Below are 57,671 nucleotides of genomic sequence, written 5' to 3'. Positions count from 1 at the left end.
GCCGCACAAGACGGCGATGACCGGCTTGTGCGACGCGCTCACCCGCGAGGCCGAGCAGATCGGGGCCGTGAACTGCGTCCGGCGCGAGGCGGACGGGCGCATGGTCGGCACGATGCTGGACGGCATCGGCTTCGTCGAGGCCCTGCGTGCTTCGGGCGTGGAGCCCCGTGGCCGGAGCGCGGCGCTCGCAGGGGCCGGCGGCGCGGCGAGCGCCATCGCCTTCGCGCTCGCGGAGGCGGGCGTCGCGCGCCTGACGATCCTGAACCGTACCGCCGACCGCGCGCAGGCGCTGGCGGAACGCCTGCGCGCCGCTTACCCCACTCTCGCCGTCGCGGCCGAGGGAGGCCAGGCGGACCATGACCTTCTCGTCAACGGCACATCGCTCGGGATGCGTCCGCAGGACGCCACCCCCTTCGATCTGACCGCCCTCCATGCCGGCCAGTTCGTCGCCGAGGCGATCATGGCGCCCGAGACGACGCCGCTGCTCGCCGCGGCGCAGGCTGCGGGCTGCCGCATCCAGAAGGGCCTGCCGATGCTGGAGCGCCAGATCGCCCTGATGGCCCGCCACATGGGCGCATTGTGAGGCTGGATCGTTGGGACGGATCGATATCGACGCCGCTGCGGCGGGTGACTTCGACTACGTGATCGTGGGCGGCGGCACGGCGGGCTGCGTGCTGGCCAACCGGCTGAGCGAATCCGGGACACACCGGGTGCTGCTCCTGGAGGCGGGGGGACGCGCGCGCAGCCCCTGGGTCTCGATCCCCGCCGGATTCAGCCGCATGCTCCAGCACCCGTCCTACAACTGGCGGTTCCAAACCGAACCGGAGGAGGCGACCGGAGGCCGAGTGATCGCGGTTCCGCGGGGCCGGGGCCTCGGCGGCTCGACGCTGATCAACGGCATGATCTACGTGCGCGGGCAGCCGCAGGATTTCGATGCCTGGGCGCAGGCCGGGTGCCGCGGCTGGAGCTTCGCGGACGTGCTGCCCTACTTCCGCAGACTCGAGGATTATGACGGGCCGCCGGATCCGTTGCGCGCCCGCGGCGGACCGCTGCCCCTCACCGAAGTCGCCGAGCGGCCGGCGATCGCGGAAGCCCTCATCGCCGCCGCGCAGGCGGCCGGATATCCGCGCAATCCCGACTACAACGCGGAGAGACAGGACGGCTTCGGCTATTACCAGGTCAATCAGCGGCGCGGGCGGCGGATCAGCGCCGCCGACGCTTACCTGAGGCCTGCGCTGGGACGCGCGAACCTCGCCGTCGTGACGGACGCGCACGTCCTGCGGCTGACATTCGATCAGGATCGGGCGAGCGGCGTCGCCGCGCTGGTCGGCGGGCGCGAGCGGCTCTTCCGTTGCCGCGGGGAGGTGATCCTCGCCGCCGGGGCGGCCCAGACCCCGCAGATCCTGGAGCTGTCCGGCCTCGGTGATCCGGCGATCCTCGCCGGGCTCGGCGTGACGGTGCGGCGCGCGCTCCCGGGCGTCGGCGCCAACTACATGGACCATTACTGCACGCGCATGAACTGGCGTGTGCGCCTGCCGGTGACGCTGAACGAGCAGACCCGCGGCCTCCGCCTCGGCCTCGCGGCGGCGCGCTACCTCGCCACCCGGCGAGGGATCCTCTCGCTCGGGACCGGCCTCGCCCACGGCTTCGTGCGTACGCGACCGGGGCTCGACGGGCCCGACGTACAGTACTTCTTCATGCACGCGAGCTACGCCAATGCTGCCGAGCGCAAGCTCGATCGCCTGCCCGGCATGACGATCGGCGTCACACAGCTGCGGCCGGAATCGCGCGGCACGATCCACGCCGCCTCGCCTGACCCGCTGACGCCCCCGGCGATCCGCCCGAACTTCCTCGCCACGGAGGAGGACCGCCGTGCGATGGTCGATGGGATGAAGATCGCCCGGTCCATCGTCGCGCAGGCGCCGATGGACCGTTTCCGCGGCGCCGAACTCAACCCGGGCTCGGACTGCCGGACGGATGCGGACTGGCTCGACTTCGCCCGCCGCGACGGTCAGACGATCTACCACATCTGCGGCACCTGCCGCATGGGCGGCGATCCCGAGTCGGTCACGGATCCGCAGCTGCGCGTACGCGGGGTGACGGGGCTTCGCGTGGCCGACGCCTCGGTCATGCCGCGCATCGTCTCCGGGAATACGCAGGCGGCGGTGTTCATGATCGCCGAGAAGGCTTCCGACCTGATCCGCGCCGATGCCTGAAGCATGCCGTTCACCGATAACCCTCCGGGAGCAGCGGCGCGGTGCGGGTCGTACCGGCCCTGCTCAGGCACAAGGCGGCCCACAGCATCGGCCGTGTGGGGCACGAAGGTCCACGTCGGACTCGACGGCACCGCGGCGTTTTGAGTTTAATTTCGTCTGTAGTCTATAGCGTTCACTGCAATGCGTCCGAGGTCGGAAGCGTTCGGAAGCCACGACGATGAAGGATCGGCGTCATGCTCTACATGGTCCACATGCAGGTCAACATCCCGGACGCTTTGCCCAAAGTGGAGGTGGATCGCCTGAAGGCCCAGGAAAAGGCCTATGCGCAAAAGCTGCAGCATGAGGGCACGTGGCGGCACCTTTGGCGCATCGCTGGGCAATATGCCAACTACAGCGTGTTCGACGCTGCCGGCAACGACGAGCTTCACGACATCCTGAGTTTGCTGCCACTCTATCCGTACATGTCGATCAGCGTCACGCCGCTGGCGCAGCATCCTTCGGCCATCGCAGCCAACTGACGGGGCAACGCCCATGCCGTATATGATCGAAACGTTCGACAAGCCCGGAAGCCTCGACCTTCGCAAGGCCAATCGTGCGGAGCATCTCGTCTACCTCGACCGGATTAAGGGCCGGCTCCTGGCCTGTGGCGCGAAACTGAACGACGATGGGAGCGATGCCGGTGGCGGCCTGTACGTCGTCGATGTCGACACCCGCGCGGAAGCCGAGGCACTCATCCAGGCGGACCCGTTTCACAAGGTGGGCTTGTTCGACCGTGTCGAGATCAAGCGCTGGCGCAAGGCCTACCTCGACGGCCGAAGCTATCTTTGAACGGCAGAACGAATGTCTTCTGCCGTAAGCGGTCGCTGACCAGCTTCGCCTGGTTGCGCTGCCCGATCTCTTCAAAGTCGGGAGGTCGCATCGAGAGCAATATAATACGGGAGGATATAATGATCAGTCGTTCCTTGACGGCGGCCGCTGCGTTCGGCGCCGCCGCCCTCACCGTCGTACCGGCATCCGCCCAATATGCCGATGGCGGCATCAAGATCGGCATTCTGACCGACATGTCCGGCGGTTATTCGGATCTCGCCGGCCGGGGATCCGTGACAGCTGCGCAACTCGCGGTGGAGGATTTTGGCCGGCCGATCGATGGCCGAAAGGTCGAGCTGATCTTCGCAGACCATCAAAACAAGGCGGACATCGCCTCGTCGATCGCGCGCCGTTGGTTCGATACAGAGGGTGTCGACGCGATCTTCGATACGAATTCCTCCGTTGCCGGTCTGGCCGTGCGCGAGGTCGCGCGCAGCAAGGGGAAGATCGACATCAATTCCGGTGCCGGCTCCATGGCACTGACCAACGCCGCCTGTTCGCCGACGGGTGCCCACTGGACCTGGGACACGTACTCCCTCGCCGCTGGAACGGCTTCGGCTCTTGCGGACGATCCGAAGAATACATGGTTCTTCATCACGGCCGACTACACCTTCGGGCACGACCTGGAGGCGCAGGTCACCCGCGTCGTCAAGGCCAAGGGCGGCACGGTGCTCGGATCGGTCAAGCACCCGTTCCCCAACCCCGACTTCTCGTCCTACCTGCTGCAGGCGCAGGCCTCGGGGGCAAAGATCATCGGCATGGCCAATGCCGGCGCCGATACGATCAACACGATCAAGCAGGCGAGCGAGTTCGGGATCCTGCAGGGCGGGCAGAGGCTGGGCGGTCTCAATATCTTCCTAACCGACATCTATTCCGTCGGGCTGCCGGCCGCTCAAGGCATGATCCTGACGACGGGTTTCTACTGGGACATGGATGAGCAGACGCGCGCCTTCGCCCGGCGCTTCGGCGAGCGGATGGGCGGCCGGATGCCGACCATGGTGCAAGCCGGCGATTATTCGGCCGTGCTCCACTTCCTCAAGGCGGCCGAGGCCGCCGGGACCGATGACGGCCTGCGGGTCATGGCCAAGATGCGCGAACTGCCGATCCAGGACTTCTTCGCGCGGAACGCCAAGCTGCGCCCGGACGGACGCATGGTGCACGACATGTACCTCGCCCAAGTGAAAGCACCGTCAGAGTCGGCGGGGCCTTGGGATTTCTACAAGATCCTGAAGACCATTCCCGGCGAGCAGGCATTCCGGCCGCTCTCCGAAAGCACGTGCAAGTTGGTGAAGGAGTGATACGCACCTTCGTGCGGATATGAGCTGAACTGCAACAAGGATGGTCGGTTTCTTCGGTTTTGACGCCCGAAGCCGTCCGTCTGCTTTCGGCCAAACCCAGTCGTCTGCTTCGCGCTAAGCTCTTTAGCCTCGACGGCGCCAGGGATTTGTTGGCGGCGGAAGCTTCAAACAGGTGGAATGTCTGAGTTGCGGCACATCGCAGGCCACTCAAGCTGAGGCGCGGTTGATCCGACTGAAAATACGCCGCGTGCTACGATGTCGGCCTAATTGCCCCCGCAGCCCATTTCTCGAATTTTCCGAGCACCCCCCACGCTGTAAGCCCTATAAAAATCGGCATTGTGTAAGGGCTGAGTCCGAAAGCCGGTGTGAGCTGTGCCAGAACTTGACCCAAACCTGTGCTAAGTGGAACCTGTGAGAGTATTTGCGTCACAACAGCCCCTGTGATGCCGATTGCCGACTTCTTGCCAGATAGCAGCTGTCCGATCGTCTCTCCGAGCGCGCCATTGACCTGTCCGAGTGCCGCGCCGTCAGGGCCCGCTGAAGCCAAGCCCGGGGTGGCCCACGCGGTCGCAAATCGCGCCCCGTCGATCTGCCGACGCAAGGCTTGAAGGAGGTCGTCGAGCCGTGCTGCGACATCAATGGGCGGCGTGGCGGGCGTGACATTCGCTGTCGAGATCACCATCGGATGCATCGAGACGGGTTGCGTCGTAGCAGCCGCTTTCATAGCGACGTGGCGCTCCAAGTCATGGATACGTGTCAGCACTGCATTGCCCGGCCCCGCCGGATGCAGCGCTTCTTGGATAGCGGCTATCGTGTGCGCATCTGAGAGGCCAGTATCGTCCAAGCCGCACCGCGCTTGAAATTTCGAAACGGCTGTCATGGTCCGCGGTCCGTTCCGGCCGTCCTCGACGAGGCTCGGCACCGCGCCGAGGCGATTGAGAGATTGCTGAACCCATAGCGTGCTGTCAGCGAGCTCGTCGTCGGGCTCACGTAACACATCGACCTTTATGGATCGCGGCGCCATGAGTTCAATAGATGCGTCGATGTCGATTGAGCTTTTCAAGATCACGGCGGTACCGATTTGTGTGTCGATCGCGTTTGGGTCGAACACGTGGTCACGCACAAACTTTCCACCGCGCGCGCTTGGTGGCCCATAGGCTGTCGATCCGCCCCAAAGATAAGGCGAATTTACCTCCTTGCCGTGGTAGCCGTAGCCGTTGAAGCCTTCGAGCCGATAGAGTGCTCGCGGAGTGCTCCAGTCGCTAACCCCAACCAAGCCCTCAAGACGCAGCGCGTCGATCGCCCCTTCACCAAATGCCTGTGGTCCGGTGAAGGGCCGCGCCCCTTTGGGACAATAGTAGTCCGTCGTTCAAGCGGCTGTCCATTACCGAGATAAGTATCGAAGTTAAAAGACGATTCTCGATAGTGACAGAGCCCAATGAACCACCAGGGCACGCCCGTGCGCGACTCGATTTCCTGGTACCGTGATTTGCCACTGGCGAGTTGCTGCGCCAGCTTGCGCACTAATGCAAGTTTCTCCGGCCGGATCTGAAGCGACGCCCAAATTTGCTCGTAATCGTCCTGAAAATCCTTGAAGGATGGCATGTTGATGCTCCGAGATTTAAGTTGACGAAGCTTTAACAGGGGTGTTTAATTCGGCACCTGGGGAATAGTCAAAATTTAGATGCATCAGGTCGCGGGATGTAATAGTATTTATCTACTAGTTTTGCTGCATACGTGAGAGTTCACATGCATGTTGAGTTCTAGGCAGAGGAATGTTCAGCCAGGGTTTGACCCGGTGAACCAAGCAACGTGACCGTCGGAACTCCGTTCGAAGGCTGCCTCGCCTCGTTCCGTCGTCGTGCTCGTGATCTAGGCGGTGTTTTATTCGTGCGACCGGCTAAGCGAGCTTGGAGGTTTCTATCGACCTTCCATCATAGGAAATCCTGAACGCGGTCGGGAATGGCGTCCCCTCGTCCTCGACGGCGCCGTCGGCCCGCACGTCGTCTCGAAGGAGGATGCGACGAACGATTTCAGGAATCATTGCGCCAGCTACATAGCGGCCAAGGCATTCGTGATGACCCCTGCCGAAATGCAGGTAGGTTTGATCCGGGCGTGTGGGATCAAAGCGTTCCGGTTCGGGCACTCCATTCGGGTCGAACATTGCCGATAGGCTGAGGGGCAAGACGATCTTACCCTTCGCGATACCGGTCTCGTTAGCGCTGCCCCGACCGAGCACATGGTCGGTTTCCGCCTGGCGGAACATGAAGGCGACGATCGGCGCGAAGCGCAGCGCCTCCCATACGTAGCCATCGAAGGCGGCAGGACCGGACCGGGCGGCCGTGCGCGCAGCCTCGTGGATCGCCGGCCGGCTCAGGAGTTCGGCGAGAGCGTTCACCACGGCCTCCGACGTCGTCTCGATGGCCCCGATGAGCAACCCACCGACATTGATGACGACGCGGTCCATACCGAAGCCGGTTGCCACCGGCAGATGCAACCGGAGCAGCCGAGTGAGAACATCGTCGGGCAGATCGGTGCCGGATTCGATGGCCGCGAGGCGCGCCGGGATGATCGATGCGAACGCCGCCCGCATTTCCCCACGTGCCAGATCCGCCGATGCGTGAATCGCGTCTGCATCGGCTCGCTCGTCGAAGGGCAGGTTATTGAACTGGTCGAACTGGTTGGCGTATGACCAGCGCAGAAGGTCGGCATCGGATGCCGCGAACCCGAAAAAGCGCTGTACGATTCGCAAGGGCACCAAACGCGAGATCGACGCGACGACGTCGATGGTTCCGCCGCCTTCTTCAAGGGCTGTGTCGGTGATGTTGCCCGCCAAATCCCGGATAGCCGGGAGGTCGCGCCAGGCCAGCACGGCGCGCATGACCGCCTTATCCCGGTAATTCACCTCCGTGCCGTCGAGCGCCAGCATGAACTCGCCCATCTTGGGCTTGTAGAGCGCGACGGAGAAGACCTGCGGCAAGGACAGGATTTCTTCGACCTCGGCGCGGCCGGCGACCAAGACAACCGCACCGCAATCCAGGGCGGTCCGTCGCGCACGCAACTGCGCGAAGAAGGGTTTCGGCGCGCGGGCGATCCATTCCCGGGCGAACTGCCAGCGCTTCGACACCGGCAGGGCCTCTAAGAATTCGAGGCAGGGTGTCTTGGGAGCGACGGTGCGCATGCGTGCCCTCCAGTGTACTTCGCGGTGAAACTCGAAGGTTCCGTCCTGATGCTCGGTGCGTCAGTTGAGGGAGACGTCCAATCCCTCACGCAGAAGCGCGACGAGTTCGCCCTGCCTATGCGTTTCAGTTTTGGCGAACAGAGCGCGCAATTGTGTGCGGGCGGTCGAGATCGCGATGCCACGGTCCTGGGCATGTGCGTTGAGGGACCGTCCCGAAGCCACTGCGTTGGCGAGAATCGACTCGGCGACAGTCAGCCCGAACAGTTTCTGCAACCGTGCAGCGTTACTTTCCTGGACCTTCTGTGTTCCGGTCCGGATCACGATCGCCAGTTCAGCCTTCACCCTTGACCCGGTACTCGCTGGCCGCTTCGACAGCGGGTGCAACGACACGCGATATAGGACGCCGCTTTCACCGCAGGTCACGGCGATGTGGTCTGCATGTGTGATTGCGACGTCACCGCTTGCAGCCGAGAGCGCCTCGCTGGCGGCGCGCGCTATTCGCCGTCCGGTTTGGCTATCCTTGAAGACGAGGCTGCCCTTAGCGAAAGACACGCCGGTGCGGGACTGTGCAAGCGCTTCGGCGGCGCGGTTGACGTGCGCCACGTGCAGGCGAGAGTCTGTGAGGATCACAGCGGCATCCAGCAGATCCAGGGCGGAAGCGAGATCGGACGTTCGCTCTGACGCCTGCCGCATCAGCGCGTACAACTCGAAGGCCCGGCGCAGATGCGGGACAAGCATTGCCAGGCGCCGCGCCTCGTCAGACCGGAAGGGTCCAGCCGCCTCGCCGCGCATGGCCGCGAGCGTGGCCATGACATCAGCTTCCTTGGCAAAGTAGGTGACGAGGCTGTGCTCGATCTCGAAGGGCTGCACGACTTCCTTGAACAGGGCGGTCTCCCGGAACCGCGCGGCATCGATCCCTTCCTCGGCTCGGATGACCTTGCCCTGGTTCGACAGGATGTAGGGGAGGCGCGGATCCTCGGTGGCATGCCGGTAGAGGAACTCGCGGTACCGCGACCGTTCGAAGCCGGACACCGCCCACATCGGCTTGCGGTTCCCCTCGAGGCTGAACACAGCAAGCTGACCGACACGCCCGCCGACGAACCCCGTCAGATCCTCTAGGAGAGCCGACCATTCTTCCGGTTGGCCGACACGGTCGTAGATTGACCCTACCAGATGCGAATACGCCTCGAGATCCTGCATGGCCACGCTCCACGGTGAGTGCGGAATTTTGAGTGTCGTTAGATCTCCAACCTTCCGGTCAGATCCGATGACCGCCGAAACCATATATTCCATTGCGAAGGCAATCGGACGACAATTCGATACTTCCACGATAGAAATCTACACCGCATACCGCGCGCAATCAGAGGGTTCGCAAATACTCCAGGAGCTGCCGGCGCTGCACGTCGTCAAGTTGCCCCGTCCCGTAAGCAGGCCCTTCGTGGCCGGTATTGGCATTGCCCGGCAGCGCGGTGTCGAACAAGAATGGGCCAGTGTCGGACCGGAAGCCGATGCGGGCCTCATCCAGTTCGCGGCTGCCAACACGGAACGTCTTAGATCGTCGGGTTGAAGGGAGCAGAATTTCGTGCAAATTCGGCACTGACCCATTATGCAAATACGGACCCGTCGCCCAAATCCCATTGAGAGGACGTGCTTTATAAACTAGAAGATCGCGGTCTCTCCGCGCGTTGATGTATTCGGCAGCGAGACTCTTGCCGCCGGACGTCGAGAGATCGTTGAGCATTTCGTTGCGGGACGCGAGCGCGGCGGCACCTCGCTTGAGCAACCGGTCGAGGATAATGGTCTGGTCCGCCCCTATTCCCGACAGGTCCAGTCCGCGGTCAATCGGCGCCAGGATCGCGCCGGCGACGATCGCGGCCACGAGTTCGAGGCTGCTCGTCTCGGCGGCTAACGGGGGCGTCGTTGCCAGGAACGGCATTCGGACACCTTCCATGATTCCGGTTCGCGCGCGCCGGGACACAGCATTCGTTGCCATCTTCGGGTCAGTCCCGATCTCCGCCAGCGGCGTCAGGGTCACCTTCAGATTGCGGATCGCGTCAGTCGGGGCGATTGCGTGGCAGGACACGCAATACCTGTCGTAGTGAACCTTTCCTGCTGCAGCGTCCTGGTTCTGCGCCTCCGTGCGCGGCGCGATCCGGTCCGGCCAAGCCGGAGCTGTGAGGGCGCCCAATTGGTTCTCGATCCGCAGAAGGTTGACCCGGTCCACGGAGGTCTCGAACCAGAGCGGCGGCAAGGTCGGCTCACGGATGTCGACATGTGCGAACACCCCCAGCACCTCGCCGACATTCCTGCCCAGTCGCTCGACGGCGAGCCCGTTCGGGGCCGAGCCGTTCCACTGCACCCGGTCATGCCAAGACGTATCCCACAGGAAGGGGTAACTGACGGGTGCATCGGGTTGGGCGATGTTGTGCGGGTCGTGCAAATCGATGCCCGTCGCCCGATTGAAGATCATCCCGAAGGCATCCAGGCGTGCTGGTCCCCAAGGCACCGCGGTTCGGCTCGACTCGACGTAACGGGAGAAGTCCTCGGCAAACCGGGCCAGGCTCATACGTAGTCGGCGACGGTCGGCCTCGGATGGACCTGCTTCCGGCGCCGACAGTTCCGGCGGGATTACGCGACGGGCGAAGCGTTCAAAACGCCCCGTATCGTCGGTTGTCAGGGCGACGGCTCGGCTGAGTTCCTCAATGAATGCGAACATGTCTGCATTTGCTGGGCCGCCATCGACCAAGATCGATTGCCCGCGCAATTCGACCCCGTTCACGTGGCAGGCGGCGCAGGTCATGCCGATCCATTCGCCGCGATCGTCCACATCCTTCACGAAGCCGATGGGAAGCCCGCTGCGGATCGATCCGCGCTCCCCGTCATACGGGTTCGGCAGGTATCCGAAGCGGGTGAGCCCATCCTCGACGAAGAGCCTGTCGCCGTCCGGACGCTCCAGCGACATGAACCATGCATAGGGCATGATCTGCGAACCCTGGCTCGCACCGTAGAACCACGCTCGCTCCTGCGGATTCCAGGATTGCTGAAGAAACCGCGGACTCCCCTCCGGCTCTTGGGCCGCAGCCCGCAACCCGGCCTGCGTCGGGACCAGGATCATCGCCGTGAGCGCGACCACATGTGCGGCCTTGGAGCGGGTCACGATCGCACCTGGGACATGGTGGGCACCCTGTCTTCGCGAAACGTCTCACCAAATCTAATAAGCACCGATCCAGGCAGGCGCGTCCCTCAAATGGATGATGTTCGAATACAGATTTTCGGTGAAATTCCGGTGACCGGCAATGCTCGCCATCACCGGTGTGGCAATCACTCGAAAACGCAATTCTACCGCGACCAGCCCCACTTCAAGCATATGCTAAGCGGGGTCATATATCCTATCTATGCTATAATTGTGAATTTTATCCTTTAATATTTGCTATTATATCTTCGATATATTGCCATTTTACTTGATTATTTACTATGTCGATTGGAGCGAGGACACCTTTGTCCTGTGTCGGCTGAACTGCGAAGTCGGGCACCGCGCAGGCGGTGGGAGGAGCGATGAGCACAAGTATCGCAGAAACTCAGGCGGACGCCCCTCCACATCATCTGCCCGCGGTGACGACGGGCGGCGACGCCTGGTACCTGGAAACGAAGCAGGTGCTCCAAGAGGAAATGGACCATTTCTGCGGGCCGCCGCAGCCCGGCGATCAAACGCCCTGGCAGGCGCGGGCCGACCAAGCCCGGCTCGCCGGCCTGTGTCTGTCCGGCGGCGGTATCCGCAGCGCCACGTTCTGCCTCGGCGCCTTGCAGGCCTTGGCCAACCGGCGGATGCTCGGCGAATTCCACTACCTATCGACGGTATCGGGGGGCGGCTTCGCAGGCGGCTGGTTGCAGACGTTCATTCGTCAGTGCGGTGGCATAGCCGAGGCTGAACGCCAACTCGGCGACTCGGGCAACGAGATCTTCGCCAAGCTGCGGCGATACACGAACTACCTGACCCCGGAAGTCGGGATTCTGTCGAGGGACACCTGGGCAGGCATCGTTCTCTACATAAGAAACACCATTCTCAATTGGCTGATTATCTTCCCACTATTGTTGTTCGTTCCCCTCGGATTGCTTGCCTACAGGACGGCACTCGAGGCTGCGAGCCGAAGCACGCTGTGGCTTCCCTTGGTGCTCGGCAGCGCGGCGCTGTTCGTTGCGACGTTCAGCGCCTGCACCCTTTTGCCGAGTCATCGGCCGCGCAAGGGCGAGCTAACGGCGTACGCCTCCCCGACGTTGATCGCGGCCAGCATCATCGCGCCGACCTGCCTCTGGGCCCTTGCTCTGCCATTCACGCTCCGCGCGCTGTTCGAGCAAGCGCTACCGGTATCGCCCTTGTCATTGTACCAGCTGGGCGTCGGATATTTCACCGTGCAGGTCGCAGCCTATCTCAGCGGTTTGATATGGCAAACGTCGAAGGGCCATCCGGGCCTTTGGCTGTACGAGCGGAATGTCGGCCCCTGGCTCGCCAGCAGTCTTGTCTCGGCCACGCTGATCAGTATCTGCGCCGGCTTGAGCATCGATTGGCTGGTGGGCGACGCCGCCGCCAGCTTCGATGCCGGGCGGGCTCAGGTTTCACAAATCTTGACGGTCGCGGCCCCACCCGCGCTGATCGTCATCCACCTTCTCCAGAGTGTCATCTTCATCGGGTTCCGGAAGAGCGCGGAATGCGCCGACCTCGACCGCGAATGGGTCGCGCGGATCGACGGGCAACTCCTGCTGGCCGCGGTGGGTTGGGCGGGCCTGTGCCTGTGCTGCCTGATCTTATCTGCCGTCGCCCTCGGTCGCGACGACGCACAACTTCCTGGTCTGTTCAGTGCGTTGGGCGCCCTCGCTACCGGCCCGGCCGCCGCCGTCCTGGGCAAGCAGGTCTTCGCCCGCGCGCAGTCTCTGGCCGCCAAGGGGCGGATGGACGACCTCCTGATGATGGGCCTGAGCGCGATGGCGGCGGTCTTCGGGATCAGCCTATTCGCGCTGATGGGATGGTGCCTCGGCCGCTTTCTCGGCTACGTGCACGATGGATGGGGCGACTGCTTGCTGCCGCGCTGGACGCAACTTGGCATTAACACAAGTGTCGATTGTGGCATCAATCCCTACGGGATGACCCTGATAATGGATCTGGTGGTGGCCGCGCTCCTAGCTGGCGCCGTCTGGCTGTTCGGCCGCGTCAACGTCAACCGCTTCTCGATGCACGGCGTCTACCGCAACCGCCTGACCCGGGGCTTTCTCGGCTCGGCGCGGACACGGCGTGACGCCGATCCCTTCACCGATTTCGACGAAGCAGACAGTCCGCGCATCGCCGAACTCGGGACGGAAAAGCGGCTGCTGCCCGTCGTCAATATGACGCTCAATCTCACGGACCTCCTACACACCGAGTGGGCGGAGCGAAAAGCCGCCTCGTTCACCGCGACACCCTTCGCCTGCGGCTCAGCGATCCTAGACCGCGCGGACATGGCGCGCGACATGCCTCGTACGGGTGGTCCGCGCGGGGCGTATATCCGGACATCGGAATATGCCGGTATGGAGACCCGGGGCGACAGAGTCAGCGCCGGCAAAGGGCCTCTGCTCGGTGGGCTCCTGACGATCTCCGGCGCGGCAGTCAGCCCGAACTGGGGCTATCATTCGTCGCGCATGATCGCTTTCCTGATGACGCTCTTCAACGTTCGGCTCGGGGCCTGGCTACCCAACCCCGCGGTCGCACGCCGGGATGACCTGAAGCTCGCCAAGCCGGCCAACTCCGTGCTCGCGCTCCTGAGCGAACTCGGCGGCCGCAGCACCGATGTGCGACAGGCAATTTATCTGTCAGATGGCGGCCATTTCGATAATCTCGGCGTCTACGAGATGCTGCGGCGGCGATGTGCGCGGATCGTGGTGATCGATGCGGGTCAGGACGAGAAATGCACTTTCTTCGATCTCGGCAATGTAATCCGCAAGGCGGAGGTCGACGGATTGGCGAAAGTCCAGATGGGCGAGATGCGGATTCGTTCCCGCTCGACGATCGAGCGTGAGGGCAAACGTGCCGGTGCCATGGGCTATGCGCGAGGTACGATCACCTATCCAGGCGCCCGTGACGCGGCATCCCTGATATACATCAAGCCAAGCTTTCTCGAGGACATCCCCGCCGAGGTCCGCGCCTATGGCACCACCAGCACAGCTTTCCCGCATGAAAGTACGGCCAATCAGTGGTTTTCGGAAAGCCAGTTCGAAAGTTACCGGGCTCTGGGCTTCCATCAGATCAGTAAAATGTTCGGCTCGCAGCTCACGAATTTGTCTGAGTGGGCGACTTATCTTGACAACGAAATTACTCGCCGACCCCCCGAATAGAAGGCGGTACGGCCCGTACAAGCGCATTTGGAATCCGAGCTGGAATCTCGCGTGTGATCTCAATGCTGTGCTACGCGCATAGTTCTCGATTCGCGCTCGAATTCGATGTCGATGCAGTTTGAAAGTTGCTGTTGGCGCTTACGATGGGTGTTCGAAACCCCAAGCCAATCCAAAACAGATCATAGCTGGACTGCCATATCGTTCAAATGAGCGATGCGCGTACATCAGGATACAGCAATCATACTTGTCGCCGATATGTGCCTGGAGGCTCGTATTTGGGCTGGTGGAGGGCGGACCATGATGTTTTCGATCGTAAGGTCTTTTCAGAAAAAGCGTGCAGCGGCGAGAAACTATAGAATTCTTTCGGCCATGGATGACGATATGCTGCGCGATGTCGGCCTGGATCGACGTACGCTGCAAACGTTCTGCGAGAACGGCTGCTCGCATGAGGCTCCGCAGGTGAGTTGGTCAGACTCGTCTCTGACAAGCCTCAGACCTCGACCGTTAAAGACAGCGCTCGGCTGATCTATATGCCAAGACTCGCGATCGCGTGTCTGAAGCTTTTTAGCTCGGTAGGAGCACCCGACCGACCTCGACTTTGGCCGTTGGGAGAGTCTTGAGCGGGTGACGTTACGGAGCATGCGTGAAGCTAGTTTGGTGGCGTCCCTACCAAGAGGTGCTACCAAGAGACGCCGCCATGCCGCTTCCACCCACCCGCTCCGCCGCGATCATCCCGGCGTTCGCGCCGCTATTCGTCCATCACTCCTGGCACCATGCGTAGGCGCCGTCGATCGGTGCGATCCTCACCTCTGCTCGTCGTACGATGGCCAGCCTCCTGCGGGTGATGAGCCGTGCGCAGGAGCGGTGGTTCTTCAACGCCCACCGTATCCTCAACTGGGCCGCCGGGTACCCGCGCACCGGTAGCCCCATCCCGCTCGGACTGCCGTTACACCCTCGGCGCGTTGCTCGCTCGGGATCTCGCCTGCTCGAAGGGCGTCGCGCCGATGAGGATCCTCCGGCCGATCAGGGACTGATTGAACCCCGGAACGCCTGCTTGATGCTGCCCCGGCATTTGTACGGATCGCCCAATGGGTGCTCGCCTCGGGTCTCCATCCTGACGTCAAGAACGTCCGCTCTCGAGCAGGCTCGAGCGAGTGAGGAGCGACCGGGTCACGTCGGTAGGGGCCTGTCCGCTTTTCCGGCCGACCTTCTCCAAAGCCGACATGCCGCTTCCGGCCAGACCACGCCATGCTTGATCGCAAATGGGCGCCTGACCGGCCATTCGGCGTTGTGCCCATCGAGGATATTTGGCGGTTTGACGTCAGGTCCCGTAAGCGGACCTTCGTACGCTGCCGTAAGCCATTCGAACTGAGAAGGCGGCAGGCCTTCTTCGCCTGCAGCGTGCGCAAACGTGGCACTTGGGTTATCCGAGGAACTTCAATCTTTCATTCCCGGGGGTGATCTCTTCAATGGCGCGGCCCGAGATCACGGAAAGTGGCTGCTCAACTAGAAAGTCGGACGCCCCGCGTGGGCGAGCGCCAACATTCAGGCCCTTGATTAGCAGCCACGACGTTCGTCGTGCGTTCGGCTTGGTCTTCATCCGCACCAGCCACCACGCATCCATCAGCTTCTTGCCATGTAGTTGGAATCCAAATGAGCCTGCGGCGAGAACGGCCATCGCGTCGCCGCCCCGCTCGCAAGTTCTACGGTCCCAATCCAGCTCAGCGCCCGCCCTGTAAATGCCTCTCGTGATGACGCCTTCGAACCCGGCGTAGTCAAGGCGATGATCGTCCACCGGCACGGCCAGCCGCCGGTCGCTACGAGGCTTGGGCCGCGCACGGACGCCCAGCTTTTCAACACGCCGTCGACCTCAGACGCTTCCGCGCCCCGCCGCGCGATCACCGGATGACGATCTGCGCTGCATGCTACCACGGCGCGAGTTTTTGCGGGATCGCGCGCCACTCGACGCCGTTCCAAGGTCGCCTCAGAATAGCTGAGAGCGTACGCTGCAGGTCCTGCCGCGGTGTCTTCCCCATGGGCCGACACGCCTCGATCAGTGGCTCCCGAGCAGCCCATTGCTCGTCGCTCAGGAACGTCCCGCCTCCGATTGGAGGCATGAAACCCAAGCGGTTCCTGGTGGTCAAGAGACATCAGATCTTAATCAGCGATGATAAAGCGCCCACCGGCGCACATTAAGAGAAAATTAACCATATACACCGTGGTATTGAAGGAAAGTTAACAGACAAATCGATCTTGCCTGCAACGAGCACTGATGATGCAATTCGAAAGGTGGCTATCGCTCAGGAGCTTCCTCGCCGCGCTTTTGGCGCTGGCGGTCTGCTGCGGCAGCGCCGGCGTGATCATGACCAATCCCTCCAAAGACCCGGCAGCCCTGCGCGCCCTCGATGAGGAGATGCAGCGTGTGGCAGGCGCGGTCTCGGAGAGGTTGAGCGACAGTCTCGCGGCGATCGGGCGCGATGCCAGCCTCGCTGCCGAGAGTGCGGTGTTCGATCGTGAACTCCGCTTACCGGCGGTTCAGCAGTTCCTCGGGCGTTGGCGCAGCCTGCATCCGGAATACGCCGATATCCTTTTCGCCGATCGATCGGGGCGGGTGTTGGCCGCGGCGAGCGGATCCCTCCTCAGCGCCGACATGTCGGGGACGACTTGGTTTGCGCGGGCCTTGTCCGGCGTCGTGATCGGCGATGCCAGCGAGCGCGCCCGGCCCGGCGCCGAAATCCCCCGGAACGTCATCGTTGCTACGCCTGTCCGAAGCGGTAGCACGGCAGCGACCGGCGTGCTGGCGATTCAGATGACGCCGACATGGATCGAGGACGCCGTAGCCGGCGCGCGCCGCATCCTCGGGGGGGCATCCCGCACGGCCTCGGTGCAGATCATGAACGCAGGTGGGCGCTCGATCTACCAATCCGGCGTGCCGGTGGCGCGGGGCGAACTCCGCGAGGCGAATGCCGCGGTCGGGGACGAGGCCGCCCTCGGATGGTTCGTGATCGCGAAGGGGGCCCGGCAGCCTGAGGTCGACGCCACGACGCTAGGATCCGCATTGCCCCTGATCCTCGGACTGGCGGCCCTCGCCGCCTTGTCGGGGTGGCTGCTTGGGCAGCGCCTAACGCGCTCGCTCGCCAGCATCCGCAACGCAGCTACCGCCGATCAGGTCACCTTGCTGCCGGCCGCGACAGCGATCGCGGAGATCGCCGATCTTGCCGATGCCGTCGGCGCATGCATCGGTCGAAGCGTGGGTCGGGAGCGCATCCAGCAGGAGGCTCGGGCGGCCCTGGCCCGCAGTCGCGATCGCGTCCGCGCGGTGAAACTCCTCGGCGGCTTCACCTGCTGGGAGGTCGATCTCCGAAACGGCCATGTGACCTGGGCGGGCGGCTCGGCCGATATGGCGGACAGCACGTCCGAGCGGGCGGATCAACTGGATCGCGTGCTGTCGCGGGTGGAAGTGGAAGACCAGGGACCGTTGCGGCAAGCCATGCGCGCGGCCTGCGAGACGCCTGGCTCCATCCGTGAGATTGTCGTGCGTACCGTGGCCGGACGCGAGGATGTCACCGGCCAGCGGCTTCTGCTCCGCTTGATCGCGGTTGTATCGAACGGGCAGCCGGTCCGTCTCCATGTTCTGAGCCGGGAGGTCGGGCTCGTTGCGCTTCCGGCTCCGAAGCCGGCGAGTTCCGTCGCGATCGCGCAGCCGGACGGATCGCCCACGGCGCCGGCCGACGCGCGCACCCACGCGGTCATCGCGGGCCTCGCGCACGAAATCGGCGCGGCCCTGATCACCGTCGTCGCGGCGGCCACGACCCTCGACCCCGAAGCTCGGGACGCCCGGCATCGGAACGGCATCGAGACCGTCGTCCGTCAAGCGACACGGGGCACCGCACTGACGCGCAAGCTGGCCGCGATCGTGAGCCGCGACGGGAGCCTGACACCGGATATCGACGCAGCCCGGGCCATCACGGAGACTCTGCAGCTCATCGGCACGGCGATCCTGCCCCAGCTAAGCATCACTCCGCCGCAAGTGGAACGCCTGCAACCTCTCGGCTGCACCGGTCGCCAGCTCGAAGTCACGCTGCTCAACCTTGCGAGCGACGCCTCGGAATCGCTGCCTTCGGACGCGACGGCCTCGCTCGCGATCGAGACCGATCCCGGTCGGTCCGGTATCGGGTTGCGTATCGTCCTGACCACCGCGACGGCGTTTCGCGCCGGTCGGGGAATGGCTGCAATCCACGAGCTTATGACCGATATCGGCGGAGACGTAGCAGTCGAGAACCTGGACGAGGGAAGCACGGTCACTTTGTCTTTCCCCGCCGCCAGGGATGTGTCCGCCGGGACGGCTGCAACGTGCGACGTGGCCGACACGCGCATGATCCTCCTCGTCGAACCCGATGCGGTCATGCGGGCTGCGACCGCTGAAAGCCTTTCGTGGCTCGGTTACGTGGTCGAAGCGGTGGCCTCATCCGACGAGGCGTGCACAGCCCTCGGCAACCGTCGTGATTTTACGGTCCTGCTCTGCGCGCATACGATGCCGGCGGTGAATGGCGCCCACCTCGCTGAAATTGTATCCCGCACACATCCCACGGTTGAAATCGTGCTCATGGCTGCGGAGGCGGTGCCTGCACGTTCCTCGGCGACCTTCAGATGGCTGCGCAAGCCGTTCGGATCGCAGGATCTCGCGCGCATTCTCGATCGAAACGCAGACCGGCAGCGCCAGGCGGCCTGAGATCCGCGTCCCTATTCGCTTCGCTGCTGGAGCGTCCAGCCCGGCGGCGAAAACCGTTTTGATCACGCGCTTCGCCGCTCTCCCGCGCCGTCGGCCTCGCCGACGTCTTTATGAAGCACGAAGCGCGTCGTCAGCTTGCCGCGCGGCTTCTTACAGGTACGCCCGGCGTTCGAGTGACAGCCAGTCTGCACGGCGTCGCAACTTCGAAGATCGCCGCACTTTTGTCGGTATCTGTCATTGTGCGTTGCAATGTCTCAAGCTGGTCCGTCGTATTTCCGAAGCGGCCTGGCCCACCTTTCATGCCAGCGAAAAACAGCTTATCGCCAAATATCATTCTCATGAATACTATTACAACCAGCGGTTGTGTCGTTTTTGAGAGCCGAATTATAGTCTTAAGCCGTGTATTAACTCTGCTTTAACCATCAAGACACCTGATGGGCTCGCGGCACTGCAGCGATGCCGGCCTCGCGCTCCAGGTTGGACCCCGGATGAGATACCCCTCCGCCCTCCCTCACTTCGTCGCCGTTCTGGTCGCGACTGGTACCCCGACGGCTACGTTGGCGGCGGATTGGTACACCGGTGCCCCGACCGATGTGGGTGCTGACGAGTACATCGTGGCGATCGACGCGGCGGCCACCGTGACCTCGAACAGCTCCGCCTTCGGGGTCGTGACCGCGACGATCGCGCCCGTGACCCCCTTGAACGAGAGCGGTCCGCGCTTGCGCCTCCAAGGGCTGAGCGGCGTCTACTCCTATCCCGGCTCCACGAGCGGCCGAACGGTGCGGGGCCAACAGGAAGAAGGCACTGCCATGTTCGGCTACGAGTGGATCTGGAAACAGGCCGCGCTCGCCGGATATGTCGGCTTCAATGTGCGGAGCAACGAGCTGTCCGTTCTCGACCCCAACAACCCGGTCGTCGGCACCGGCGTCGGCGCGAAATTCGCTGCGGACCTCTATCTCAATCCGACTCTCGAGACGCTTGTCGCTGCAAACGCCTCCTACTCGACGCTGTTTCACGCCTACTACGTCCGGGTGAAAGCCGGCTTCGCGGTGGCCGACGGCGTCTTCGTCGGACCGGAGGCGACACTTCTGGGCGACGCCTACTTCAATCAATGGCGTGTGGGCGCCCACTTAACCGGTTTCACCGTCGGTCCGATGAAGTTCTCCCTAGGTGCCGGCTATGCACACGATCGTGTGCAGAAAGGCGGGTATTATACCAGCGTCGAAGGACGCGCTGCCTTCTGATAGGCTTGGATACTAATATTAACGCTAGTGTTTTAGATACCGATTAGCGCTTTTATTTATTGTGCCGCTGGCCAGTATCGAGCTCGCCACGTGCCCCTCATGTGCCGTTTCAAGGAGTCGAAGCAGTGTCTGTGATGCCTGTGCGCGTGCTCTGGCTCGTCAGTGCCTTGCTGGTGCTCTTGCTGCTCGCACAGCCCGTGGGAACGTCGATCCAACTGGAGATGAGCCTCTGTGCCATTGGGTTGATGGCGCTGCTCTGGCTATTCGGACGTGGGCGCCTCGGTCGGTCGGTGTTCCTGGCGATCGGAAGCCTCGTGGTGCTTCGGTACCTGTACTGGCGCCTGTCCAGCACGCTGCCGCCCATGTCCGACCCGCTCGGCTTCGGGGCCGGCGTCGTCCTAGCGGCGGCCGAGGTCTACTGCTTCTACATCCTCATGGTCAGCCTCGTGGTGAACGCCGACCCGCTGGCTCGAGCGATCATCCCGTCGGGCGACGATGACGCGTTGCCCACCGTCGATGTGTTCGTTCCAAGCTACAACGAGGATCGTCACATCCTTGCGACGACCCTGGCAGCCGCCAAGGCGCTCGATTACCCGGCCGAGAAGCTGACGGTCTGGCTCCTCGATGATGGCGGCACAGACCAGAAATGCGCCGATGCCGATCCCAACAAGGCCCGGGAAGCGCGAGCCCGCAGAGCCGCGCTGCAGGCCCTCTGCGCGGAACTCGGGATCTCGTATCTGACACGCCGACGCAACCTGCACGCGAAGGCCGGGAACCTCAACAATGGCCTCCGGCACGCCAATGGAGAGATCGTCGCCGTTCTGGATGCCGATCACGTGCCCTTCCGATCGTTCCTGCGTGACACGATCGGGCATTTCGCCTGCGATCCAAAACTGTTCCTCGTCCAGACGCCGCACGCTTTCCTGAATCCGGATCCGATCGAGCGGAACCTGCGCACCTTCGATCGGATGCCGTCCGAGAACGAGATGTTCTACGCGATCAGCCAATGCGGCCTCGACAAGTGGAACGGCTCGTTCTTCTGCGGCTCGGCGGCGCTGTTGCGCCGCACCGCGCTCGAAGAGGCGGGCGGTTTCTCCGGAATCACCATCACGGAAGATTGCGAAACGGCCTTCGAGCTGCATTCACGCGGCTGGACCAGCGCCTACGTCGACAAGACCCTGATCGCCGGTCTTCAGCCTGAGACGCTTTCCGACTTCATCGGCCAGCGTTCGCGCTGGTGCCAGGGCATGCTCCAGATCATGCTCCTCAAGAATCCGCTGTTCAAACGCGGCCTGAAGCCGATCCAGAAGCTCTGCTATCTCTCCAGCATGACATTCTGGTTCTTTCCCGTTCCGCGCCTGATCTTCATGATGGCGCCTCTGTTGTACATCTTCTTCGACATGAAGATCGTCGTCGCCAACGTCGACGAAGCGATCGCCTATACGGCGACCTACATCTTCGTGAATTTGATGATGCAGAGCTACCTCTACGGCCGCGTGCGCTGGCCTTTCGTTTCGGAGCTGTACGAGTACGTTCAAGGACTGTTTCTGATCAAGGCGACGGCCGCCGTGATCCTGTCGCCCCGCAAGCCGCAATTCAAAGTGACGGCGAAGAACGTCACCCTGGACCACGATCAGCTCTCGCCGCTCGCGCTGCCGTTCTTCGTCGTCTTCGCGATCCTGTTGGCGGCCAGCGGCGTGTCGACCTACCGCTACCTGTTCGAGCCGGGTGTGACCAACCTCATGCTGGTGGTCGGCCTGTGGAACGGGTTCAACCTGATCACCGCGGGCGCAGCCCTCGGAGTGGCGGCCGAGCGCGCGCAGACGGAGCGCATGCCCTCCCTCGCCGTCGATCGGCGCGCGGTGCTGACCCTCAACGGCCTGGCCGTCGATGTCGCCGTCGAGCGCATCTCGGGGGAGCGCTGCCGCATCCGCATGGACGCGATTGTACCGATGCGGCGCAGCACGGACAGCAATGTTGGAGCGCTCTCGGTGCCCCCGCGTGAGGGGCTCGCGTCCCGCGTCGCGCGCGCGGCGATTCCGGTGCGGCTCACTGGCATGACTGCCGCCGGCGAGGAAACCGTTTGCGAGCTGGACTTCGAACGCCTGCCGACGGACGCGTACTTCGTCCTCGCCGAACTGATGTACAGCGACGCCGACGCGATGGCCCGGTTCCAGCAGCGGCGCCGCAAGCACAAGAACCTGCTCGCCGGATCCCTCCAGTTCGTGCTGTGGGGCATCGTCGGGCCGGCCCGCGCAGCCGCATGCCTGCTCAAGGGCCGTGCCGCCGAGCAGCCCGCGGATGTTCCGCAGGCCGAGATCGTCCTGCCGCGCTCGGTCTCGTTGCATCGCCGCCTCGTGGATGGCGGACAACCCGACGCGGCCGGTCCCGTCGACACGGTTGCACCCGCGCCTCCGGCTCGGGCCAGACAGCCCGAGGTCGAGCCGGAGGATGGCACCGCGAGCTGGCTCCGGCTGATGCTCGATGTCGAGAACGCCGCGCTGGCGCGTGATCGTCGGCGCGCTGCCGACCGCGGCGCCACGCCCCAACCCAGTGCCGGTTGAGACCATGGCTCAGATGCATTCCCCTTTCGGACTTGGCCTGGCCATACGGCAGCCTCGCGCGGCGGGCGTGATGGCCCTGCTGGCGGCGCATCTGGTCCTCGGCCCGATCACGTCGGTGCAGGCTCAGAGCTTCCTCGGCCGCGGTGCGCCGCAGGCGCTTGCGATGCCCGGTGACGAGCCGAACGGCGTCTCACCCCGCCGTGCCGACGCCCCGAAGCCGAATCCGCTCGGACCGGCACCTCAGACCGCGGTGACGCAGACCGCCGCGCCTTTGCCGCAGCGCCCGCTGCCGGCGATCGGCGAGAGCCTTCGGCTCAGCGGCGAAGAGAGCACGCTGCAATGGCCGGTCTTCGTCACGGCCGAGCAGGCGCGTGAGCGCTTGCGGCTGCGCATCGGCTATCTCGCCGCGATCTCCGTGGTGCCGGAGGCCTCCGTCCTGACCGCGTCGGTCAACGACGTCGTCCTCGGCCGCACGCCGATCAACGCGCCCGGCGCCGTGCGGGTGATCGAGTTCGAGATCCCGGCCAATGTGCTGCGGCCGGGCTACAACGCGGTCGCCATCTCGGCTGTCCAGCGCCATCGCGTCGACTGCTCGATGCAGGCGACCTACGAGCTTTGGACCCAGATCGATCCCACTTGGACCGGCCTCGTGATGCCGGCGGGCGTCGAGGCGGTGCGTGCACTGCGCGACCTTCCCGCGGTCACGCCCGATGCGCGTGGCATCGTGCCGATCCGCGTCGTCCTCCGCGGCAAGCCCGGCTTCGCGACCTTCGAGAAGATCATCTCGGCGGTGCAGCGGATCGCGCTTGCGGGCCGCTACGCGCATGTCGCCGTCGAGTTCGGAGCGCCGCACAAAGGGCCCGACGGCCTCAACCTCGTGATCGGGTCGCCGGACGAGCTGCGGGACCTTCCCGGCTTCGACCCGGCGCAGATGATCGGCGGTCAAGCGCTCGCATTCCTCCCAGCCACCGCCGAGCGGGCTGCGACCCTGATCGTGCCCGGAAGCGGACCTGCGGAACTCGATGCGGCCTCCGCGGTCCTGACAGCGACCGCCGCCCATGAAGCGACGGGAAGCCAGCAGGGTCTGCGGCTGCTCGCTCAGTCCCGCGGGCTCGAGACGAAGGGCGGCGAGACGCTCCCGCTATCCCATTTCGGTGTGCAGAACCGCGAGTTTGCCGGCCGCCTGTTCCGTACCGGGTTCGACGTGTCCTTGCCCGCGGATTTCATCCCGGCCGACTACGCGAAGGCCGCCCTGGCACTTGCGGGCGGCTACGCGGCGGGTCTCGACCTCGGCGCGCAGGTCATCATCGACGTGAATGGCCGCAACGTCGCCAGCAATGCCCTGCCGCGCTCCGACGGGGACGTGTTCCGCAACGCGGTCATGCCCTTGCCGCTCAGCCGCTGGCGTCCGGGGCGCAACCATGTCGAGATCACCGCGCTGCTTCCGTCGGCGGCGGACCGGGCCTGCGAGGATGGGAGCGCCGAGCGCAAGCGCTTCCTGTTCCTGAACGACACGACCCTGACCCTGCCGCCGCTCGCCCGCGCGCTGCGGCTTCCCGACCTCGCCGCTACGACGAGCGGCGGCCTGCCATATGCCGATGCCGTGCATCGCCCGCGTCTCGTCGTACCGACTCCGGACCGCGAATCGATGTCGGCCGCCGCCACGATTGCGGTGCGGATGGCCATCGCGGCCGGACGTCCGATCGAGTTCGAACTCGGCAATGAATCGGCCCTGCAACGCCGGACGCCAACGGTGGTTGTCGCACCTGCCCGCGCCCTCGACCCGGATGTGCTGCGTGCCGTCGGCCTCGACGCAGAGCAGATCCGCAAGATCTGGGAAGGGCGCGCCACCGGGGGAGCGGCTTCCGGGCCGCTGGCGGCCGTCCCCGGCATCAGCATCGATCGCCTGCGCCACGACGTTCCACCCGCCTGCGCGCTGCCGGTTTCGGCTTCGCGGAGCGCGCAAACCGGTCCGCGTCGCATGCGCGGGACCGACCCGGATGTCGAGACGCGCGATCTCGTCTCGTCCTGGACCACAGCCCTGCGCACGCGCGATTCCGTGGGCGACCGCGTGTCCGGGATCGTGACCGGCATCCAAGGTGCTGCCGACGAGGCCATCGCCACGGCGACCCAATGGATGACCGATCAGGTCCGCGACCAGCCCGTCGCGGTGAGTGCCCGGGCCTCGATGGTCGTCGGTCAGGGTGTCTCCGGCCGCGATCCCGACTCCGTCCTTACCGTGTTCACCGCGCCAAACAGCGCGATTTTGCAGGCCGCCGCGATCTGTCTGGGAACCCCGGCCGTCTGGGGCCAGCTCCAAGGCCGCGTGGCCGTTCTCGACGCCAATGATGGAGGCGTCACGACCTTCGCCTCTAATCAGACGCAGATCCTGGAGACGGTACCGCGCACCTTCGAGAACACGCGCCTCGTGCTGGCGGGCTGGTTCTCGACGAACCCGAACACCTTCGTGCTGGTGCTCTTCGTCGCCGCGATCATCCTCGGTCTCAGCACGCAGGCGATGCTCCGCGGTGTCGGACGCGCCGGCACGGTCCCGCCCGCTGCCGATCGGGCCGACCGGGAGCTCGATCGATGAAACGCATCGTCGCAACCGCCGCCGTGCCGATCCTGGCTCTCGCCCTCGCGGGTCAAGCTCAGGCACAGAGTCCGGCCTCCGCGGAGCGCACGACCGAAACGGTTCCGATGCTGAACGCCCTCGGCGATTCGACGGCTTGGCGGAGCTACAAGAGCCGCTTCGTGAGCGACCAGGGGCGCGTCGTCGATACAGCCAACGGCCGGATCAGCCATAGCGAGGGTCAGGGCTACGGCATGCTGTTCGCTGTCGCGGCGGGCGATCGCGACGCGTTCCAGAGGATCTGGGGCTGGACCCGCGCGAATCTGATGGTGCGCAACGATGCGCTCTTGGCGTGGCGCTGGGAGCCCGACAAGCGCCCGGGCGTCGCCGATACCAACGATGCCACCGACGGGGACATCCTCGTGGCCTGGGCGCTTGCCGAGGCGGCCGACGCTTGGTCGGACGAGGGATACCGCTTGGCGGGACGGCGCATCGCGGTCGATGTCGCCAAGGGTACGGTTCTGTTCAAGGCGGAGGGCGGACCGCTGCTCCTGCCCGGCATGGCGGGCTTCTCGGCCGAGGACCGCATGGACGGCCCGGTCGTGAACCTGTCTTACTGGGTGTTCCCGGCCTTTACGAAGCTTGCGGCGCTCGCACCGGAATTCGATTGGGCGCGCCTCAATGCCGTCGGCCTCGACCTCGTCCTGCACGCCCGCTTCGGCGAGGCGAAGCTGCCGACCGAATGGATCGCCATGCGCGGGGGCACGCCTAAGCCGGCCGAGGGCTTCCCGGCGACGTTCTCGTACAATGCCGTTCGGGTGCCCCTCTATCTCGCCATGGCCGGGCATGCCGACCGCCGCGCCTACGAGGCCTTCGCCAAGCTCTGGGCGGAGCCCGATCCCGCGGGCCTCCCGATCGTTGATACGGCGAGCGGACAAGTGACGGGTCGTCTGCAGGAGCCGGGCTACGCTTCCGTGGCAGCGCTGGTCGCCTGTGCCGCTTCGGGCACGCCCCTGCCGGCGGGCTTTGCCGAGCCGGCAGCAGCCGAAAACTACTATCCCGCGACGCTCCATCTCCTGGCGCTCGTCGCTGCCAACACGAGGTACCGGTCATGTCTCGGGCGCTGAGGCGACACGGTGCGGCGCTGTCACTCGTGGCGGGGCTGGGCCTCGACGTGGCGGGCGGCGGGGGGGCGGTGCGGGCACAGCCGGCCGCAAGCCTCGCGCAGGCAGCCGCGACGATCGTTCGGCAGGATGAAGGGCGTGCGCCCGTCATCCTGGGCGGCCAGGAAGGCCGGTCCACCGGTCCCGAGATCGTCGACGAGAGCGGCCTGCGCTACTACGCGGCCCAGCGCCAGACCGAGCGCGTGCAGGCCGAGATCGCACGTCTGCGGAAGCGCTACCCGCACTGGACCGTCCCGACCGACCTCGACACGCTGAAGCCGAGCCCGCCCGAGGAGGCCCCCCTGTGGGACCTGTTCACCGCGGGCCGGATCGCCGAACTGCGCGCAGCGATCACGGCGCGCCAAACCGTGGAGCCCGATTGGCGCCCCTCCGACGACCTGGCGCGCAAGCTCAACCGCGGGACCCTGCGGGGCGAGGTCAAGGCGGCCGAGCAGAACGGCGATTGGGACAGCATCCTGGCCCGGGTCAACGCTACGCCCAACGCGATCAGCGATCTCGACATCGACATCGCGTGGCTGGTGGCGGAGGCCTATGCCCGCACCGGCGCGGCTGCACAGGCGGCGGCGGCCTACCGGACCATCCTGGCTGGCCAGACGGAATCCGCGCTGCGGCTTGCGACCGTTCAGAAGGCGATGGCCATCCTGCCGATGATGCAGGTCGAGACCCTGCTCGCCCTTGGTCACCCGGTTGCCGACGGGACCAGTGAGTTCCAGGCCATACGCCTCGACGTGACGCGGGCGCGCATCGCTGCGGTTCTGCATGACGAACCCGCCGGCCGGATCGAGCCGGCCGATCTCGTCGCTCTCGGCGAGTCCATGCGCAAGTTGGGGAAGCCCGATCAGATTGGCCTTCTCGGCTGGTACGCCTATCGGCGCCGGCAGTTCCGCGAGGCCTTGGACTGGTTCAAGATGGCCATAGCCCGCGGAGGCGATGCGCGGGTCGCTACCGGCCTCGCCTTGTCGCTGCGCGAACTCGGGCAAGATCGGGAAGCCGAGGAAATCGCCTTCGCCTGGCGCGGCCCTTCGGTGACCAACACCGCGCTCTACATGGACATGATGGCGCGGCGGCTGACTCAGAGCCCCGTCTCTCCGGTCGATGCCCCGCGGCTCGACCGCTTCGCCAAGCTCGTCCTCGCCACCGCATCCGGCGACGGCGCTCAGGCGCTCGGTTGGTACGCCTACAACGCCTGCCAGTTCGAGGCCGCCGCCGACTGGTTTCAGCGCGCCACAGCCTGGAAGCCGCGGGAATCGGCAGTGCTGGGCTATGCGCTGACGCTCGGACGGCTGAAGCGCACCCGCGAGTTCATTGACGTAATCAATCGGTACGATGGCCTGTTCCCGACGGTGGTCGAGCTCGCGCTGCCGGCCCCGGACGCGCAGGTGCCGGGCCCCTGTGATCCGGTTCGGGTCGCTTCGGCCTCGGTGCAGCCGGTGGCCGCCATGCAGGCCCGCGTGCCGAAGCCGGTGCCCGCATCCGCGACCCTCCGCTCCCTTCCGGTGAAGCGCGGCGAGTTCCCGATCTCCGTCGCTGCCGAGAACCCCCTGCGGTTTCCTGAGCTGACCGACAAAGGCCGCGAGGCCGAGTTCCTGCGCGAGCCTCGGGACGCCCAGCCGCTCGTTGCCCGGCGTGTGCCGGGTGTCGGAGCCATGCCGTACGAGCGCTATGGCTTCACCTTGCTCCCGGGATGGAACGGTCTCGACCGGGCGACGCCGCAAGCCGCGCAAGCAGTCCCACCGGTCGGTACGCTGGCTCAGGGTGAAGCCATCGGGATCGCAGTCGCGGGCGCGCCCCGTGCGCCGCTGACGCGCGACAGCGACCGGTTTGGTCCCTTCGATTCGGCCGCCGCGGGATCCCGCAGCAATCCTCGTGGCGAGGGACAGGAAAGATGAAGCGGATGACGGCGACGCGGATCCGGTCCCACGTCCTGCAGGTTGGAGCTGCCGCGCTCGCGAGCCTGTCGCTGACTGCCTGCAACACCGCCCGGGCGCCCTCTGCCCAGATCGCGACGCCGGGCGCGGTCTTCACCGCCCTAGACGATTCGGCTCGCCGCGCGCCGCTCGTGTCGCTGCCCGACGCCGGACGCCCCGTCCTCGTCGACGAGGTGCGCTACTCGGGAGGGCTGCGCCAACAGGTCCGATTCGGGGCCAACGGCGAGAACCGGGCCGATCTAACGATCGGCACGGCACACGCCCATGCCGCTCCGAGAATGGAGAAACCCACCCGGACAGGCATCGCGGCCGAACTCGCGAGCCTCGGGGGCAGGCCCTATCGCGTCCTGAACCAGCCGGCGCGCAATGCCTATGGGCCGGTCGGCGTCGCACTCAGCGACCGCTGTGCCTACGCTTGGCAATGGATCGACGACATCCAGGGTATCCCGCTCGGCGCGGCGCGACCGCTGTCTGGACGGGCCTCGGCGTCGCTGCGCGTCCACCTCTGCGGCCGGGGCCTCACCACCTCGGTGGACACCCTGATCGCCGACCTGGCACGGTTGCGTCTGGGTTCGGTCGCCCAGGACCGGGTTGCTCGCCAGCCACGCCGACGTCCGGCCCCGAAGGTGGCCGAGGCCCTTCAGAATCCGGAGGCCGCCATGGCGCCAGCGGTCGCTCCGGTGGTTGCCGGCCGGCCGCTCGTGACGGTCAATGCCAGCGGGACGCTCGTCGACATACCGGAGACCGCGGCACCGGTCGCGAATGCGGCGCAACGTGGGGCGGCCGGGCGTCCGACGAACCCGGATATTGCGGTGCCGAGGCCCGGTTCGGCCAACACCGCCTCGCTCAGTCAGCCGCGCTACCTGATGGAGCCGGGCCAAGTCCGCTCGGCGACGACGCTCGAAGCCCCGAGGCCGGTGGATCCGATCCGGCAGGAGCCCCTCTCAGCCGACCTGCCGCCGCAGGCCTACCGCGGGCCGACTCCGCCGCCATTCGGCTGGTGAGACCGCTTCACCCATCGGCCAAAGGATCGCGCCTACTTCGACCAGCAGCACCAACAACGCCGTCGATCTGTTCGGGGGATGGCCGCGGTTTTCAGCGCGCTCCGTAAGTCGAGCCGAGGCCGCCGGCCGTTGGCCGATAATGGTAGCAGATATATCCGTAAGGGCCGTACCACCGGCTGCCGGATAAACACGGCGGCATGGCTGGACGGCACAAGGTGGGACAGGTTGCACCCGTGAGGCGCGACTCAACCAAAATGTCGGACGGTCGCGACCTTTCGACATCATACCGAACCTGCAGCGGGGCAGCATCCGCGATTGCGCTGAATGGGAGGGTCAAACCCAGACCGACGAGCAGCCCGCTGAGCTTCGCGATGATCATGTTGGCGATCTCCAGATCGCGGGCAACGCTGAGGGAGCGGGTTAGTTCTGAGGACCCTCTCTGCGTAAGTAGTCTGACCGAGGCTGACTCAGACTCCGAGTACGGCCTTAGCCTGCAAGGTGATCTGTCATGAAGGTTCTCATACAAGTATCATCGCCGAGATCTGCGCGATCGAGACTCGACAGAGCCCGCGGGATAAAGCTGAGCGACGAATGTCGACTGTTGCGGATGACGCAGGCCAACGGAAGCAGAGACGCCGTAACGGCGCCCTTCGCCTTCAGGAGGCATCGAGCGCGGCGTAGACCATGGCGCGGGTCAGCGTCCGGTAGTGCTGGCGCTGCGCGGCCGAGGAGGTCTGCATCATCAGGTGCGCGAAGAAGCCCGCCGCTGGATCGACCCAGAAGTAGGTGCCGCCGACCCCGCTCCAGAACCAGTCGCCGACGTTGCCCGGAAACGGCGCCTCGCCCGCCGCGAGCCGGACCGCGACCCCGAGCCCGAAGCCGTATCCCGGACCCGGCGGGTAGTAGGCGCCTCTCGCGATCTCAGCCCCGAGATGGTCGGCGGTCATGAGCCGCACGCTCGCCGGGGAGAGGATGCGCGCGCCGCCGCGGCCGCCGTCGGAGAGGAGCATGCGCAGGAAGCTGGCATAATCCGCCACCGTCGAGACGAGGCCACCGTTGCCCCGCTGGCCATGCCGCGGCAGGCACGGATCGTGGAACGCAGGCCGCTGTCCCGGCGCCTGCGGCAGCGGTTGCGCCACGCGTCCTGCAGCCGCCGTAGGGATACGAAACCGCGTGTCGGCCATGCCGAGCGGCCCGAGGATGGTCTCGTCGAGCACGCCCTGAAGATCCGCGCCACTGGCCACCTCCAGCACCCGGCCGAGGACGTCCGTGGCATGCGAGTAGTGCCAGACGGTGCCGGGCTGGTGCTCCAGCGGCAGGCTTGCGATCCGCTCAGCGAAGGCGGCGTTGTCGAGATCCTCGCTAAGCAGGCCGTCGGCCTCGTAGGCCCGACGCGTCGGCCCGTCGCCGAGATAGCCGTAGGCGATCCCGGCAGCGTGGCGCAGGAGGTCGTGCACGGTCGGCACGGTCGTCGCCGGGACGCGCGTACCGTCAGTGCCCAGCAGGAAGAGCTCGTTGAAGGCGGGAATGAAGTCCGCGACCGGCTGGTCGAGGCGTAAATCGCCGCGCTCGGCCAGCACGAGGGCGGCCACCGAAACCACGACTTTGGTCATGGAGTAGATGCGCCAGATCGCGTCGGTCCGGAGGGGATCGCCCGCGACGGGGTCGCGAAAGCCCACAGTCCGCCGCCAGATGTCGGTGTCGTGGCTACCGATCAGCAAGTCGGCGCCGGCGATCGCGCCCGCCGCGACGTCAACTTCCAGCCGGTCGCCGAGGCGATCGAGAAGCGGGAGCGAGAAGGTCGGAGGGCTGCGCATAAAGCCTGTATAGGGCGCCCGGCGGCAGCGCCGAACAGGACGGGGCGGGAGCGTCGACCATCGCCGACGCCCCCGCCCACCGCCTCGGAGCTGGGTGTCCCCGAAGTAGGCCCGGTGCGGCGTCTCAATCGTCGAAGGAGCGGATGCGCGGGCCGGCGTCGAGGTCGTCGCGGGCCCAGATCAGGAACTGGCTCATGCTGTCGACCTGATCGTCATGCCGGCCGTGGGGAAACGCCAGGACCTCCTTCTCGAACTCGCCGAGCCAGGCTGCGTGCTCGGGCAGCAGCACGCGCCCACCCTCGATGCTCGCCGCCTGGGAGGACGCCCGAACTATTTTGTCACCCTGCGGCTGGACCGCGATCGCGAACACCTCCCCAGAATACCGCAGGTCTTGGACGAGATGTTCGCCGGAAGCCTTGTCCTCAATGAGTACACCGTTTGGCCCCCAGCGCGCGTTCATCTCGACGATCTTCCGGCGCAGGTCAGGATAACCCAATCGATTCCGGAACACGTCGAGGAGATAGTAGGCGCCGCCGCGCACCAGCCACGTCGTGGACACCGAGTAATCGTTCAACTCGCCGGCTTTCGAAGCCGTATCCCAAGATTGAAAAACCTGATCGTCGCCGTAGGAGCCCGGCGCAGGTATAGCGCCGAAGCGCAGAAACCACGCCAGGTCGAACATGTTGCCCCCCGGCGGCACCGGCTATTGCTGATACTGGGCCGCGAAGTTGAAGCCTCCCATGGTCCGCCGCTGCTCCTCGATCACGGCCAGCGGTTCGCGTTCGGGGTGAAGCACGTCGCCCGTCCGGCGGTGATGGACCCGCCCCTGACCGATCGGGATGAACTGATCGGCCTCGGCGATGGCCGGCAGGTTAAGAACCGTCCAGCCGCCCTGCTCAAGCAGGTGACCGATCAGATCATCGACGTGAAGACGCTGCATCACGAGGATGATCGCGCCGGTGGTCTTGTCGTCGAGGCGCGAGAGTAGGGAGAGGTCATACCTGTCGTTCGTGGCGCTGCGGACCGCCTCGGACAGCGTGTCGGTGGGCTTGATCGGATCGTCGAGAATGATGATGTGGCCGCCCCGGCCGGTGAGCACGCCGCCGACCGAGGTCGCCATCCGGGAACCGCTGCGGGTGGTCTCGAACTCGCTCTCGGTGTTCTTCGCTCCGCCGCCATGCCGAGGCTCAGCCCGATCAGCACGTTGCGCGAGGCCTGCGTGCGATCGACCAGATATCTCCAGGCCGGCCGCCCGAGGATGCCCGCCACTTGGCTCGCCGAGTGGAGGGCACCCGCGGTGGTCAGATCGTGCCCGACGACCCGCACCAAGTAGATCACCAGGAAGGCGCTCAGGACAAGCTGGATGGCTCCGAAGATCGCGGAGGCTGCGGCCAGCCAGCAGCGCCGGGTTGCGGAAGATCAGGTAGAGCGGATCGAGCAGGCGCCGGTGGCGCGTTCCGTCCTGACCAGGGGCGAGGTGGCCGCAAAGGCGCGCGCGGCGAGGGTACTGCCGCCGGCGAGGATCACGCAGGTCCCGTTCCAGTCGAAGCGTGCCAGCAGGAGCGGCACGAGGAGTCCGGCCAGCACGCCGCCGAGCGGCACGCTCGTTTGCCGAACCGAGACGATGAACACGAACACCGGCGATCCCGCCTGGTGGGCGATCGCTTGGGAACTGGCGGGGGTGAGGGGCCTGTCGCACAGCCCGATCAGGACGGTACCCGACAGCAGGCCGACGATCCAGGCCTCTGCGAAGACCGCGAGGCCGAGCGCTCCCCTGGCCAGGCAGACGAATCTCAGCCGCAACGGTCCGAGGCGCTGGATCAGCGGCGTCGCGAGCAGATTGCCCAGGAGGACGAAGGCGTAGACCAGGCCGGAATACGCCCCCGTGACCTCGGCGGGCAGGCCGCAGCTGTGCGTGACCGTCCCCGCCATGACCGGCGGTGCGAGGCTGAGCATGGACAAGGCGGCTTGGGGGAACATCGTGGCGAAGAGCAGCGCGGCCGGCCCACCCTGGGGCGGAGGGCCGTCCCGCCTGGCCGTTGGCTGTTGCCGTTGATCGAAGCCCCGCTCCCAAGCGCCGCCCCTCGCGAGCCGTGTTTTCCGATTCTCGTCGCATTTGGCACGGATCGACAGCGGGATGGCCCCGCGAACGCGCGTCTCACACCGGGGCGCGAAACGGTCTCCGAGCCTGTGTCAGCTGGGCGAGCCGGAAGACGGCATTACCGACGCCGAGAACGAGCGTGTGTTCAGGTCCAAAGCTGGCCGGCGGAGCGGTGACGACGGTGGCGGGAGACCGTGCAGGCCGCCGCTAAGCCCTGGTCCCAGCAGCGATATTGCCGCCGAGCGCAGGAAACTAAATTTCCACCAGGAAGGCCTGGTGGTGGACCGAGTCAGGTGCGAACCCGTCTCCGGTGGCATTCGCTGTTTCGGACCCAAAACAGCGAATCCGCCGCTCGGCCGCCGAGAAAAGTGAGGCGGAGCGAAAGTGCTTGTTCGGTCAGCACGTTATCGAGACCTCGCCGCGGCCAGAACTGGGAATTTGCTCGCCCCGAACTGGGAAACGCGGTTCCGAACAGGGAGCTTTCGCGCGCCTCATCCCGCGTGGGCGACTATCGGCAATCGAGCGGACAATTGGATGCCAGCTGTCAGTGCCAATGTGAGGTGCGCCGGCTCAATCGTGGGGTTGACCTTGATGTATCCCAGCCATAAGCCTGTCGTCGCGGTCCAGCCCTTCAGACGGGTGAGCTGGCCGTCATACGGGGCATTTCTGCGCATTCGACGCGCGGAGCAGCGCTACTAGCAAACGACGATGTCTGTACCTCGCTAACGCGGGTGCGGGCGCGCGTCTTCTGCTGTGCATTGCTCCACCCGGTCGAGCCCAGACGACAATGTCCGTTCAACTTCCCAAGCTTCGTACTCGTAAGCCTGCCACCGCGGCGACCCAACCGCCGTCGGCGCACAGTCAGCCGGCCGCGTCTGCGTCCGATGCCCTGCGCCTGCACATCGTCTATCGCGATCCCGGTGCGCTGAAAGCCTCCGAGCGCCAACTGCGCAAACGCGGCCGCGGGCAAGTCGAGCAACTCGCGCTCAACTTGCGCCGCTTCGGATGTGTCTGTCCGATCCTGATCCATGAAGACGGGACTATCCTGGATGGGCACGCCATCTGGATGGCAGCCTGCCAGATTGGAATGTGCGAAGTCCCGACGGTGGCGATCAGTCACCTCAGCCCGGCGGAAGCCTCGACGCTCAAGATCTCGCTCAACCGCATCCAGGAATTGTCGAGCTGGGACGAGATCGCCCTCAAGACAGAGATCGAGGTGCTCATCGACGTCGATCTTGGGCTGGTCGGACACACTGCTTTTACGACCCCCCAGATCGACCTCATCCTCGCGCCGCAGCCGCCGAAAACCAAGTCCGACCCGGCTGATCTGTTGCCGAGCGTCGGCGAACGTGCGGTCTCGCGGGCTGGAGATTTGTGGTTGTTCGAGGGCGGCCATCGCCTGCTCTGCGCCGACGCGCGTGAGCGCGACAGCTTCGGCACGCTGATGGATGGTGAGGCGGCGCGGCTGTGTGCCGGAGATCTGCCCTATAACGTCAAGATCCGTGGCCACGTGTCCGGGCGCCCGGCCGCGCGAGAGTTCGCCATGGGCTCAGGAGAGATGAGCCCCGAGGCGTTCACGGCCTTTCTGCGGACAATCTTCGAGAATCTGGCCGCCCATTCGACCGACGGCTCGCTCCATCTCCAGTTCGTCGACTGGCGCCATCTGGGGGAGATGATGGAAGCCGGCCGCGCGGCCTACGACGAGCTGATCAACTTATGCGTATGGTCGAAGGACAACGCCGGTATGGGCTCGCTCTGGCGTAGCCAGCATGAGCTCTGTTTCGTCTGGAAACACGGCAGGAGCAAGCACCTCAACAACGTCGAGCTCGGTCGGCATGGTCGCCACCGCTCGAATGTCTGGGCCTACCCGGGCGCAAACAGCTTCCGCTCCGCGCGCGAGAAGGCGATCGCGGCTCATCCGACGCCGAAGAGTGTGGCGATGATCGCCGATGCGATCTTGGACGTGACCGAGCGCGCCGATATCGTGCTCGACCCGACGGTCGGCTCAGGCACGACGCTGGTTGCCGCGCATCAGACCGGGCGGCGCGGTTATGGCATCGAGCTCGACCCGCTCTACGTCGACTTGACTATCAGCCGCATGGAGCAGTTCACGAAGGCTGCCGCGCGGCATGCCGCGACGGGCCTGACTTTCTCCGAGACGATGGCCGCGCGTGTCGCGGCCGAGGCCGCATGAGGAGGCCGTCATGTCTCGCGAGCGGCGCGGCCCAGACGGTGATCCGTCACGCGAACCTGGATCGGTTGGGTATTGCCGGCCCCCGGTCGACCGGCAGTTCAGGAAAGGCGCCCCCACGCCCAATCCTTACGGGCGGCGCGGCAAGCCGCGCGTGCAGGCCGCGGACGCGGCCCGTGCGCCGGACTTCCTCGACGGCTATGTGACGATCACGGTGGACGGCAAACCCAAGCGCGTTACCCGCGACGAGGCCATCGATCACGTGCTGTTCGTCAAGGCGGCCGGCGGCGATGTCGCCGCGACCCGCCGCCTCGACGAGCGACGGACAGACCGCAGGCGACGCGCCGAGGCGGAGCAACGCGCCGTCGCCATCTCGGCGCGGGCGAGCTTCGATCCCACGGAGGACGAGCAGGTCATCACGCGCGCACTCGATCGGCGGACCGGGCGGACCGTCACGTCGCTCGCGGATGCGACCGGAACTGGAAGTGAGCCCGAGGAGGGACAGAGCGCGCCCGATCCGGAGCTGCTGAGCCCAGGGGCAGGCGATGCGTGACCAGCTTCATCTCCTGCAGGCAGTCTTGCGCACCGACTTCCTAGCTTTCCTCGAGAAATGCTTCGCGACCCTGGAGCCCGGTATCGCCTATCAGGAAAACTGGCACATCGCGGCGATGGCAGAAGCCCTGCGCCGTGTGCGCGATGGGACGACCAAGCGCCTGATCATCAACGTGCCGCCACGCTCGGGCAAGTCGATCGTCACCACGATCGCCTACACCGCGTGGGTGCTCGGCCACGACCCGCGCCAGCGCATCATCTGCGTCTCCTACACGGATGCCTTAGCCAAGGCACACGCGGCGGCGTTCCGATCGATCGTGACGAGCGCGTGGTACCGGGCTCTGTTCCCCGCCTTCCAGATCCAGCGCGGTGGCGATCGCGAGATGGAGACGATCACCACCGCGCGCGGCTACCGCTACGCAGTGTCGATCGCGGGCTCGGTCCTCGGCCGCGGTGCCGATCTCATCATCGGCGACGACCCGATGAGCCCAGCCTCCGCGCTCTCGCTGGCGGTGCGCACCCGCGAGACGAACCTCTGGACGACGGCGCATCGCACGCGTCTCAACAACAAGCTCGAGGGCGCGATCATCCTGGTCATGCAGCGGCTGCACGAGCAGGATCTCGTCGGACATGTGAGCGAGTCGGAAGCGTGGGAGCGGCTCGTTATCCCTGCCATCGCGCCTGAGCCCCAGGCCTACGCCATCGGACCCCGCCCACAAGACGTCTACGCCCGCGCTGCCGGTGAGGTCCTTCATCCGGAACGCGAGCCGTCCGAGGTGTTGGACGCCACACGCCGCGCTATCGGCTCGTTGACGTTCTCTGCCCAATACCAACAGGATCCAGTGCCGCCGGGCGGCAATGTCATCCGTCGCGAATGGCTGCGCACATACGATCGGCCGCCGAGCCAGTTCGATCGGCTCGTCGTCGCCTGGGACACCGCCTCGACGCTGTCGGAGCGTAGTGACTGGTCGGTCGGAACGGTGTGGGGCATGGTCGGTACGGACTTCTACCTTCTCGATGTCCTACGCGCCCGGCTTGAAGCGCCCGGATTGCACAAAGCGATCCTGGCGCTCAGCGAGCGCTGGCAAGCGGATGCGACGCTGATCGAGGATACTGAGCTGGGCCGGGCCGTGTCGCAGATGCTGCGACATGGGCGAGAACTGCGTCCAATCTTACGCAAGCCGCGCTTCGACAAGATGGCACGATTGCTCGCCCAGTCGGCTTTGTTCGAGGCCGGGCAGATCCACCTCCCGACCGAAGCGCCGTGGTTGGCCACGTATCTCAACGAGCTTCTAGCGTTCCCGACCGGGCAGCACGACGATCAAGTCGACGCCACGAGCTGCGCCCTGCTCTACCTTGGGGAGCGGAGCGCACGGATGCAGCCACTCGCCCGGCGCAGCCGGGCGAGCATCCTTCCGAAAGTAAACCGTCGCCGTGCCCAGGAGGCGCTCTCACCGCAAGAGCCGGATGACAGGCCGACCACAGAGCCACGCGAGTACAAGGTGCCAGCTTCGTGGCAACCGGGCGACCCACGGCCGCGGTGAAGGCAACACGAGAGCGGGTTCTATGTCCGGAAGCAGTCATTCTGCAACGCGCCCATCCTGGCCATTTCACGGGCCTCGATCGCTTCCGCATTGCGGACATTCGTGAAACCGCCCCGACGCAGGGCTATTCGCATCCGAGCGAACGAACATTGGTCGGGGCGGGCACTCTATCAAGTGAAACACTCGGCCACAGGGACCGCGTGGACACACCGCGGCTTCCCCGAGACTGGCCCCCGCCCATCACGGAATGATCTGCCGTGCCCCGCAATAGGGATTCGCGTGAAACTGGGATGAGGCCCGACAATTGGACCTGGCCCATCTCGTGCGTGGAATTCGCAGATGGTGTTGGCGATCATCAGCAGAGGTGAACTGTGACCGACTCGGCTGAGTGGAAGGCGATGCCAGAATGGATGGACATCGTTGGGCCCTTCGACGGTAAGCCCGTCCTGCTCAAACTCATGAGCGGTATCACGATCGAAGCCAGGTTTAAGAGGCAGGACCTTGTCTTCTCCGATTGCGGGAACATAGCGGCCATACAAAAAGAGTGGGCTCCTTTGGACGGCAGCACGATGCCCGATCACGACCCGCCGATCATGTGGCGATTTACTATCTAACCGTTGCGGCTCACATCCACCTTCTCAGCCTTAACAGACGCGAGACCGGGCCAGCCTTCGTGATATGGCCGCGGCCAGTGCAACTGAAGGTCTGAGGCAGCCTGCGGAAATTCTTGAGCATGATGAGCAACCTCCCCGTGAGCTTTAGTTGCCGACGGTCCAAGGTGCGCCATTGGACGTACTATCGAAGCGTCATACATCGATCTACTGCGCTCCTCGAGCCCTCCTGTAGGGTGGGAGGATCACGGAGGCCGAGCGCCTGTCCTCTAGGATCGAGGCGCGAGGTACGTCTCCAATCGGACCTATTTTAGCACCGAGATCGAACCCAAACATGAACGTTCGGACCCGTCGATGACCTCTGCATTACGGAGGTGAGTTCAGGACGCGCTGCGTCGACTTCAGCCCGTGCACGGGGAAATCGAGATGGAGCGCCGTTCGAGTTAGAGCTCCGGTTCGAGTCTGATCGTTTGCGATCGAAATCCTTGGGAGCGCTATGAGGGCCGTCAACTACGACATAAGGTTTGGCGGAGGCGCGCGTTGTTGAAGATGCATAGGTACACACGGTTTGAATGTGGTCTGCTGCTTGCAAAACCGCTTGAGAAGCGGAGGACTAGCCAGTGCGCCTCGATCTCGACGAAGACGGTGGTTGGCTTATCACGCCTGCAGAATTGGCGCACAAGTTTGGCCTAGAAGAATGGGTTCTGCGAAGACAAGCTGCTCTCGGGTGCGTTGAGAGTCGCATCGCGCGTGGATATGGCAGATACAAAGGCCGGTCACGGGTCACGATCATCGTCGGCAAGCTGGGTTGGCAAGGCACATTCGCAGCCAGCGGCGAGTTACTCACCGAATTTCGGTGGGAACCTCAGCCGGTTACCATTAAAAAATCAAAAGCGTTGATTAGTATCTGATCTCAGATGTTCACCCCGGCCTCAGATTGGCGGATCCCTGTCCTCAAGCGCCTGATGATAATAATTTTTGACTACGGTGAAGCGTGCAGATGAAATTATTAGTACTTATTCTGTTCGTGTATCGAATTATTCATTGATGAGAATAAATATCTGCGTTCGAAATGTATCGGCCCGTGTGATTTCGTTTGACGCGCGACGGATGTTTGAAGATCAAGTCAGGACTGATGCGCTGCCGCCCATCAAGGCATAGCGCTGTGCGATGGCCGCATCGTAGAGCGCTTGCTCGTCCTGCTTATGTTTGATCGAGAATCGGATGAGGGCGGCTCCGCACGCGCAGGCGATCGCGGCACAGCCGAGGATGAGAAAGCAGAGCTGCACGTCGCCGGTACCGCGAAGCAGAAAACCAGCCGCGACGCCACCGATGTTGCCGCCAGCACCGATAATGCCGGCAACTCCACCGAGGACCTTCCGATCTATGAATGGCACGAGCGCATAGAGCGAGCCATAGGCCATGTGCGTGAATAGGCCGAACACGAGCATGGCCGTAATGGCCAAGCTTACGGCACTGGCCTGAGAAAAGGCTACAAGGAAGACACCTTCGCCCATCATCAGGCCAAACAGCAGCCATGTGCGACCGTCGAGTCCCTTGGTGCGGGCGACACGATCGGACAACAGGCCGCCAAGCGCACGCGCGAACAGTGCGAGCAGTCCGAACGCGCCGACCGCGTACCCGGCATCGATCACCGAGAGATGGTAGTGATCGTAGTAGTACGTGACCGCGATGCTGTGCACGAACAACTCGACGCCGAACGAGGCTCCGTAACAGGCCGCGAGTAGCCAGACTCGATAGTTCTGTGCGGCGGTTTTCATCACCTCCCAGCCGCCCTTTTTGCCGCTATCGACCGAAACCCCTTGGCGGCGCAGTTCCGGAATGTTGCCCTCTGGAGTGTCCTGTGTGAACCGCCAGTACAGACCTGCCATGACAAGCATGAGCACACCAGGTACGATCATCGAGTAGCGCCAACCGGTACCTGTGCTGACACCCGCGGCCACGATCGCGCCGAGGACGAGCGGCATCACGCTTTGCGTAAATCCTCCGCCGGCATTGCCCCAACCGCCGACGGTTGCGTTGGCGGTCCCAACGACGTTTGGCGCAAACATTACCGAGGTATGGTACTGGGTGACCACGAAGCTCGCACCGATGATGCCGATGAGAAGGCGGAACATCAGGAACGAGCTGTAGTCCCACGCGAACGCGACACCAAAGACCGTCAGCGAGCCCAGTGCCAAAAGGATCGTATACGTGAGCCGTGGCCCGTACTTGTCGCACATTGGCCCGATGATCGTTCGAGCCAAGATGGTAGCGAACACGCCGGCGATGGTGATGTTGTAGATCTGCCCGCTGGTAAGTTTGAGGTCTGCGCCAATGATCGGCATTAGCGGGGCGGTCGCAAACCAAGCGAAGAAGCAGACGAAGAAGGCCATCCAGGTCAGGTGAAAGGCCCGCATTTGCGGAGTCCTAAAATTGAAGAGCTCGATCCGGATCGCTCTCTGCGAGACCATGGCAGAGACTCCTTGATTGTTTGGAAAGAAGTCGCCGATTTTACTCCGCCGCCTCGGCCTGGACAGGCTCCGGCCGCACCCAGATCTGGCCGTCGACGACCCAAGCTGGATAGGTGACGAGACCGAGATGCTCGTGGCTCGTGCCGCAACCGGATTTTAGGTCGAAAGTTCGGTCGTGCAGTGGGCACATAAGCGTGGTCCCGCCCAGGAGACCGTCTGCCAGCGGCCCCTGGCGATGCGGGCAGAGAGCCTGTGTCGCGTATACTTGTTCTTCTGCTGTGTGGAATACGGCGATCTCCAGCTCGCCGACGCGGAAGGTGCGCCCCTCACCGGTCGGGATTTGCTTGACCGCGCCGAGCAGCACTTCGCCGGCCGCCATTACGCTTCCTCCTTTGCTGGGATCACCGAAGTGAACTGGTTGGCAGTCTTCGGGGCGACCGCCTCGAGCCAGGGATCGACACAGGCAGCGATCGAGGCCTCCATGGCCGCGTCGAGATCGGCGCAGATCCCCTCGCTGTCGTCCACCACCACGGCGCGGACCCGCTCTAGGCCGACCCGCTCCATGAAGGTGTAGGTCCGCTCCTTCCACTTCGCATTTTCGCGGTAAAACTGCATGAAGCGGCTGCCGATCAGCATCGCCTCAGTCTCGTCCTTGGCGGTGGTGAGCAGGTCGCCCTTGCGGATATGGGCGCCGGCAGCCCCCCCGACGTAGATCTCCCACTTACCGTCGCCGATCGCGACGAAGCCGACATCCTTCACGTAGGCTTCGGAGCAGTTACGCGGACATCCAGCGGTGGCAAGCTTGAGTTTAGCCGGGCTGTCGATGCCGCGGTAGCGCCGCTCGATGCGCTGGGCGAAGCCCATGGAATCGCCCAGCCCGAACCGGCAGAAATCGGTGCCGATGCAGCTCTTGCAGGTGCGGTAGCTCTTGCCCCAGGCATAGCCCGCTTTGAAGCCCAGGTCGCTCCAGATCTTGGGCAGATCATCCTTTTTGAGGCCGACGAGGTCGACGCGCTGCCCGCCGGTCAGCTTCACCAGCGGGACGTTGTACTTCTGCGCCACCTGGCCGATGCGGACCAGCTCGTCGGGCGTGCAGACGCCGCCGGGCATCTCCGGGATCACCGAGAAGGTGCCATCCTTCTGGATGTTGGCGTGGACGCGGTCGTTGATGAAACGCGCGTCGCGCTCGTCGTCGTACTCGCCTTTCCATACGGTGATCAGCAATGAGGCGAGCGCCGGCTTAGCGCCGGCATCGACCTCGCCGTTCCCGAGTTCGCGGAACACCGAGGAGACCGACTTGAGGCCGCGGGCGACCACTTCCCTCATCAGTTCCGGTTTCCGCAGCGGGATAGTCGGCACGTAGTAGTGGACCGACGGGTCCTCCTCGACCTCACCGCCCAGGAGCCACGAAACAAGTTCGGTCACCTCACCCTTGCAGGCGCCGCAGCCCATGCCGGCGCGGGTCTGAGTCATCACCGCTTTGGAGCTATTAGCGCCAGCTATAACGCAGGCCGCGATGCCGGCCTTGGTTACGCCATTGCAGTTACAGACCTGAGTCTCCGCCGGCATCTCGTCATAGGTGACCTTCGCGGACGGTGTGCCGAGGTCGAACATCAGCGACAGACGCTCGTCCGGCAGCGGTGCGTTCTGCGCGAAGGCCTGCATCAGGAACGGCGCCTTGGAAATGTCGCCCATCAGGATGCCGCCGACCAACCGGCCGTCGCGTACGATCAGTTTCTTGTACGTGCCGCGCTTCGGCTCGGTGAACTGCACGACCTCGTCGTTGTCGTCCGTCGGATCGGTGATGCCCATCGACGCGAGTTCGACACCCATCACCTTCAGCTTCGTGGCGAGTTTCGAGCCGTGATAGGCCGCGTTTACATTGGTCCGGGTGACGTGCTCGGCGAAGACTTTCGCCTGTTCGTAAAGCGGTGCGACCAAGCCGTAGAGCCGGCCACGGTGCTGCGCGCATTCCCCGACCACGTAGATATCGCGGTCGTCCACCGACTGCATGTGGTCGTTGACGACGATGGCGCGTTCGACCGTCAGCCCCGAGAACTGGCCGATCTCCGAGTTCGGGCGGATCCCGGCTGCGACGATGACGAGGTCGCACGGCAGCTCCGTGCCGTCCTTGAAGCGCAGCCCCTCGACCTTGTTGGTGCCCATTACCTCAGTGGTCTGCTTTGCGGTGTGAACCTGGATGTTCATACCCTCGATGGTCTTCTTCAGGAGCCCACCCGCGGCCACATCGAGCTGCATCTCCATGAGATGGCCGGCGAGGTGCACTACGTGCGACTCGCAGCCCAGCACAGTCATGCTGCGCGCGGCTTCAAGGCCCAGAAGGCCGCCGCCAATCGTGACCGCGACTTTGCTGCTTCGGGCGTAGTCGACGATTTGTTGGCAATCCGCGACGGTGCGGTAGCCGAAGACACCGGGCTTGAGGCTACCATCCTCCATCCGTACGCCATGTATAGGCGGAATGAAGGCGCGGCTGCCGGTGGCGATCATCAGCTTGTCGTAGCGTTCCCGCACGCCCGTGTTCGCGATGACGACCTTGGCGGCGCGATCGATCTTCTCGACGCGGTGGCCGGCATGGAGCGTAATGCCGTTCTCCGCATACCAAGATAGCGGGTTCATGGTGATCCCGTCGGTATCCTGAGTCCCGTTCAAGATTTCGGAAAGCAGGATGCGGTTGTAGTTGCCGTAGGGCTCGTCGCCGAACATGACGATGTCGAACATCTCGGCGCCGCCCCGGGCCAGCACCTCCTCCACTGCACGGGCGCCGGCCATGCCGTTTCCGACGACCACGAGTCTCTGCTTGCTCATGAAGGCTCTCTTGCTGGGTTCTTCGCGCGATCGGACCGTTCAGATCTCCAGGAGGCCGACATCGACCACGACTTGGCCGGTGGCTCCCTCGGGGGCGGAGAGGTGGATCTCAACCTGCGTGTCCGGCGGCAGATCTTCGACGATCGTCAGCGGCACGTTCATGCCGGCCTTAGCGCCGATCGGTAGGTAACGGGCGGCCTTCCCGGCGATGACCAGCGACAGGCAGATCAGTTCGGGTCCTGAATTGCCTGCGCGAAGATAAACAAACTGCGCCCGCTTGGTACTTGGAACCGTATAGATTAATGTCGATGCTAGGAGGGCCGACTGGTCAAGTCCGGCCCCGGAGTATTCAAATACGCCCTGGAGAAACTTTGGAATAGATTCCATTATCTTGATCCTCGGTAAAGTTCCGGGGCCGCGGCCCCGCCTCGTCCTTGTGATGGAGAGGGCGTCAGACTAAAGAGCGGGGGCAGCGTGTCGGCAGCCGCGAACGCGGGAATCGCATTGAAGGAGCGCATCCGCAGGCGTTTCACCAATGACGTTTGGGATCTGCTTGGTTTGTGGGCAGCCTAGAGGTGCCCGATGGGATACGTATCTTGATATCGGCCATGCGACGCTCGCCACATCTGCTTGTCTGGAATTGTTTGGGGCTCTTCCCTACTGGTCGCGCGGGATCCCAACACCCGAACCATCCCCGGACCGGGAAGTGAACAAGACGACCACAAACTGCAGGAACCTGGCCAGAACCTGACCGATCGAACCACCTGATTGGCGCCGTTCTAAAGTGCAACGTTAGCCCATACTATCTGCAAGTCGAGCAACAATTTTAGGCTTAGTGCTCATTGCGCATCATATCTGATCAATACGACCGCAGAAGCGAAATGAAAGCACTTGAGCTCTTCATAAGGGTCTGCCCGTATGTTGCCAATTTGTATCCGAAAATATTTGCGCTTGATTGGCAATAATTTGACAAGCCTCAACTCGGCTACGGCAGCGTTGATCGAGGTTGAGCGCGACTTGGCACCAAATAATCGTGACTGACTATTCTCAGGCGGCTTTCGGTTTGATCGTGTTCACGCTCGCCGCATTGTCACTGATCCGTCGCCGGGGTCGATTGCCTCGACACGTGGGCCGAAGATCCCAACCTCCGCCATAACCGCAAGATATCGGTTGCGTGCTTGGGCCAGGGTATCGCTTTCCGCCAACGGTAAAACGGGCAGCAATTCGCGAATCAGGCCAGCAACGACTATCTCGCGCTCGCCCACCTGAAACGATCTCCGATTCGGTGGGCTCTCGAAGGCCGAGGCGACGTTCTCAGCGATGATCCGCGCGGCCTGTTCAAGGCCATGGCCTATCATGGTTTACCTCCCCACGATGACGTGCTCGGCCGGAACAGACGCATGGCAGACTACACCACCTTCTCGGTGATCTGCTGCGGCGTGGGTTTCGTCTCTTGGAAGGAAGGCCTGCGTTCCATGCGATCGCTGTAGGCGGCAAGGCTTGGGTATTGCTCACGCCACGCGTAATCCGGCCAGCGAACGGTGAGATACCCGACGACCGTCCCGGCCGCGATGTCCCCGAGCCCGAAGCTGTCGCCGACCGCGTAATCACGGTCGCCGATCAGGCGGGCGATCTCACGCATTCCGCCATCCACCTTTCGGCGCTGTCGGGCGATCCATTCCGGACTCTGCCGCCCCTGCTCGCGCATTTGCTCGAAGAACATGAGCACGAACGCGTCGCAGGTGCCGTCGCATAACACCTCGAACTTGCGTGCCAGGAGCCGGCCGTCGATATCCGCCGGAACGAGCGGCGGCGTCGGGCACTTCGCCTCGATCCACTCCATGATGTAGTGCGACTCGTAGACGGCGCTGCCATCCTCAAGGATGAGGACCGGCAGCTTCTCGAGCGGATTATACTGCGGTGTCACGGACGTGCCGTGCCAGGGCACTTCGGTCTCCAGGTCGAAAGGGATGCCCTTCTCGGCGAGCGCGATCCGCACCTTGCGGGCATACGGGCTCGGTGTCGCGCTGATCAGTTTCATCATGCTGCAATCCTGAGCTGGTTCATTCCGCCGGCACGGAAGCGGGCGGTGCTGTCCGGCCGATTGAGGCACTGCGCTGGTGATCGATCCCCGCCTGCGGACTTCTGTCCATGACGGACACGACGTAGCAGACGAGGAACGCGAGCGGCATGGTCACGATCGTCGGCGGATCAATCGGAAAAATCGGTGTCGCGTAGCCCAGCACGCCGACCCAGACCGGCCGACCTAGGATGGTGAACAAGAGCGCGGTTCCGAGCCCGACGCATCCCCCGGTCACGGCACCGCGCGTGGTGAGCCCCGGCCAATATAGGACCAGGATCAGCAGTGGCAGCGTCGACGAGCAGGCGATTGAGAACGCCAGGCTGACCATGTAGGCGACGTTCTGGTTCTGGAACGCGATGCCGAGCCCGATCGCGACGATCCCTAGGACCACGGTCGCGTAGCGTGAGACGCGGACCTCGGACGCATCGCTCGCGCCGGCGCGTCGGAACACGCTGGCGTAGAGGTCGTGCGACACCGCGGTCGCCCCAGCGAGCGTCAAACCCGCCACGACTGCGAGGATGGTCGCAAAAGCGACGGCCGAGATAAACCCCAGCATCAGGTCGCCGCCGACCGCGTGCGAGAGGTGGATCGCCGCCATGTTCCCGCCGCCGATCAGGCCGCCGGCGGCATTCACGTAGGCTGGATTCTTGGCGACCAGGGCGAGCGCTCCGAACCCTATGATGAATACGAGCGCAAAGAAGTAATTCATCCATACGGACGCCCAGAATACGGATATCCGGGCGGCGCGGGCGTCGGGCACCGTGAAGAACCGCATCAGGATGTGGGGCAGGCCCGCGGTCCCGAACATCAGCGCGAGACCGAGCGATATCGCCGAGATGGGATCACGGGACAAGAATTGCGGTGTCAGGATCGACTCGCCGCGGGGGTGACGAGAGACCGCTTGCCGAAGCAGGGCGCCGTAATCGAAGCCGAAATGGGCCATTACGAGCAGCGCGATCACGGTCCCGCCGATGATGAACAGCACCGCTTTCGTGATCTGCACCCAGGTCGTCGCGACCATGCCGCCGAACAGGACGTAGCAGATCATCAGAATTCCAACGATGAACTGCGCGTAAATGTAATCGAGGCCGAGCAGAAGACGGATGAGCTGCCCGCCTCCCACCATCTGAGCGATGAGGTAGAATGCGATCACGACCAAGGACGCCGAGGCCGCGAAGATGCGGACCGGCTTCTCCTGAAGGCGCGTACAGGCGACGTCCGTGAAGGTGAAGCGGCCGAGCGCGCGGAGCCGCTCCGCCATCAGGAAGACCACGATTGGCAGCCCCGTTGTGTATCCAACCGCATAGATGAGGCCGTCGAAGCCGTTACCGTAGACGAGGCCGGCAAGCCCGAGGAAGGCGCCTGCCGAGATAAAATCGCCGGCGATCGCGAGTCCGTTCTGGAAGCCCGTGATCCGTCCTCCGGCCGTGTAGAAATCGGAAGCCGATTGCGTCCGTTTTGCCGCTCTGTAGGTGATGTGCAGCGTGCCAATAACGACGGTGGTGAAGAGCGCAATCGCCGTCAGGTTGAGGCCACCGCCGGCGCCCCCCGTCTGCGCGAGCGCCGGTGCTGGCGCGAGGAGAGCGAGACCGATCAGCGTACGGCGCGCCGCTGAAACACTCATCGGATGCCCTCGCGGTTCGCGATGAGCACGTAGATCCCGGTCAGCACGACGCCGAGCGCAATGACGAAGAGACCGTACGCGAAAGCGACGGTCACCGTACCGCCATCGACAAGGGGCTTGGCCAGGACGGCGGGCGCGAAGGCGCCGAGCCCGACGAAGCCGAAGTAGAAGACGATCAGGATCGCCGTGAGGGCGAAGCCGAGCCGGGGGCGCCCAATTCCGACGCCTGCCTGGAAGGGTGAAGAGATCTGCTCAGCCATAAATGTTTTCCGGACGCGTACCGGAAGGATGAGCAACTCGGATGCCAAATCAGCCACCGCTGCGAGGAAGGCTTACCGTCTCGATCAGGTCAGGCCGGATATCCTCCCTTAAATAACGTCTGCCCAAATTGACGCGACCGCCGTCGGTTAAAAATTCTCGGCACGATCAAGGCTGCTTTTCTGCATCCCTTGCTCCAGAGCGGGCAGGCCGCCTTCGGCCGTTAAAGTCACGTCGACTGGCGTCTCTGAACGGCGGGGTCGGGTGGAAAATGGACTGGCCGCTCTTAGCTTGCATTCGCGAATACAGGGCATTCGACAGCAGCTCGAAACTACAAATTTGTGAGCCGCCTTCATGCATCGATGCCGATTGCGCATCAATCGATCCAGGAATGATGTTGGACACGTAAACGGCTCTGCTCCACGAGTCCCGCTGAACGAAGGCTGCCGTTGCTCCTTGAGCACCGAGACGGGCCTCGACATCGGAGGATCGCCGTGGCTCAGGCAGGGCAAGCGCTCAAGCAGACCAAGGTCAGATACGTCATCCTGGCGCTGATCTTCCTCGCAACGACCTTCAACTACGTCGATCGCGCGACCCTGTCGGTCGCCGCCTCGTCGATGCGAACCGAATTCGGCTTCGACGCGATCACAATGGGCCTCGCCTTCTCGGCCTTCGGCTGGGCCTACACGGCGATGCAGATCCCAGGCGGCTGGGTGCTCGACAAGTACGGCGCTCGCCTCGTCTACGGCATCGGGCTGATCCTGTGGTCAGCCCTCACGATGATGCAGGGCCTCGTCCACGTTGTCTCCTTCACCTTCCTGGCGCTGTTCGCCCTGCGCTTTCTCATGGGCATCGCGGAGGCGCCGGCCTTCCCGGCCAACAGCCGCCTCACCGTGATGTGGTTCCCCACGAAGGAACGCGCTTTCGCGACCTCGATCTTCCAGTCCGCCCAGTACTTTGCGCTGGCCGTGTTCACCCCGGTCATGACGTGGATCCTGCACGCCCATAGCTGGCAGGCGATCTTCTATTGGGCTGGCGGCGTCGGCATCATCCTCGGCGTCGTGTGGCTGCTCTACGTCCACGAGCCGCGCCACCATCGAGGCGTGAACCAGGGTGAACTCGACTACATTGAAGCCGGTGGCGGCCTGCCGAACATGGGCGACAAGCGCGATCGCATCCGCTGGTCCGAGGTCAAGGCCCTCGTCAGCAACCGCATGATGATTGGCATCTATATCGGTCAGTTCTGCCTGACCACGATCACGTGGTTTTTCCTGACGTGGTTCCCGACCTACCTGCTCGAAGCGCGGGGCATGTCGATCCTTAAGGTCGGCCTCGTGGCGGCGATCCCGGCAATCTGCGGCTTCCTCGGCGGCCTCGCGGGCGGCCTATGGTCGGACTGGATGCTCCGGCGCGGCTTCAGCCTGACGACGGCGCGCAAGACGCCGATCATCGTCGGCCTATTGTTCTCCAGCACGATCGTGCTCGCCAACTACGTGCCGTCCGACGTGTTCGTGATCGTGGTGATGAGTGTCGCCTTCTTTGCCAAGGGCATCGGCAATCTCGGCTGGTGCATCGTCGGCGATGTCTCGCCAAAGCAGATCATGGGCGTCAGCGGCGGCATCTTCAATCTGTGCGGCAACCTCGCCAGCATCGTCACGCCGCTCGCCATCGGCATCATCGTGAAGGAGATGGGCTCCTTCGACCTCGCCCTCGTCTACATCGGTGTGGTCGCTCTGATTGGCGCCCTTTCCTACCTCGTCATCGTCGGGCCGCTGAACCGCCTGGAGATCCGCAGCGACGAGCGCGCCCCGGATGCCGAACCCGTCCTGTTGCGCGACGTCGGCACCGCCCGGGCCTGACCGCCCCAATCCCAAACTCTGGAGGACTTCATGGCTCAGGACACCGTCACCGGCATCCGCCTGCGCTCGGTCTACCTGCCGCTCAAGACCCCGATCAGCGACGCCAAGGTGCTGACCGGCCGGCAAAAGCCGATGACCGAGATTGTTATCCTGTTTTGCGAAGTCGAGACCTCGGACGGTCACCGCGGCCTCGGTATCAGCTACTCGAAGCGAGCCGGCGGGCCGGGGCAGTTCGCCCATGCCTGCGAAATAGCCCCCTCGCTCCTCGGGGAAGACCCGAGCGACATCGCCAAGGCTTGGGACAAGCTCGCCTGGGCCGGAGCCTCGGTGGGCCGCAGCGGCCTCGCCGTGCAGGCGATCGGCGCCTTCGACGTGGCCCTCTGGGACCTGAAGGCAAAGCGCGCCGGCCTCTCGCTCGCCAAGCTCCTCGGGGCGCAACGCGACAGCGTGCGCTGCTACAACACCTCCGGCGGGTTCCTGCACACCCCGCTGGAGGAGCTTCTGGTCAACACCGACCGCTCCCGTGAGAAGGGCATCGGCGGCATCAAGCTGAAGGTCGGGCAACCGGATTGGGCCCTCGACATCGAGCGGGTCTCCCGCGTTCGGGAACATCTTGGCGAGGCGTTCCCGCTGATGGTCGATGCCAACCAGCAATGGGATCGTCCGACCGCGATGCGGATGGGCCGGATCTTCGAGCAGTTCAACCTGATCTGGATCGAGGAGCCGCTCGATTGCTACGACGCCGCCGGCCACGCGTCTCTGGCCGCCGCCCTCGACACGCCGATCGCCACCGGCGAGATGCTGACGAGCGTGTCCGAACATTGGGACTTCATCCGCCAAAACGGCGCCGACTTCCTGATGCCGGACGCGCCCCGGGTCGGTGGCATCACGCCCTACCTGAAGGTGGCGACGCTGGCCGAGTTCGCCGGCATGACCATCGCCCCACACTTCTCGATGGAGCTGCACATCCACCTCGCGGCTGCCATGCAGCGGGAGCCGTGGGTGGAGCATTTCGAGTGGCTTGAGCCGCTATTCAACGAACGCCTTGAGCTGAAAGATGGGCGGATGCTGGTGCCGACGCGCCCTGGCCTCGGCATCAGCCTCAGCGAGCAGGCGTTGACCTGGACCCGGGAGCTCGCAGGGTTCGGAAGTCTCAGCTGATCGCTTCTTCGGGGTCCTCCTCAGTACCACTTGCCAGATCGGCACACCTTTCGTCGTCCGCTTCCGGGCAATAAAGCAAATTGTCTCAGACGACCGAATGGGGTCGGTAGCAGGCCGTCCGCTGTTCCAGCACATCTTCTCGGAACCGGTCACACGGCTTTCGGCCAGATCAGCCTGGCCGGATGGCACCCATCCCTGCTTTCGTGGTTCCCGCCGTTTTCTTAAAGCGGACGAAGACTTTCAACAGCCGACCCGAGCATCCCACGCCGACATCGTGAGATGGGCGACCGCCTCAAGTTCCTCTCGGGTTGCACCATCGCGGGCCTGAAGCGACATGCCGTTCTGCACCGTCAGCACAAAGCGTGCGAGCGCGGGAACGTCCACCGAGGCGCCGATCTCGCCGTCCGCAACCGCGCGATCAAGCCGCTCCTCGACTCTTCTCAGCCCGATGGCGCGGGCCGTCCGGACCAATTCACCAAGTTCCGCGTGTCCTTCGCTGCCGGCCGCCGAAAGCGTCACCATGCAACCGAGCGGCTCCATGCGTCCGCAGGAATCGGTCAGCGCAGCTGCTGAGTCGATCAGGAGCGCCTCGACGGCCGCGCGGGCGGTCGTTGCTGCGGCGAAGTTGGCCCAGGCTTTCGCCTCGTATTGCTCGCCGTAGTGGCGCAACGCCTCGGCGTAGAGGGCCTCCTTCGAGCCGAACGCCGCATAGAGGCTCGGCGAGCCAATCCCCATAGCTGCAGTAAGGTCGGAAATGGATGTCGCGGCAAAGCCCCGGCGCCAGAACAGTTGCATCGCCTGGCCGAGGGCCGCCTCACGGTCGAAGGCACGGGGTCGTCCGCGCCCGCGGACTGCAACAGCTGCGGTCGATGGCGGAGACAATTTCTGCATCGTTCGATCTATAAATCGCTTGACCCGAGCCGACAACGCATCTAGCCATTTCTGTGTCATCCATTACAGAAAGATCGGACCATGAGCGAATTGGCAGGCAAGCGTGCCCTGGTGACGGGCGCATCGCGCGGCATCGGCGCCGCCATTGCTCTGGCGCTCGCCGACCGGGGCGCGGACGTCGCCATCACCTACGAGCGATCCGCTGAACGGGCGGCCGGCGTCGTCCACACCATCGAGGCAAAGGGCCGCCGCGCCATCGCCATCCAGGCCGACAGCGCCGACGCGTCGGCGGTGAAGCGCTCGGTCGACGAAGCAACCGAGAGCCTCGGGGGGCTCGATATTCTCGTCAATAACGCCGGCATCGCCCGCGGTGGACCGTTTGCAGAGATGAGTCTCACCGACATCGATGCCATCCTCGACGTCAACGTCCGCTCGGTCGTGCTGGCGTCGCAGGCGGCCATCCCGCACCTCGCGGACGGCGGCCGGATCATCTCCATCGGCTCATGCCTCGGGGAGCGGGTCCCATTCCCTGGCGTGACGGTCTATTCCATGTCGAAATCGGCCTTGCTCTCGTTCACGCGAGGGCTGGCGCGTGAACTTGGTCCACGCGGCATCACCGTGAACCTCGTGCAGCCGGGATCGACCGACACCGACATGAACCCGGCGGATGGCGCTCAATCGGACCTGCAGCGGTCGATGACCGCCCTCGGCCACTACGGGAAGCCTGAAGATATAGCAGCCTCGGTGGCGTTCCTGGCGAGCCCGGCTGCGCGCCAGATCACCGGCACTGCCATCACGATCGATGGCGGCGCGAACGCCTGAGTCGGATCCGCGGATGTAGACCTACGTCTGACCTCGTACCGTCAGATCGTAAGATTCCGCTCCACAGTCATGCGGAGCGGCTTTCCTGCCCGATCCGTCGAAGCTGAGGCCGGCTGATACCAAGCCTCTGCCGTCATTGGGCAGGTGCCAAGGCAGTCCGCTTTCCCGCAGAGCATTCTCAGAAGCGGAAGTCCCGCTTTCGGCCGGATCCAGTCGGCCACTACGCGCTAAACGCGGTCGGCTCGCCCGCCTGAGCATGATTACCGCACTGGACAACCCGCGAAGACGTTCGTTCCGTTCCAGGGCTGGCAGTGGCGGGAGCCGCTCGCTTTCCATAGCTCGCGGGTCGTGACACTCACTACCCATGAGCAGCTTGCACAAATTGATCGGGACGGTCGCCCGCCGGCGTCATTCGCCGGTAACCGACTACGGTGTCACGCTGCTGTTGATCGGCGCCATGACCTTCGTTCGGTTCCTGGCTCCAGCCCATGTCGCTCCGTTCCTGCTGTACATTCCTGTCCTCATGGTCGTCACTCTGGCTTTCGGCTGGGGGGCCGGGACGCTGGCGCTCTCGTTGTCCACCTTGATCGCCGCGTGGTTCTACACGCGCGACGGGATACTCGGCGGCGTCGACGTCGCGCTGCTGGGTCAGTACGTGACGGTCGGTGCGACTATGGTGTGGATCTGCCACGCGTTGCGCCGCTCCGTCCTGCAGAATGAAGCTACGTTGGAGCGGCTCAACGCAGCGAACCACGTCCTCGTCGACAGGGAGGCGGCGCTGACCAGCGCCAACGCTGCGGCGCAGGCTGCTAAGGAAGCGGCCGAGCAGGCTAACACGGCAAAGAGCGATTTTCTGGCTAATATGAGCCATGAACTTCGCACACCGCTTTCCGCCATCATCGGCTACAGCGAGATGATGGGTGAGGAGATCGCGGACGGCTGCGATGCGTCGGACCTTGTGGCCGACATTGGCAAGGTCGAGCGCAACGCCCGTCACCTGCTCGGGCTCATCAACGACGTGCTGGACCTTTCCAAGGTCGAGAGCGGCAAGATGGAGGTCTACGCCGAGGATTTCGCGGTGGATGACATGCTGCGCGACGTCGCGAGTTCGGTCGCTACGCTGATCGGTAAGAAGGGTAATAAGCTGGAATTGCAGCTGGCACCCGAGCTGGGCCGGATGCATTCCGATCTGACCAAGACGCGGCAGGTGCTCTTCAATTTCCTGAGCAATGCAGCCAAGTTTACGGAAAGCGGGATTATCACGCTTGCCGCCTCGCGCACGACGGACGCCTCAGGTGTCGACCGGCTTTCGTTCGCCGTCTCTGATGCCGGGATAGGCATGACAGCTGAGCAGGTGTCACGCCTGTTCCGGCGTTTCGAGCAGGCCGATGCTTCCACGACGCGCAACTTCGGCGGGACCGGGCTTGGTCTTTCGCTCACGCGTTCCTTCGCCGACCTGCTCGCGGGGGTGGTCACAGTGTCCAGCGTCCCTGGCCAGGGCAGCACCTTTACGTTCACTGTGCCAGCGACTTTCGTTCCCCTAGCCGACGAGCAAGCATCGCCTGATCCAGACGTCATCGCAGACGACGAGGTGGGAGGCGATGTCATCTTGGTCATCGACGACGATACGGACCAACTTGCTCTCACCACGAGATTCCTTCATCGCGAGGGCTTCCAGGTACAGACAGCGGCGAACGGCAGGAGCGGGCTCGAACTCGCCCGGAGGCTGCGGCCGCGGGCCATCCTGCTGGACGTGATGATGCCGGGTGTGGATGGATGGTCCGTGCTAAGCCAGATCAAGGCGGACGAAAAGCTTGCGTCGATCCCGGTCGTGATGGTGACGTCCGTCGACCAGCGCAATCTTGCAGCGTCGCTTGGCGCCTCGGACTACATGCTAAAGCCGGTCGACTGGTCACGGTTCGGCAAGATCGTGAACCAGTTCAGGCTGGCGGAGACGGACCGGCGCGGCACCGTGCTGCTGGTCGAAGACGAGGCCGTGACCCGCATGGCGATGCGGTCCACCCTAGAGGAGGACGGCTGGTCGGTCGTGGAAGCCGCGAACGGTGAAGAAGGCCTGCAGCACGCGGCAGATACCAGGCCGGACGTCGTGATCGTCGACCTTAACATGCCTATCATGGACGGCTTCGGTTTCCTGGAGGGCGTTCGAGCCGTACCCGGCTGTTCGGACATCCCAGTGATTGTACTTACGGGTCGCGAATTCTCGGCGGACGACCGGAGGAAGCTTCGCGGCGCCAGCCAGATCCTCAATCGCGGCGACTTCGCATCGGCGACTTTGGCCGAAAGGCTGAAGGTACTTTCAGCTTGAGAAAGGCGAGGTCGGCGTAGCAGCATTAGCGTCGTGCCCACTTCGATGTCCGCTCTGGCGGCAGTTCTTCTTCGAAGCGGACGTTCTGCTTTCGGCCAGAAGTTGCCGAACTTGATCCCTCGGACTGCTTGGAAGCGGACACTCCAGTTGCGCGGGCAGTCATTTTAGAACAAAATACGAACATGCTACCGCGTGTAGCGGGCGCCTTTGCGGGCAGCGACATGTCACCTTCAAGTTCCGGCCGCACGCTATTCTTCTTCGAGAAGCCCTCGGCCATGCGGCAGTTGCAGCGCTTCTTCCGCTCGCCGAACACCGTCTGCGTGGCTGCGGAGGGGCACCTGCTGTCGGCCGAGGAGCCGGGTAGCATTCGGCCCGAGTGGAAGACCTGGCGCTTCGACGCGCTGCCAATCAAGCTCGCCACGATTCCGGTCAGCTGCGGCACGAACCGGTCCGGCCAATCGCACGAGCCAAAGATCGCCGCCATCCGGCAGGCGCTGAGTGGCGTCGAGCGCGTGATCATCGCCACCGACCCGGGGCGCGAGGGCTCCATGATCGCCTGGGAGGTGCTGGAGCACCTCGGCTGGCGCGGCCGGGTCGACCGGCTCAAGCTTGGCGCGCTCGACGACGTCTCAATCCGCCGCGCCTTCGCTGCCCTAGCCAAGGAACCGAGCTCGGGCGAGCGCGACTACGCTGCCTACCTCGAAGCGCTGTGCAGGCAGTATGAGGACTACCATCTCGGCCTGAACGGCACACGGGCCATCTCGCTGCGCCTGCGCCCGCCTGCTTTCCGGGAACCCTGGCGCTTCGGCGGGGTGCAGACGCCCACCCTGGCTATCCTCACCGACTTGGAGGAGCGTATCCGCTCCTTCGTGCCGCAGGACTTCTTCAAGGTCGCTTTGCGCCTGGGGACCCAATCCGGTGCCGAGCTGACCCTGTGGCACACACCCAAAGAGCGGATCTTCAACGCGGAGATCGCCGAGACGATCCGGACAGCTGCCGCGACGTGGTCGGGCCCCCTGACGGTTGAGCACAAGGATGTGCGACGCGCACCGCCCCGGCTCTTCTCGAAGGACACCCTCGCCCGGCGATGCGCCAAGCGGTTCGGCTGGGATCCCCAACACACAGCGGGCATCGCCCAGGACCTGTACGATCAGGGCTACCTCAGCTACCCGCGCACGGAGGCCGAGTACCTACCGGAGGGGCAGGCTGCTGATGCTGCAACGGTGATCGCCGCGATCGCCACCGTGCTGACCGACCTGCATAGCCTCATCGCGCGGGATCATGTGCCTGTGATCCGCCGTGGCATCAAAGGGCACTACGTCAAGGATCCGGGTGAGCATCACGCGATCGTGCCCTTGCGCAAGGTCCCTGATCGCAGCCGCCTCTCAGCCGATCAGTTCCGGTTGTGGGAGCTCGTCGCGAAAGCCTACCTGGCCGCGCACCTCCCCGACGGAATCGATGCTCGCACCAGCGTGACTGCCGAGGTACGGACGCCGGTTGGCCCGAAACGGTTTGCCGTCTCCGGCAACGTCATACGTGCGCCCGGGTGGCGTACGGTCTACGGCAGCGAGACGGAACTCGAAGCGGACGCCGTGCCCGGCAAGGCCAGGCGCGAGGGGGAGGCCATTTCCGCCCGCCTACCGGTTGTAAACGACGGTGAGGGCGCATCGGCAGTAACTGCTGACGTCGCTACCGCGATGACCGAGCCGCCGCGGCGGATCACACGAGGCGAGCTCCCGGTGGTGATGGGCCGATTGATCGATCAAGTGGATGATCCGATGGTCAAACGCGCCCTGGAGAACCCGGTCAACCCAAACGAGCCTAAGGGGCTCGGCACGGCCGCCACGCGCGATACGATCCTGCCTAAACTCTTGAAGAGTCGCTACATCACGCTGTCCAACGGCAAGGATCCAGCCATCGAAGTCACCGAGGTGGGGCTGGCGTTCATCACGGCGGTGCGACGCGTGTTCCCGGCCTACGGTGATCCGGTGGGGCGAGCGATGTTCGAGGCGGAGTTGGCAGAAATCGGTCGTGCCAAAACGCGCGCTGAGGCCATCCAGCGCGCCGACGCGTTTCAACATCGCACGCGGGCGCGTCTCGATGAGCTGATCGCCGTGATCTCGAACTCACCGGTGGTCAGCCTCGACCCAAGCCTGATCCCATACGGTCAGGCCGACAATCGGCCACCAACCTCGGCCATGCTGTCGTTCGCAGTGAGCTTGGCTGAGCGAAAGGGCGTGAAGCTGCCGCGCGGCTGCAAGAGCAGCATCAGCGTCTGCCGGGCCTTTCTGGACACCCATGCTGGGCCGCGCGCGCCTCAAAACGACGGCGTCAGCCAGCCCGGCCAACAGCGTGTTCCGAGCGCGGCGATGCTCAGCTACGCGCGCGGTCTGGCGGAGCAGCGGGGCATCACTTGTCCGACGGAGATCGAGACGAATTTCGACGCATGTCGTCGCTTCCTCGACGCACACGCCTCTCAGCCGCAGCAGCGGACGCCAGAGCCAAGCTCTGGAGGAGCGAGAGGCAACAAACCTGCCGACAGGGAAAAGCGGCGGGACAGGGGGGTCGAGATGCCGGGAAAGGCAACGACTCGGCGTCGTGCCTGAAGCGTCCGAACGCGGATGTCCGGGATCTCAGCTCTCGATCGTGAAGCCATGGATGGCTCGCGAAGTTTGTAACAGTTCATCGCGGATCTTGGAGCGGCGTCACGCGCCCTCAGCGGTCTGGGAGCGCAGCCAGCGTTTGCTCGCATGTGCGCCTGCTCGGCCGCGGCAATCCCCGCCTCACTGGTACGGCATGCCACAAAGCCAAACAGTTGCGGCAGCAGGTTTCGATCGCATGCTGCGCCGTGAAGACGGAATGACGCCCTCAAACCCGGCGCAACCCAAACGATGGTCCTCCACCGGCACGGCCAGCCGCCGCCCGCCACGAGGCTTTGGCCACGCGCCAACGCATAACTCTTGAGTATGCCTTAGAGCGCAAGCCGAAAGTTGCAGTTCAGCCCGCGCGCAGCGTGCTTCTGTACGACAAATGCGAGGCCGGTCATGGCGGCTTTACCGTCGGACCGCCTCTACGGCATCGTCCTGACCCAGCCACTCGCGCAGTTTGGTCCACCGCGGCCGTGTATTGCCGCCGCGGACTGCGATGCCCAGTGCTTTGCGCTGCCCGAGCAGTACAACCAACCGCTTGCCGCGGGTGACCCCTGTGTACAGGAGGTTCCGCGCCAGCATCGTCCAATGCTGCATGGCCAGCGGGATCACCACCGCCGGGTACTCCGAGCCCTGCGACTTGTGGATGGTCGTGGCGTAGGCCGGGACCAGCGTGTCGAGTTCACCGTATGGGTAGACCACCTCGCGGCCGTCGAAATCGACGATCACC

43 protein-coding genes and 1 pseudogene (1 of these 44 running past the window's edge) are annotated in these 57,671 nt (G+C 64.4%); 23 read left to right on the top strand and 21 right to left on the bottom strand.

Translation table 11 applies throughout. The annotated features are described in order from the left end of the window. From MKL20_RS19060 to MKL20_RS19040, 5 genes are all read left to right on the top strand, one after another. Positions 1-583 carry the 3' portion of a shikimate dehydrogenase family protein gene (locus MKL20_RS19060; protein ID WP_244037987.1) on the top strand. It extends 227 nt beyond the left edge of the window, so 583 of the gene's 810 nt are visible here — the last part of the coding sequence; the start codon falls outside the window, past its left edge; it ends in the stop codon at positions 581-583. A gap of 10 nt (positions 584-593) precedes the next feature. Beyond that, entirely contained in the window at positions 594-2,216 is a 1,623-nt protein-coding gene (locus MKL20_RS19055; protein WP_244037986.1) for a GMC family oxidoreductase, read from the top strand. 233 nt (positions 2,217-2,449) lie between these two features. Then, positions 2,450-2,734, top strand: a complete 285-nt coding sequence (gene catC, locus MKL20_RS19050; RefSeq protein ID WP_244037985.1) for a muconolactone Delta-isomerase — start codon at positions 2,450-2,452, stop codon at positions 2,732-2,734. 22 nt (positions 2,735-2,756) lie between these two features. Further along, positions 2,757-3,044, top strand: a complete 288-nt coding sequence (locus MKL20_RS19045) for a YciI family protein (RefSeq protein WP_244037984.1) — start codon at positions 2,757-2,759, stop codon at positions 3,042-3,044. Between the two features lie 119 nt (positions 3,045-3,163). After that, positions 3,164-4,381, top strand: a complete 1,218-nt coding sequence (locus MKL20_RS19040; RefSeq protein WP_244037983.1) for an ABC transporter substrate-binding protein — start codon at positions 3,164-3,166, stop codon at positions 4,379-4,381. Between the two features lie 250 nt (positions 4,382-4,631). Here the strand turns inward: MKL20_RS19040 and MKL20_RS19035 are convergent, their stop codons facing one another. The 4 genes from MKL20_RS19035 to MKL20_RS19020 all read right to left on the bottom strand — a co-directional run bounded on the left by MKL20_RS19035 (position 4,632) and on the right by MKL20_RS19020 (position 10,719). Beyond that, the gene (locus MKL20_RS19035; RefSeq protein ID WP_244037982.1) at positions 4,632-5,504 is read right to left on the bottom strand and encodes a peptidoglycan-binding domain-containing protein; all 873 of its coding nucleotides are present in this window, start codon (positions 5,502-5,504) and stop codon (positions 4,632-4,634) included. A gap of 777 nt (positions 5,505-6,281) precedes the next feature. Continuing rightward, entirely contained in the window at positions 6,282-7,562 is a 1,281-nt protein-coding gene (locus MKL20_RS19030) for a cytochrome P450 (protein ID WP_244037981.1), read from the bottom strand. Positions 7,563-7,622: 60 nt separating this feature from the next. Continuing rightward, the gene (locus MKL20_RS19025; RefSeq protein ID WP_243962185.1) at positions 7,623-8,762 is read right to left on the bottom strand and encodes a helix-turn-helix transcriptional regulator; all 1,140 of its coding nucleotides are present in this window, start codon (positions 8,760-8,762) and stop codon (positions 7,623-7,625) included. Between the two features lie 160 nt (positions 8,763-8,922). After that, a complete protein-coding gene (locus MKL20_RS19020) occupies positions 8,923-10,719 on the bottom strand; it encodes a di-heme-cytochrome C peroxidase (protein WP_244037980.1) in 1,797 nt (598 codons plus the stop codon). Positions 10,720-11,117: 398 nt separating this feature from the next. On the opposite strand from MKL20_RS19020, the gene MKL20_RS19015 reads away from it, so the two are divergent. Continuing rightward, the gene (locus MKL20_RS19015) at positions 11,118-13,925 is read left to right on the top strand and encodes a hypothetical protein (protein WP_244037979.1); all 2,808 of its coding nucleotides are present in this window, start codon (positions 11,118-11,120) and stop codon (positions 13,923-13,925) included. A gap of 213 nt (positions 13,926-14,138) precedes the next feature. Then, positions 14,139-14,450 carry a DUF1127 domain-containing protein gene (locus MKL20_RS19010; protein ID WP_313902738.1) on the top strand — a complete coding sequence of 104 codons (312 nt, stop codon included), beginning with the start codon at positions 14,139-14,141 and terminating at the stop codon, positions 14,448-14,450. Between the two features lie 898 nt (positions 14,451-15,348). Here the strand turns inward: MKL20_RS19010 and MKL20_RS19005 are convergent. Both MKL20_RS19005 and MKL20_RS33275 read right to left on the bottom strand, forming a co-directional pair. Beyond that, positions 15,349-15,774 (bottom strand): DNA polymerase ligase N-terminal domain-containing protein, encoded by a 426-nt coding sequence (locus tag MKL20_RS19005; protein WP_279594864.1) that lies wholly within the window; start codon positions 15,772-15,774, stop codon positions 15,349-15,351. 79 nt (positions 15,775-15,853) lie between these two features. Continuing rightward, positions 15,854-16,042 (bottom strand): annotated as a pseudogene (locus MKL20_RS33275) (transposase); the annotation flags it as partial. A 155-nt stretch (positions 16,043-16,197) separates the two neighbouring features. Between MKL20_RS33275 and MKL20_RS19000 the strand changes: the two are divergent. The 7 genes from MKL20_RS19000 (at position 16,198) to bcsN (ending at position 29,153) form a co-directional block, all read left to right on the top strand. Further along, a complete protein-coding gene (locus MKL20_RS19000; RefSeq protein ID WP_244037978.1) occupies positions 16,198-18,657 on the top strand; it encodes a response regulator in 2,460 nt (819 codons plus the stop codon). Positions 18,658-19,271: 614 nt separating this feature from the next. Continuing rightward, the gene (gene bcsS, locus MKL20_RS18995) at positions 19,272-19,901 is read left to right on the top strand and encodes a cellulose biosynthesis protein BcsS (RefSeq protein ID WP_244037977.1); all 630 of its coding nucleotides are present in this window, start codon (positions 19,272-19,274) and stop codon (positions 19,899-19,901) included. A 134-nt stretch (positions 19,902-20,035) separates the two neighbouring features. Further along, positions 20,036-22,465, top strand: a complete 2,430-nt coding sequence (gene bcsA, locus MKL20_RS18990; RefSeq protein ID WP_244038001.1) for a UDP-forming cellulose synthase catalytic subunit — start codon at positions 20,036-20,038, stop codon at positions 22,463-22,465. A gap of 70 nt (positions 22,466-22,535) precedes the next feature. Further along, entirely contained in the window at positions 22,536-25,058 is a 2,523-nt protein-coding gene (locus MKL20_RS18985; protein WP_244037976.1) for a cellulose biosynthesis cyclic di-GMP-binding regulatory protein BcsB, read from the top strand. Continuing rightward, the gene (locus MKL20_RS18980) at positions 25,055-26,164 is read left to right on the top strand and encodes a glycosyl hydrolase family 8 (RefSeq protein ID WP_244037975.1); all 1,110 of its coding nucleotides are present in this window, start codon (positions 25,055-25,057) and stop codon (positions 26,162-26,164) included. The genes MKL20_RS18985 and MKL20_RS18980 overlap by 4 nt, the downstream gene beginning before the upstream one ends. Continuing rightward, complete coding sequence (locus tag MKL20_RS18975; RefSeq protein WP_244037974.1) at positions 26,149-28,110, top strand: hypothetical protein; 1,962 nt, start codon at positions 26,149-26,151, stop codon at positions 28,108-28,110. Before MKL20_RS18980 ends, MKL20_RS18975 begins: the two co-directional genes overlap by 16 nt. After that, on the top strand, positions 28,107-29,153 hold the full coding sequence (gene bcsN / locus MKL20_RS18970; RefSeq protein WP_244037973.1) for a cellulose biosynthesis protein BcsN: 1,047 nt from the start codon (positions 28,107-28,109) through the stop codon (positions 29,151-29,153). Before MKL20_RS18975 ends, bcsN begins: the two co-directional genes overlap by 4 nt. A 656-nt stretch (positions 29,154-29,809) precedes the next feature. On the opposite strand, the gene MKL20_RS18965 is transcribed toward bcsN, so the two are convergent. The 4 genes from MKL20_RS18965 to MKL20_RS18950 form a co-directional block, all read right to left on the bottom strand. Continuing rightward, complete coding sequence (locus tag MKL20_RS18965) at positions 29,810-30,970, bottom strand: serine hydrolase domain-containing protein (RefSeq protein ID WP_244037972.1); 1,161 nt, start codon at positions 30,968-30,970, stop codon at positions 29,810-29,812. 124 nt (positions 30,971-31,094) lie between these two features. After that, positions 31,095-31,652: a phage terminase large subunit gene (gene terL / locus MKL20_RS18960; protein WP_244037971.1), complete on the bottom strand. Its 558-nt coding sequence runs from the start codon at positions 31,650-31,652 to the stop codon at positions 31,095-31,097. Between the two features lie 21 nt (positions 31,653-31,673). Then, positions 31,674-32,090, bottom strand: coding sequence for a hypothetical protein (locus MKL20_RS18955; protein ID WP_244037970.1), 417 nt, complete (start codon positions 32,088-32,090; stop codon positions 31,674-31,676). A gap of 299 nt (positions 32,091-32,389) precedes the next feature. Continuing rightward, the gene (locus MKL20_RS18950; RefSeq protein ID WP_244037969.1) at positions 32,390-32,926 is read right to left on the bottom strand and encodes an MFS transporter; all 537 of its coding nucleotides are present in this window, start codon (positions 32,924-32,926) and stop codon (positions 32,390-32,392) included. A gap of 932 nt (positions 32,927-33,858) precedes the next feature. Here MKL20_RS18950 and MKL20_RS18945 point away from each other — a divergent pair. From MKL20_RS18945 to MKL20_RS18930, 4 genes are all read left to right on the top strand, one after another. Beyond that, positions 33,859-35,265: a DNA modification methylase gene (locus MKL20_RS18945; protein WP_244037968.1), complete on the top strand. Its 1,407-nt coding sequence runs from the start codon at positions 33,859-33,861 to the stop codon at positions 35,263-35,265. A gap of 10 nt (positions 35,266-35,275) precedes the next feature. Beyond that, complete coding sequence (locus tag MKL20_RS18940; protein ID WP_279594860.1) at positions 35,276-35,815, top strand: DUF5681 domain-containing protein; 540 nt, start codon at positions 35,276-35,278, stop codon at positions 35,813-35,815. Then, positions 35,808-37,358, top strand: coding sequence for a phage terminase large subunit (terL, locus tag MKL20_RS18935; protein ID WP_244037966.1), 1,551 nt, complete (start codon positions 35,808-35,810; stop codon positions 37,356-37,358). Before MKL20_RS18940 ends, terL (MKL20_RS18935) begins: the two co-directional genes overlap by 8 nt. 1,231 nt (positions 37,359-38,589) lie before the next feature. After that, entirely contained in the window at positions 38,590-38,880 is a 291-nt protein-coding gene (locus MKL20_RS18930) for a DUF6522 family protein (protein ID WP_244037965.1), read from the top strand. Positions 38,881-39,090: 210 nt separating this feature from the next. Here the strand turns inward: MKL20_RS18930 and MKL20_RS18925 are convergent, their stop codons facing one another. The 8 genes from MKL20_RS18925 to MKL20_RS18890 form a co-directional block, all read right to left on the bottom strand. After that, positions 39,091-40,443: an MFS transporter gene (locus tag MKL20_RS18925; protein ID WP_244037964.1), complete on the bottom strand. Its 1,353-nt coding sequence runs from the start codon at positions 40,441-40,443 to the stop codon at positions 39,091-39,093. 40 nt (positions 40,444-40,483) lie between these two features. Further along, positions 40,484-40,822 (bottom strand): Rieske (2Fe-2S) protein, encoded by a 339-nt coding sequence (locus MKL20_RS18920; RefSeq protein ID WP_244037963.1) that lies wholly within the window; start codon positions 40,820-40,822, stop codon positions 40,484-40,486. Then, positions 40,822-43,269 (bottom strand): nitrite reductase large subunit NirB, encoded by a 2,448-nt coding sequence (gene nirB, locus MKL20_RS18915; protein ID WP_279594859.1) that lies wholly within the window; start codon positions 43,267-43,269, stop codon positions 40,822-40,824. Before nirB ends, MKL20_RS18920 begins: the two co-directional genes overlap by 1 nt. A gap of 39 nt (positions 43,270-43,308) precedes the next feature. After that, a complete protein-coding gene (locus tag MKL20_RS18910; protein ID WP_244037961.1) occupies positions 43,309-43,656 on the bottom strand; it encodes a molybdopterin oxidoreductase in 348 nt (115 codons plus the stop codon). Between the two features lie 686 nt (positions 43,657-44,342). Then, positions 44,343-44,627, bottom strand: a complete 285-nt coding sequence (locus MKL20_RS18905) for a hypothetical protein (RefSeq protein ID WP_244037960.1) — start codon at positions 44,625-44,627, stop codon at positions 44,343-44,345. 50 nt (positions 44,628-44,677) lie between these two features. Beyond that, positions 44,678-45,313, bottom strand: a complete 636-nt coding sequence (locus MKL20_RS18900) for a glutathione S-transferase family protein (RefSeq protein WP_244037959.1) — start codon at positions 45,311-45,313, stop codon at positions 44,678-44,680. Between the two features lie 19 nt (positions 45,314-45,332). Further along, on the bottom strand, positions 45,333-46,976 hold the full coding sequence (gene actP / locus MKL20_RS18895; protein WP_244037958.1) for a cation/acetate symporter ActP: 1,644 nt from the start codon (positions 46,974-46,976) through the stop codon (positions 45,333-45,335). After that, on the bottom strand, positions 46,973-47,236 hold the full coding sequence (locus tag MKL20_RS18890; protein WP_244037957.1) for a DUF485 domain-containing protein: 264 nt from the start codon (positions 47,234-47,236) through the stop codon (positions 46,973-46,975). Before MKL20_RS18890 ends, actP begins: the two co-directional genes overlap by 4 nt. A 492-nt stretch (positions 47,237-47,728) precedes the next feature. Between MKL20_RS18890 and MKL20_RS18885 the strand changes: the two genes are divergently transcribed. Together MKL20_RS18885 and MKL20_RS18880 are read left to right on the top strand one after the other, a co-directional pair. After that, the gene (locus tag MKL20_RS18885) at positions 47,729-49,093 is read left to right on the top strand and encodes an MFS transporter (protein ID WP_313902736.1); all 1,365 of its coding nucleotides are present in this window, start codon (positions 47,729-47,731) and stop codon (positions 49,091-49,093) included. 30 nt (positions 49,094-49,123) lie between these two features. After that, entirely contained in the window at positions 49,124-50,254 is a 1,131-nt protein-coding gene (locus tag MKL20_RS18880) for an L-talarate/galactarate dehydratase (RefSeq protein ID WP_244037956.1), read from the top strand. Positions 50,255-50,494: 240 nt separating this feature from the next. On the opposite strand, the gene MKL20_RS18875 is transcribed toward MKL20_RS18880, so the two are convergent. Next, positions 50,495-51,145, bottom strand: coding sequence for a TetR/AcrR family transcriptional regulator (locus MKL20_RS18875; RefSeq protein WP_409568168.1), 651 nt, complete (start codon positions 51,143-51,145; stop codon positions 50,495-50,497). Between the two features lie 81 nt (positions 51,146-51,226). On the opposite strand from MKL20_RS18875, the gene MKL20_RS18870 reads away from it, so the two are divergent. The 3 genes from MKL20_RS18870 to MKL20_RS18860 all read left to right on the top strand — a co-directional run bounded on the left by MKL20_RS18870 (position 51,227) and on the right by MKL20_RS18860 (position 56,899). Beyond that, a complete protein-coding gene (locus MKL20_RS18870; protein ID WP_244037954.1) occupies positions 51,227-51,967 on the top strand; it encodes a 3-oxoacyl-ACP reductase family protein in 741 nt (246 codons plus the stop codon). Positions 51,968-52,331: 364 nt separating this feature from the next. Continuing rightward, the gene (locus MKL20_RS18865; protein WP_244037953.1) at positions 52,332-54,293 is read left to right on the top strand and encodes a response regulator; all 1,962 of its coding nucleotides are present in this window, start codon (positions 52,332-52,334) and stop codon (positions 54,291-54,293) included. Between the two features lie 221 nt (positions 54,294-54,514). Next, positions 54,515-56,899, top strand: a complete 2,385-nt coding sequence (locus tag MKL20_RS18860; protein WP_279594862.1) for a type IA DNA topoisomerase — start codon at positions 54,515-54,517, stop codon at positions 56,897-56,899. Positions 56,900-57,008: 109 nt separating this feature from the next. Here MKL20_RS18860 and MKL20_RS18855 read toward each other — a convergent pair whose 3' ends face one another. Then, entirely contained in the window at positions 57,009-57,104 is a 96-nt protein-coding gene (locus tag MKL20_RS18855) for a hypothetical protein (protein WP_244037951.1), read from the bottom strand. 242 nt (positions 57,105-57,346) lie between these two features. Then, positions 57,347-57,671: ATP-binding domain-containing protein (locus MKL20_RS18850; protein ID WP_244037950.1), on the bottom strand; the 325-nt coding region annotated here is incomplete at its 5' end.

The sequence above is a fragment of the Methylobacterium sp. E-066 genome (genome assembly GCF_022829635.1).
Lineage (GTDB): Bacteria > Pseudomonadota > Alphaproteobacteria > Rhizobiales > Beijerinckiaceae > Methylobacterium.
Note: the sequence above shows the minus strand (reverse complement) of the source record. Positions and strands in the feature narration are given on the sequence as shown.

What these genes read in the sequence shown, in the direction of transcription:
- catC (WP_244037985.1), top strand. Translation starts at nt 2,450, where the DNA reads ATGCTCTACATGGTCCACATGCAGGTCAACATCCCGGACGCTTTGCCC.
- MKL20_RS19045 (WP_244037984.1), top strand. Translation starts at nt 2,757, where the DNA reads ATGATCGAAACGTTCGACAAGCCCGGAAGCCTCGACCTTCGCAAGGCC.
- MKL20_RS19040 (WP_244037983.1), top strand. Translation starts at nt 3,164, where the DNA reads ATGATCAGTCGTTCCTTGACGGCGGCCGCTGCGTTCGGCGCCGCCGCC.
- MKL20_RS19030 (WP_244037981.1), bottom strand. Translation starts at nt 7,562, where the DNA reads ATGCGCACCGTCGCTCCCAAGACACCCTGCCTCGAATTCTTAGAGGCC.
- MKL20_RS19025 (WP_243962185.1), bottom strand. Translation starts at nt 8,762, where the DNA reads ATGCAGGATCTCGAGGCGTATTCGCATCTGGTAGGGTCAATCTACGAC.
- MKL20_RS19015 (WP_244037979.1), top strand. Translation starts at nt 11,118, where the DNA reads ATGAGCACAAGTATCGCAGAAACTCAGGCGGACGCCCCTCCACATCAT.
- MKL20_RS19010 (WP_313902738.1), top strand. Translation starts at nt 14,139, where the DNA reads ATGCGCGTACATCAGGATACAGCAATCATACTTGTCGCCGATATGTGC.
- MKL20_RS19000 (WP_244037978.1), top strand. Translation starts at nt 16,198, where the DNA reads ATGATGCAATTCGAAAGGTGGCTATCGCTCAGGAGCTTCCTCGCCGCG.
- bcsA (WP_244038001.1), top strand. Translation starts at nt 20,036, where the DNA reads ATGCCTGTGCGCGTGCTCTGGCTCGTCAGTGCCTTGCTGGTGCTCTTG.
- MKL20_RS18985 (WP_244037976.1), top strand. Translation starts at nt 22,536, where the DNA reads ATGGCCCTGCTGGCGGCGCATCTGGTCCTCGGCCCGATCACGTCGGTG.
- MKL20_RS18980 (WP_244037975.1), top strand. Translation starts at nt 25,055, where the DNA reads ATGAAACGCATCGTCGCAACCGCCGCCGTGCCGATCCTGGCTCTCGCC.
- MKL20_RS18975 (WP_244037974.1), top strand. Translation starts at nt 26,149, where the DNA reads ATGTCTCGGGCGCTGAGGCGACACGGTGCGGCGCTGTCACTCGTGGCG.
- bcsN (WP_244037973.1), top strand. Translation starts at nt 28,107, where the DNA reads ATGAAGCGGATGACGGCGACGCGGATCCGGTCCCACGTCCTGCAGGTT.
- MKL20_RS18965 (WP_244037972.1), bottom strand. Translation starts at nt 30,970, where the DNA reads ATGCGCAGCCCTCCGACCTTCTCGCTCCCGCTTCTCGATCGCCTCGGC.
- terL (WP_244037971.1), bottom strand. Translation starts at nt 31,652, where the DNA reads ATGTTCGACCTGGCGTGGTTTCTGCGCTTCGGCGCTATACCTGCGCCG.
- MKL20_RS18955 (WP_244037970.1), bottom strand. Translation starts at nt 32,090, where the DNA reads ATGGCGACCTCGGTCGGCGGCGTGCTCACCGGCCGGGGCGGCCACATC.
- MKL20_RS18950 (WP_244037969.1), bottom strand. Translation starts at nt 32,926, where the DNA reads ATGCTCAGCCTCGCACCGCCGGTCATGGCGGGGACGGTCACGCACAGC.
- MKL20_RS18945 (WP_244037968.1), top strand. Translation starts at nt 33,859, where the DNA reads ATGTCCGTTCAACTTCCCAAGCTTCGTACTCGTAAGCCTGCCACCGCG.
- MKL20_RS18940 (WP_279594860.1), top strand. Translation starts at nt 35,276, where the DNA reads ATGTCTCGCGAGCGGCGCGGCCCAGACGGTGATCCGTCACGCGAACCT.
- terL (WP_244037966.1), top strand. Translation starts at nt 35,808, where the DNA reads ATGCGTGACCAGCTTCATCTCCTGCAGGCAGTCTTGCGCACCGACTTC.
- MKL20_RS18925 (WP_244037964.1), bottom strand. Translation starts at nt 40,443, where the DNA reads ATGGTCTCGCAGAGAGCGATCCGGATCGAGCTCTTCAATTTTAGGACT.
- MKL20_RS18920 (WP_244037963.1), bottom strand. Translation starts at nt 40,822, where the DNA reads ATGGCGGCCGGCGAAGTGCTGCTCGGCGCGGTCAAGCAAATCCCGACC.
- nirB (WP_279594859.1), bottom strand. Translation starts at nt 43,269, where the DNA reads ATGAGCAAGCAGAGACTCGTGGTCGTCGGAAACGGCATGGCCGGCGCC.
- MKL20_RS18910 (WP_244037961.1), bottom strand. Translation starts at nt 43,656, where the DNA reads ATGGAATCTATTCCAAAGTTTCTCCAGGGCGTATTTGAATACTCCGGG.
- MKL20_RS18905 (WP_244037960.1), bottom strand. Translation starts at nt 44,627, where the DNA reads ATGATAGGCCATGGCCTTGAACAGGCCGCGCGGATCATCGCTGAGAAC.
- MKL20_RS18900 (WP_244037959.1), bottom strand. Translation starts at nt 45,313, where the DNA reads ATGATGAAACTGATCAGCGCGACACCGAGCCCGTATGCCCGCAAGGTG.
- actP (WP_244037958.1), bottom strand. Translation starts at nt 46,976, where the DNA reads ATGAGTGTTTCAGCGGCGCGCCGTACGCTGATCGGTCTCGCTCTCCTC.
- MKL20_RS18890 (WP_244037957.1), bottom strand. Translation starts at nt 47,236, where the DNA reads ATGGCTGAGCAGATCTCTTCACCCTTCCAGGCAGGCGTCGGAATTGGG.
- MKL20_RS18880 (WP_244037956.1), top strand. Translation starts at nt 49,124, where the DNA reads ATGGCTCAGGACACCGTCACCGGCATCCGCCTGCGCTCGGTCTACCTG.
- MKL20_RS18875 (WP_409568168.1), bottom strand. Translation starts at nt 51,145, where the DNA reads ATGCAGAAATTGTCTCCGCCATCGACCGCAGCTGTTGCAGTCCGCGGG.
- MKL20_RS18870 (WP_244037954.1), top strand. Translation starts at nt 51,227, where the DNA reads ATGAGCGAATTGGCAGGCAAGCGTGCCCTGGTGACGGGCGCATCGCGC.
- MKL20_RS18865 (WP_244037953.1), top strand. Translation starts at nt 52,332, where the DNA reads ATGAGCAGCTTGCACAAATTGATCGGGACGGTCGCCCGCCGGCGTCAT.
- MKL20_RS18860 (WP_279594862.1), top strand. Translation starts at nt 54,515, where the DNA reads ATGTCACCTTCAAGTTCCGGCCGCACGCTATTCTTCTTCGAGAAGCCC.